Source organism: Actinophytocola sp. (assembly GCF_035942955.1).
Taxonomy (GTDB): domain Bacteria; phylum Actinomycetota; class Actinomycetes; order Mycobacteriales; family Pseudonocardiaceae; genus DASYTH01.
In genome coordinates this window covers 1-56,002 of the sequence record NZ_DASZCQ010000209.1, presented here as the reverse complement: position 1 = coordinate 56,002, position 56,002 = coordinate 1, and the positions used below count along the sequence as shown (strand labels likewise).

General features: G+C 71.8%; 61 protein-coding genes (1 of these 61 cut by a window edge). 45 read left to right on the top strand and 16 right to left on the bottom strand.

Features of this window, described 5'->3' with window-relative positions:
• Positions 1-166, bottom strand: partial view of an outer membrane lipoprotein carrier protein LolA gene (locus VGX25_RS21320; RefSeq protein WP_326919615.1) — the 5' end (the start) only. It extends 908 nt beyond the left edge of the window; the window shows 166 of its 1,074 coding nt (coding positions 1-166); it begins with the start codon at positions 164-166; its stop codon lies off the left edge, out of view.
• Between the two features lie 139 nt (positions 167-305).
• Between VGX25_RS21320 and VGX25_RS21315 the strand changes: the two genes are divergently transcribed.
• The 3 genes from VGX25_RS21315 to VGX25_RS21305 are packed head-to-tail and all read left to right on the top strand — an operon-like array spanning position 306 to position 2,757.
• Entirely contained in the window at positions 306-1,025 is a 720-nt protein-coding gene (locus VGX25_RS21315) for a response regulator transcription factor (RefSeq protein ID WP_326919614.1), read from the top strand.
• On the top strand, positions 1,022-2,371 hold the full coding sequence (locus VGX25_RS21310) for a HAMP domain-containing sensor histidine kinase (RefSeq protein ID WP_326919613.1): 1,350 nt from the start codon (positions 1,022-1,024) through the stop codon (positions 2,369-2,371). Before VGX25_RS21315 ends, VGX25_RS21310 begins: the two co-directional genes overlap by 4 nt.
• Entirely contained in the window at positions 2,368-2,757 is a 390-nt protein-coding gene (locus VGX25_RS21305) for a (deoxy)nucleoside triphosphate pyrophosphohydrolase (RefSeq protein WP_326919612.1), read from the top strand. Before VGX25_RS21310 ends, VGX25_RS21305 begins: the two co-directional genes overlap by 4 nt.
• A 285-nt stretch (positions 2,758-3,042) precedes the next feature.
• Here VGX25_RS21305 and trpS read toward each other — a convergent pair whose 3' ends face one another.
• The gene (trpS, locus tag VGX25_RS21300; protein ID WP_326919611.1) at positions 3,043-4,014 is read right to left on the bottom strand and encodes a tryptophan--tRNA ligase; all 972 of its coding nucleotides are present in this window, start codon (positions 4,012-4,014) and stop codon (positions 3,043-3,045) included.
• 194 nt (positions 4,015-4,208) lie between these two features.
• Positions 4,209-4,370: a hypothetical protein gene (locus VGX25_RS21295; protein ID WP_326919610.1), complete on the bottom strand. Its 162-nt coding sequence runs from the start codon at positions 4,368-4,370 to the stop codon at positions 4,209-4,211.
• Between the two features lie 135 nt (positions 4,371-4,505).
• Here VGX25_RS21295 and typA point away from each other — a divergent pair, with 135 nt between their 5' ends.
• The 13 genes from typA to dapC all read left to right on the top strand — a co-directional run bounded on the left by typA (position 4,506) and on the right by dapC (position 19,705).
• Positions 4,506-6,407: a translational GTPase TypA gene (gene typA / locus VGX25_RS21290; RefSeq protein WP_326919609.1), complete on the top strand. Its 1,902-nt coding sequence runs from the start codon at positions 4,506-4,508 to the stop codon at positions 6,405-6,407.
• Between the two features lie 94 nt (positions 6,408-6,501).
• Positions 6,502-8,208, top strand: coding sequence for an ABC transporter family substrate-binding protein (locus tag VGX25_RS21285; RefSeq protein WP_326919608.1), 1,707 nt, complete (start codon positions 6,502-6,504; stop codon positions 8,206-8,208).
• Positions 8,209-8,616: 408 nt separating this feature from the next.
• Positions 8,617-10,311: an ABC transporter substrate-binding protein gene (locus VGX25_RS21280; protein ID WP_326919607.1), complete on the top strand. Its 1,695-nt coding sequence runs from the start codon at positions 8,617-8,619 to the stop codon at positions 10,309-10,311.
• Positions 10,312-10,427: 116 nt separating this feature from the next.
• Positions 10,428-11,360 (top strand): ABC transporter permease, encoded by a 933-nt coding sequence (locus VGX25_RS21275; RefSeq protein WP_326919606.1) that lies wholly within the window; start codon positions 10,428-10,430, stop codon positions 11,358-11,360.
• A gap of 16 nt (positions 11,361-11,376) precedes the next feature.
• A complete protein-coding gene (locus VGX25_RS21270) occupies positions 11,377-12,336 on the top strand; it encodes an ABC transporter permease (protein WP_326919605.1) in 960 nt (319 codons plus the stop codon).
• Between the two features lie 12 nt (positions 12,337-12,348).
• Complete coding sequence (locus VGX25_RS21265) at positions 12,349-13,395, top strand: ABC transporter ATP-binding protein (protein ID WP_326919604.1); 1,047 nt, start codon at positions 12,349-12,351, stop codon at positions 13,393-13,395.
• Entirely contained in the window at positions 13,388-14,461 is a 1,074-nt protein-coding gene (locus VGX25_RS21260; RefSeq protein WP_326919603.1) for an ABC transporter ATP-binding protein, read from the top strand. The genes VGX25_RS21265 and VGX25_RS21260 overlap by 8 nt, the downstream gene beginning before the upstream one ends.
• A 93-nt stretch (positions 14,462-14,554) precedes the next feature.
• A complete protein-coding gene (locus VGX25_RS21255; protein WP_326919602.1) occupies positions 14,555-15,502 on the top strand; it encodes an ABC transporter permease in 948 nt (315 codons plus the stop codon).
• Positions 15,503-15,522: 20 nt separating this feature from the next.
• Complete coding sequence (gene mshB, locus VGX25_RS21250; protein WP_326919601.1) at positions 15,523-16,389, top strand: N-acetyl-1-D-myo-inositol-2-amino-2-deoxy-alpha-D-glucopyranoside deacetylase; 867 nt, start codon at positions 15,523-15,525, stop codon at positions 16,387-16,389.
• Between the two features lies 1 nt (position 16,390).
• Positions 16,391-16,762 (top strand): hypothetical protein, encoded by a 372-nt coding sequence (locus VGX25_RS21245; protein WP_326919600.1) that lies wholly within the window; start codon positions 16,391-16,393, stop codon positions 16,760-16,762.
• Positions 16,755-17,585, top strand: coding sequence for a hypothetical protein (locus VGX25_RS21240; RefSeq protein WP_326919599.1), 831 nt, complete (start codon positions 16,755-16,757; stop codon positions 17,583-17,585). The genes VGX25_RS21245 and VGX25_RS21240 overlap by 8 nt, the downstream gene beginning before the upstream one ends.
• A gap of 696 nt (positions 17,586-18,281) precedes the next feature.
• Positions 18,282-18,611 carry a ferredoxin gene (gene fdxA / locus VGX25_RS21235; protein WP_326919598.1) on the top strand — a complete coding sequence of 110 codons (330 nt, stop codon included), beginning with the start codon at positions 18,282-18,284 and terminating at the stop codon, positions 18,609-18,611.
• On the top strand, positions 18,608-19,705 hold the full coding sequence (dapC, locus tag VGX25_RS21230) for a succinyldiaminopimelate transaminase (RefSeq protein WP_326919597.1): 1,098 nt from the start codon (positions 18,608-18,610) through the stop codon (positions 19,703-19,705). The genes fdxA and dapC overlap by 4 nt, the downstream gene beginning before the upstream one ends.
• Here dapC and VGX25_RS21225 read toward each other — a convergent pair whose 3' ends face one another.
• Genes VGX25_RS21225 through VGX25_RS21210 form a run of 4 tightly spaced genes read right to left on the bottom strand, consistent with a single transcriptional unit; the run spans position 19,706 to position 22,443 of the window.
• Positions 19,706-20,686: a CHAD domain-containing protein gene (locus VGX25_RS21225; protein WP_326919596.1), complete on the bottom strand. Its 981-nt coding sequence runs from the start codon at positions 20,684-20,686 to the stop codon at positions 19,706-19,708. It abuts the gene before it with no gap.
• 42 nt (positions 20,687-20,728) lie between these two features.
• The gene (dapD, locus tag VGX25_RS21220; protein WP_326919595.1) at positions 20,729-21,715 is read right to left on the bottom strand and encodes a 2,3,4,5-tetrahydropyridine-2,6-dicarboxylate N-succinyltransferase; all 987 of its coding nucleotides are present in this window, start codon (positions 21,713-21,715) and stop codon (positions 20,729-20,731) included.
• 15 nt (positions 21,716-21,730) lie between these two features.
• On the bottom strand, positions 21,731-22,153 hold the full coding sequence (locus VGX25_RS21215; protein WP_326919594.1) for a PIN domain-containing protein: 423 nt from the start codon (positions 22,151-22,153) through the stop codon (positions 21,731-21,733).
• Entirely contained in the window at positions 22,150-22,443 is a 294-nt protein-coding gene (locus VGX25_RS21210; RefSeq protein ID WP_326919593.1) for a DUF6364 family protein, read from the bottom strand. The genes VGX25_RS21215 and VGX25_RS21210 overlap by 4 nt, the downstream gene beginning before the upstream one ends.
• Positions 22,444-22,500: 57 nt before the next feature.
• On the opposite strand from VGX25_RS21210, the gene dapE reads away from it, so the two are divergent.
• From dapE to VGX25_RS21175, 7 genes are all read left to right on the top strand, one after another.
• A complete protein-coding gene (gene dapE, locus VGX25_RS21205; RefSeq protein WP_326919592.1) occupies positions 22,501-23,589 on the top strand; it encodes a succinyl-diaminopimelate desuccinylase in 1,089 nt (362 codons plus the stop codon).
• Between the two features lie 10 nt (positions 23,590-23,599).
• Positions 23,600-24,376, top strand: a complete 777-nt coding sequence (locus tag VGX25_RS21200; RefSeq protein WP_326919591.1) for a TIGR00730 family Rossman fold protein — start codon at positions 23,600-23,602, stop codon at positions 24,374-24,376.
• On the top strand, positions 24,358-24,927 hold the full coding sequence (locus VGX25_RS21195) for a TIGR00730 family Rossman fold protein (RefSeq protein WP_326919590.1): 570 nt from the start codon (positions 24,358-24,360) through the stop codon (positions 24,925-24,927). Before VGX25_RS21200 ends, VGX25_RS21195 begins: the two co-directional genes overlap by 19 nt.
• Before the next feature lie 20 nt (positions 24,928-24,947).
• Positions 24,948-25,817 (top strand): dihydropteroate synthase, encoded by an 870-nt coding sequence (folP, locus tag VGX25_RS21190; protein WP_414635896.1) that lies wholly within the window; start codon positions 24,948-24,950, stop codon positions 25,815-25,817.
• Between the two features lie 226 nt (positions 25,818-26,043).
• Positions 26,044-26,955: a glucosyl-3-phosphoglycerate synthase gene (locus VGX25_RS21185; RefSeq protein WP_326919589.1), complete on the top strand. Its 912-nt coding sequence runs from the start codon at positions 26,044-26,046 to the stop codon at positions 26,953-26,955.
• A gap of 12 nt (positions 26,956-26,967) precedes the next feature.
• Positions 26,968-27,303, top strand: coding sequence for a DivIVA domain-containing protein (locus VGX25_RS21180; RefSeq protein WP_326919588.1), 336 nt, complete (start codon positions 26,968-26,970; stop codon positions 27,301-27,303).
• On the top strand, positions 27,300-27,854 hold the full coding sequence (locus VGX25_RS21175) for a DNA-3-methyladenine glycosylase I (protein ID WP_326919587.1): 555 nt from the start codon (positions 27,300-27,302) through the stop codon (positions 27,852-27,854). Before VGX25_RS21180 ends, VGX25_RS21175 begins: the two co-directional genes overlap by 4 nt.
• Here the strand turns inward: VGX25_RS21175 and VGX25_RS21170 are convergent.
• Entirely contained in the window at positions 27,841-28,635 is a 795-nt protein-coding gene (locus tag VGX25_RS21170) for an enoyl-CoA hydratase-related protein (protein ID WP_326919586.1), read from the bottom strand. The genes VGX25_RS21175 and VGX25_RS21170 overlap by 14 nt on opposite strands.
• A gap of 23 nt (positions 28,636-28,658) precedes the next feature.
• Positions 28,659-29,459 carry a PaaX family transcriptional regulator C-terminal domain-containing protein gene (locus VGX25_RS21165; protein WP_326919585.1) on the bottom strand — a complete coding sequence of 267 codons (801 nt, stop codon included), beginning with the start codon at positions 29,457-29,459 and terminating at the stop codon, positions 28,659-28,661.
• Positions 29,460-29,632: 173 nt separating this feature from the next.
• Here VGX25_RS21165 and VGX25_RS21160 point away from each other — a divergent pair, with 173 nt between their 5' ends.
• Together VGX25_RS21160 and VGX25_RS21155 are read left to right on the top strand one after the other, a co-directional pair.
• Entirely contained in the window at positions 29,633-29,800 is a 168-nt protein-coding gene (locus tag VGX25_RS21160) for a DUF3117 domain-containing protein (protein ID WP_012783412.1), read from the top strand.
• Positions 29,801-29,926: 126 nt separating this feature from the next.
• A complete protein-coding gene (locus tag VGX25_RS21155; protein WP_326919584.1) occupies positions 29,927-31,447 on the top strand; it encodes a M17 family metallopeptidase in 1,521 nt (506 codons plus the stop codon).
• On the opposite strand, the gene glgA is transcribed toward VGX25_RS21155, so the two are convergent.
• Positions 31,426-32,580 carry a glycogen synthase gene (gene glgA / locus VGX25_RS21150; protein ID WP_326919583.1) on the bottom strand — a complete coding sequence of 385 codons (1,155 nt, stop codon included), beginning with the start codon at positions 32,578-32,580 and terminating at the stop codon, positions 31,426-31,428. The two genes, VGX25_RS21155 and glgA, sit on opposite strands and share 22 nt — an antisense overlap.
• An 85-nt stretch (positions 32,581-32,665) precedes the next feature.
• Between glgA and glgC the strand changes: the two genes are divergently transcribed.
• Both glgC and VGX25_RS21140 read left to right on the top strand, forming a co-directional pair.
• Entirely contained in the window at positions 32,666-33,895 is a 1,230-nt protein-coding gene (glgC, locus tag VGX25_RS21145) for a glucose-1-phosphate adenylyltransferase (protein ID WP_326919582.1), read from the top strand.
• Complete coding sequence (locus VGX25_RS21140; RefSeq protein WP_326919581.1) at positions 33,885-34,169, top strand: hypothetical protein; 285 nt, start codon at positions 33,885-33,887, stop codon at positions 34,167-34,169. The genes glgC and VGX25_RS21140 overlap by 11 nt, the downstream gene beginning before the upstream one ends.
• A gap of 106 nt (positions 34,170-34,275) precedes the next feature.
• On the opposite strand, the gene VGX25_RS21135 is transcribed toward VGX25_RS21140, so the two are convergent.
• Entirely contained in the window at positions 34,276-34,845 is a 570-nt protein-coding gene (locus VGX25_RS21135) for an O-methyltransferase (protein ID WP_326919620.1), read from the bottom strand.
• Positions 34,846-35,155: 310 nt separating this feature from the next.
• Between VGX25_RS21135 and sigE the strand changes: the two genes are divergently transcribed.
• The 4 genes from sigE (at position 35,156) to tatB (ending at position 38,537) form a co-directional block, all read left to right on the top strand.
• A complete protein-coding gene (gene sigE, locus VGX25_RS21130; RefSeq protein ID WP_326919619.1) occupies positions 35,156-35,749 on the top strand; it encodes an RNA polymerase sigma factor SigE in 594 nt (197 codons plus the stop codon).
• 96 nt (positions 35,750-35,845) lie between these two features.
• Positions 35,846-36,445 carry a zf-HC2 domain-containing protein gene (locus VGX25_RS21125; RefSeq protein ID WP_326919580.1) on the top strand — a complete coding sequence of 200 codons (600 nt, stop codon included), beginning with the start codon at positions 35,846-35,848 and terminating at the stop codon, positions 36,443-36,445.
• A 99-nt stretch (positions 36,446-36,544) separates the two neighbouring features.
• The gene (locus tag VGX25_RS21120) at positions 36,545-38,110 is read left to right on the top strand and encodes a S1C family serine protease (RefSeq protein ID WP_414635894.1); all 1,566 of its coding nucleotides are present in this window, start codon (positions 36,545-36,547) and stop codon (positions 38,108-38,110) included.
• A 46-nt stretch (positions 38,111-38,156) separates the two neighbouring features.
• Positions 38,157-38,537 (top strand): Sec-independent protein translocase protein TatB, encoded by a 381-nt coding sequence (gene tatB / locus VGX25_RS21115; RefSeq protein WP_326919579.1) that lies wholly within the window; start codon positions 38,157-38,159, stop codon positions 38,535-38,537.
• A gap of 49 nt (positions 38,538-38,586) precedes the next feature.
• On the opposite strand, the gene VGX25_RS21110 is transcribed toward tatB, so the two are convergent.
• Complete coding sequence (locus VGX25_RS21110) at positions 38,587-39,729, bottom strand: Mrp/NBP35 family ATP-binding protein (protein WP_326919578.1); 1,143 nt, start codon at positions 39,727-39,729, stop codon at positions 38,587-38,589.
• A 111-nt stretch (positions 39,730-39,840) separates the two neighbouring features.
• On the opposite strand from VGX25_RS21110, the gene VGX25_RS21105 reads away from it, so the two are divergent.
• On the top strand, positions 39,841-40,308 hold the full coding sequence (locus tag VGX25_RS21105; protein ID WP_326919577.1) for a MarR family winged helix-turn-helix transcriptional regulator: 468 nt from the start codon (positions 39,841-39,843) through the stop codon (positions 40,306-40,308).
• On the opposite strand, the gene VGX25_RS21100 is transcribed toward VGX25_RS21105, so the two are convergent.
• Positions 40,305-40,835: a DUF1003 domain-containing protein gene (locus VGX25_RS21100; RefSeq protein ID WP_326919576.1), complete on the bottom strand. Its 531-nt coding sequence runs from the start codon at positions 40,833-40,835 to the stop codon at positions 40,305-40,307. The two genes, VGX25_RS21105 and VGX25_RS21100, sit on opposite strands and share 4 nt — an antisense overlap.
• Positions 40,828-42,078, bottom strand: a complete 1,251-nt coding sequence (locus tag VGX25_RS21095; protein ID WP_326919575.1) for a magnesium transporter MgtE N-terminal domain-containing protein — start codon at positions 42,076-42,078, stop codon at positions 40,828-40,830. The genes VGX25_RS21100 and VGX25_RS21095 overlap by 8 nt, the downstream gene beginning before the upstream one ends.
• A gap of 102 nt (positions 42,079-42,180) precedes the next feature.
• Between VGX25_RS21095 and VGX25_RS21090 the strand changes: the two genes are divergently transcribed.
• From VGX25_RS21090 to VGX25_RS21050, 9 genes are all read left to right on the top strand, one after another.
• The gene (locus VGX25_RS21090) at positions 42,181-43,257 is read left to right on the top strand and encodes a CoA ester lyase (RefSeq protein WP_326919574.1); all 1,077 of its coding nucleotides are present in this window, start codon (positions 42,181-42,183) and stop codon (positions 43,255-43,257) included.
• A gap of 7 nt (positions 43,258-43,264) precedes the next feature.
• Positions 43,265-44,125, top strand: coding sequence for a CoA ester lyase (locus VGX25_RS21085; RefSeq protein ID WP_326919617.1), 861 nt, complete (start codon positions 43,265-43,267; stop codon positions 44,123-44,125).
• Positions 44,126-44,201: 76 nt separating this feature from the next.
• Positions 44,202-44,603: a nitroreductase family deazaflavin-dependent oxidoreductase gene (locus tag VGX25_RS21080; protein ID WP_326919573.1), complete on the top strand. Its 402-nt coding sequence runs from the start codon at positions 44,202-44,204 to the stop codon at positions 44,601-44,603.
• Positions 44,604-44,762: 159 nt separating this feature from the next.
• Positions 44,763-45,575: a slipin family protein gene (locus tag VGX25_RS21075; RefSeq protein WP_414635898.1), complete on the top strand. Its 813-nt coding sequence runs from the start codon at positions 44,763-44,765 to the stop codon at positions 45,573-45,575.
• A 467-nt stretch (positions 45,576-46,042) separates the two neighbouring features.
• Entirely contained in the window at positions 46,043-47,245 is a 1,203-nt protein-coding gene (locus VGX25_RS21070) for an acyl-CoA dehydrogenase family protein (RefSeq protein ID WP_326919572.1), read from the top strand.
• Positions 47,246-47,294: 49 nt separating this feature from the next.
• Complete coding sequence (locus tag VGX25_RS21065; RefSeq protein WP_326919571.1) at positions 47,295-47,810, top strand: general stress protein; 516 nt, start codon at positions 47,295-47,297, stop codon at positions 47,808-47,810.
• A 387-nt stretch (positions 47,811-48,197) separates the two neighbouring features.
• Positions 48,198-48,557, top strand: coding sequence for a peptidase inhibitor family I36 protein (locus VGX25_RS21060; RefSeq protein WP_326919570.1), 360 nt, complete (start codon positions 48,198-48,200; stop codon positions 48,555-48,557).
• Between the two features lie 168 nt (positions 48,558-48,725).
• Positions 48,726-49,655, top strand: coding sequence for a DMT family transporter (locus VGX25_RS21055; RefSeq protein WP_326919569.1), 930 nt, complete (start codon positions 48,726-48,728; stop codon positions 49,653-49,655).
• Positions 49,656-49,725: 70 nt separating this feature from the next.
• Positions 49,726-50,772: a hypothetical protein gene (locus VGX25_RS21050; RefSeq protein WP_326919568.1), complete on the top strand. Its 1,047-nt coding sequence runs from the start codon at positions 49,726-49,728 to the stop codon at positions 50,770-50,772.
• Here VGX25_RS21050 and VGX25_RS21045 read toward each other — a convergent pair.
• Positions 50,735-51,586, bottom strand: coding sequence for a chromosome partitioning protein ParB (locus VGX25_RS21045; protein WP_326919567.1), 852 nt, complete (start codon positions 51,584-51,586; stop codon positions 50,735-50,737). The two genes, VGX25_RS21050 and VGX25_RS21045, sit on opposite strands and share 38 nt — an antisense overlap.
• Positions 51,576-52,256, bottom strand: a complete 681-nt coding sequence (locus VGX25_RS21040; protein WP_326919566.1) for a metallophosphoesterase family protein — start codon at positions 52,254-52,256, stop codon at positions 51,576-51,578. The genes VGX25_RS21045 and VGX25_RS21040 overlap by 11 nt, the downstream gene beginning before the upstream one ends.
• Positions 52,257-52,354: 98 nt before the next feature.
• On the opposite strand from VGX25_RS21040, the gene VGX25_RS21035 reads away from it, so the two are divergent.
• The 4 genes from VGX25_RS21035 to VGX25_RS21020 all read left to right on the top strand — a co-directional run.
• The gene (locus VGX25_RS21035; RefSeq protein WP_326919565.1) at positions 52,355-53,482 is read left to right on the top strand and encodes a hypothetical protein; all 1,128 of its coding nucleotides are present in this window, start codon (positions 52,355-52,357) and stop codon (positions 53,480-53,482) included.
• A gap of 15 nt (positions 53,483-53,497) precedes the next feature.
• The gene (locus VGX25_RS21030) at positions 53,498-54,049 is read left to right on the top strand and encodes a hypothetical protein (RefSeq protein WP_326919564.1); all 552 of its coding nucleotides are present in this window, start codon (positions 53,498-53,500) and stop codon (positions 54,047-54,049) included.
• A gap of 9 nt (positions 54,050-54,058) precedes the next feature.
• Positions 54,059-54,874, top strand: a complete 816-nt coding sequence (locus VGX25_RS21025) for an ESX secretion-associated protein EspG (RefSeq protein ID WP_326919563.1) — start codon at positions 54,059-54,061, stop codon at positions 54,872-54,874.
• Positions 54,875-54,975: 101 nt separating this feature from the next.
• Positions 54,976-56,002: WXG100 family type VII secretion target (locus tag VGX25_RS21020; protein ID WP_414635890.1), on the top strand; the 1,027-nt coding region annotated here is incomplete at its 3' end.

Below are 56,002 nucleotides of genomic sequence, written 5' to 3'. Positions count from 1 at the left end.
GGATCTGGGTGCTCAGCACCGACTGCACCAGCTCCTGGGCGCTGATCGGCGGGAGCGCGGGCGGCGCTTCCCCCGCGCCGGCCGGCGTGGCCAGCAGCGCGAGGCCCGCGAGCCCGGCGACGGTTCCCGCCACCCCGACGGTCAGGGCCGTCCTCTTCGTGTTCATGCAATCCCCTCGTTCTCAGGTGCCATGTTCCCGCACTCCCTGAGGTTGCACCCCGGCAACTGAGATGGCGCTGAGAGCGACGGGCGAGCTGAGAGTGCGCTGAGACGGTGCGCGCCCGGTCCGGCGGAGGCGGCATGCTATGGGGGTGCGACCGCGGGTACTGGTGGTGGACGACGAGCTCGGCGTGCGCCGGGCGCTGCAGCGCGGGCTCACCGCCGAGGGCATGGACGTGGTGGTCGCCGCGGACGGCCCGAGCGCGCTGGAGATCGCCCGCACCGGCGCGTACGACGTGATCGTGCTCGACATCATGCTGCCGGGGCTGTCCGGCTACCGGGTGTTGCAGCGGCTGCGGGCCGAGGGCGTGCGCACCCCGGTGCTGCTGCTGTCGGCCAAGGACGGCGAGGTCGACCAGGCCGACGGCCTCGACCTCGGCGCGGACGGCTACCTGGTCAAGCCGTTCTCGTTCATGGTGCTGGTGGCCCAGGTCCGGGCGATGCTGCGGCGCAGCTCGGCCGGCGAGGCCGAACGCCGGCTGCGGGTGGGCGAGCTGCTGATCGACCGGGCGGCCCGCGAGGTCCGCTTCGCCGGCGCGGTCGTGCCGCTGAGCCCGCGGGAGTTCGCCGTGCTCGACGCGCTGGCCAGCCGGGCCGGCTCGGTGGTGACCAAGGACGAGCTGCTGCGCATGGTGTGGGGCGACGAGCAGGCGGCCACCCGCAACGCCGTCGAGGTCTACGTCGGGTACCTGCGGCGCAAGCTCGAGCTGGCCGGCGCCGGCGGCATCGTGCGCACCGTGCGCGGCCACGGCTACCTGGCGTCCAGCTCGGAGATCGACGCGGTGCTCGACAACGGCGCGCGATGAAGGCACTGCTGCGGCGCGTCCGGGCGCTGTGGTGGCGGCGCACGCTGCGGTTCCGGATCACCGCCGTGGCCGTGGCGGTCACCCTGGTGGTGCTGCTCTCGCTGGCCGTGCTGACCAGCAACCTGATGCGCCCGCTGCTGGTCACGTCCGCCGACACCGAGCTCGACGTGGCGCTGTCCGCGGTGCTGCCAGAGGTGCGGGCCGGCCGGGTGCCCGACGCCGGCCCGGTCGGGATGCAGGTGCATGTGCTCGACACCGCGGGCGACCCGGTGGACGGGCGGCCCAAGCCGGTGCTCGACGTGCGGGACGTGCGCGAGCTCAAGGCCGGCACGCCGGTGCTGCGCACCGGGGAGGACCCGCCGCAGCGCTGGGTGGGCACGGTGGTGACCGCGCCGGACGGCGCGCAGCGCCTCGTGGTCGTTGGCACCGCCCTCGTCGGGTACCGGTCCGCCCCGAACCGCGCGCTGAACTGGTTGGTGCTGGCGGCTTTCCTGGGAGCGGCGGCCGCAGGGGTGGCGACCTGGTTCGCCGTGCGGTCCTCGCTGCGGCCGGTGGAGCGGATCCGGCGCGCCGCGGCCCGGCTCCCGTCCGGCAGCCGGCTGCCGCTGCCCGAGGCGCACGACGAGCTGCGCTCGCTTGCCGCCGCCCTCAACGGGTTGCTGGCCAGGCGGGACGAGGCCAGCGACCGGCTGCGCCGGTTCACCGGGGACGCCGCGCACGAGCTGCGCTCCCCGGTGGCCTCGATCCGGGTGCAGGCCGAGGTGGCCGTGGCCAACCCCGATCCGGAGCTGTCCCACGAGGTGCTCGGCGAGGTGGTCCGGGAGTCCGAGCGACTGTCCACTTTGGTGGACGGGCTGCTCACGCTTGCCCGGTCCGACGCCGGCGAGCTGCCCACCGCCGAGCCGGTCGACGTGGCCGTCGCCGCTCGGGACGCGGTGGCCCGGCTGGGATCGGCGGACGGGCCGGCGGTGAGCCTGCACGTCGCCGGCGGGGCGGCCTGGGTGTCGGCCGCGCCATCGGAGGTGGACCTGGTGCTGGACAACCTGCTGCGCAACGCGGTCCGGCACGCGCGGGCCCAGGTGACCGTGTCGGTGCTGCTCGCCGCGTCGTCGGTGCGCCTGGTGGTCGACGACGACGGGTACGGCGTGCCCGAGGAGCACCGGGCCCGGGTGTTCGACCGGTTCTACCGCGTCCAGGACGACCGGGCCCGCAGCAGCGGCGGCGCCGGCCTCGGCCTGGCCCTTGTCGCCGAGGTGGTGCGCCGCCGAGGCGGAACCGTCCATGTGGGCGAGTCGCCCGACGGCGGCGCCCGCTTCCAGGTCCGCTGGCCGGCGTTGCGCGCATGACCGGGGTCGTGGTGGGCGCGGCCATCGTGCGTGACGGCGCCGTGCTCGCGCAGCAGCGGTCCTATCCCGCTTCGGACGCGGGCCGGTGGGAGCTGCCCGGCGGGCGGGTCGAGCCCGGAGAGTCCGAAAAGGACGCCGTGCTCCGGGAATGCCTTGAGGAGCTGGGCGTCCGGGTGCGGGTCGGCGATCGGCTCGGCCCGGACGTCCGGCTCGGCCCCGGCCTTGTGCTCCGGGTCTACACCGCCCGGCTGGACCCGCCGCACGCCCGCCCGCACCCGCACGACCACCAGGCCGTGCGCTGGCTCACCGCGTCCACTGTGGACAGCGTGGACTGGCTGCCCGCGGACCGGGTGCTGCTGCCCGCGCTCCGCCCGCTGCTGGGTTGACATAACGCGTGTTCCGAAAGTGCGCCGGGGTAGCCCACTCAGCGGTACCTTAAAAACTGCGCTGGGGTCGACCAAATCTTTGGCGAGGGCGGCCGCCCCACGACGACAAGGGCAGGGGCGAGGAACGAGCCCCTGCCCGCAGGCGTCGTCAGCCAACCACCCACGACACCCAACCACCCACCCCGGCCCGCAACCCACTACGCAACCCGACCCCAGGCCGCTCGCCGAAGGCGACAGGGCGGCCTTGCCCGAGCTAGAAAACACAGCCCGAGCTATCAAACACTGCTAACCGACCCCGGCCAACCGCAGCGCCGACTCCAGCCGGTGGGAGCCGCGCTCGGTCGCGCGCACCGCTCCGGCCGCCCGGATGTTGTCCAGCTCGAGGGGATCGTCGAGCAGGCCGCGGACCCGGTCCCGGATCGGGCGCAGCTCCTCGATCAGCGCGTCGGCGACGGCCTCCTTGAGCCGGTCGTAGGAGTCGAACCCGTCGGCCACCTCGCGCGGCGCCTTTCCCGTGCACGCGGCCAGGATCTCCAGCAGGTTGGCCAGCCCAGGCTGCTCGTCCGGGCGGTATTCCAACCGGCCCAGGCTGTCCGTCACGGCGCGTTTCACTTTGCGCCGCACCATATCCGGATCGTCCAAAATGTACACGACGCCCACCGCGTCCGATCTGGACTTATCCATCTTCCGCGCCGGGTCGGCAAGGTCACGCACCCGCGCCGCGGCCGCCGGCGTCACCGCCGAGGGCACCACGAACACCTCGCCGTAGGTGGAGTTGAACCGCCGGGCGAGCGCCCTTGCCAACTCGACGTGCTGCTCCTGGTCGTCGCCCACCGGCACCTCGTCCGCGCCCTGCAGCAGGATGTCGGCGGCCATCAGCACCGGGTAGGTGAGCAGCCCCACCCGTGCCGCGGTCCTCCCCTCGGCTCCGGCCTTGTCCTTGAACTGGGTCATCCTGGCCGCCTCGCCGAACGAGCAAGCGCACTCCAGCAACCACGTCAGCGCCCCCAGCTGCCGGATGAGGTCGGACTGCACGAACACCTGATCCGGCTCGATCCCCGCCGCGATCAGCACGGCCAGCAGCTCCCGGGCGCGCGCCCGCAGCCGCTGCGGGTGGTACGGCGTGGTCATCGCGTGCAGATCGCTGACGAAATAGAGATCGCCGGCACTGCCCTCCCGCGCCCAGCGCCGTACCGCCCCGAGATAGTTGCCGACGTGGGCATGCCCGGACGGGGTGATCGCGGACAGACGGGTCATCGGAGCCTCCTCGCGCTCTGCGCCGCCCCCGGGCCGCTCCGACGAACGAAGGCCGCCCGCACGGACGGCCTTCCTGTGGTCACTGCACAGCGTTTCCCGGCCGCCGGTCGGCGGCCCACCACACTCCGGTGAAACGGTGCATCCGTCGATTCTATCGGCCGGCGCCCGGCTCCGGCCCCCGATTTGCGGTGAGCTCAGGCGGCTTTCCTCAGCTTCTCGTGGGCCCGCTTGAGGGCGAGGACGGGGCAGCGCTTGCAGCGCGGCGACGACCGGCAGCACTTCTTCTTGAGCTTGCCTTTCTTGATCAGCTTTTTGACGACGTCGGACGGCGTGCGGGTGCGGTGCTTCTTGCCCACGTCGGTTCCGTCCGTCGAGTCGGCTGTCGCGGTTAGGTTAGGTTAACCTTGTTCGCCTCGCCTCATGGTAAGGCTCACCTCTCGAAGGCGGCTATCCTGAGCTGGGCCGTCGCACTCAACGATCCAGGAGCACGCTTGCCTGCCACCCATGCCGGGACGGCCGCGATCACCAGGACCGACCTGCGCAACGTCGCGATCGTGGCGCACGTCGACCACGGGAAGACCACGCTGGTGGACGCGATGCTGCGCCAGTCCGGCGCGCTGCCGACCAGGACCGAGCCGGTCGACCGGGTGCTCGACTCCGGCGAGCTCGAGCGGGAGAAGGGGATCACGATCCTGGCGAAGAACACCGCGGTGCGCCGGGCCACCGACGACGGGCCGGTCACGATCAACGTGGTGGACACGCCGGGGCACGCCGACTTCGGCGGCGAGGTGGAGCGCGGTCTGTCCATGGTGGACGGTGTGCTGCTGCTCGTGGACGCCAGCGAGGGGCCGCTGCCGCAGACCAGGTTCGTGCTGCGCAAGGCGCTGGCGGCGCGGCTGCCGGTGGTGCTGGTGGTCAACAAGGTGGACCGGCCGGACGCGCGGATCGCCGAGGTGGTCGAGGAGACCCACGACCTGCTGCTCGAGCTGGCCGCGGAGCTGGACCACGTGGACGACTCGGTGCTTGATCTGCCGGTGGTCTACGCCTCGGCCCGCGCCGGCCGGGCCAGCCTGACCGCGCCGCCGGACGGCGGGCTGCCCGACCACGACGACCTTGGCCCGCTGTTCGACACGCTGCTCACCCATGTGCCGCCGCCGGACGGCGATCCGGACGCCCCGCTGCGCGCGCTGGTGACCAACCTCGACGCGTCGAGCTTCCTCGGCCGGATCGCGCTGTGCCGGATCCACGCCGGCCGGCTGCGCAAGGGGCAGACCGTGGCGTGGTGCCGGGCGGACGGTTCGACGGTCACCGTCCGGATCACCGAGCTGCTGATCACCCAGGCACTCGAGCGGGTGCCGGCCACGCACGCCGAGGCCGGCGATCTGGTGGCCATCGCGGGCATCCCCGAGATCACCATCGGCGACACGCTGGCCGATCCGGACGATCCCCGGCCGCTGCCCAGGATCACCGTGGACGAGCCGGCCATCTCGGTGACGATCGGCGTCAACACCAGCCCGCTCGCCGGCCGGGGCGGCGGCACCAAGCTCACCGCCCGGCTGGTCAAGAACAGGTTGGACGCCGAGCTGGTCGGCAACGTCAGCGTGCGGGTGCTGCCAACCGAACGGCCGGACGCCTGGGAGGTGCAGGGCCGCGGGGAGCTGGCGCTGGCCGTGCTGGTGGAGACCATGCGCCGGGAGGGCTTCGAGCTGACCGTTGGCCGGCCGGAGGTGGTCACCCGCACGATCGACGGCCGGCTGTGCGAGCCGTTCGAGCGGCTGACCGTGGACGCGCCCGAGGAGTACCTCGGCGCCGTCACCCAGCTGCTCGCCGGGCGCAAGGGGCGGCTGGAGCACATGAGCGGGCACGGCACCGGCCGGGTCAGGCTGGACTTCGTCGTTCCGTCAAGGGGGCTGATCGGGTTCCGCACCGAGTTCCTCACCGAGACCAGGGGCACCGGCATCGCCAACGCGATCTTCGTCGGCTACCAGCCGTGGGCCGGCGAGATCCGCAGCCGGTACAGCGGATCCCTGGTGGCCGACCGGTCCGGCGCGGTGACCGGCTACGCCATGCTGCAGCTCGCCGACCGCGGCACGTTCTTCGTCGAGCCGGGCGCCGCGGTCTACGAGGGCATGGTGGTCGGCGAGAACCCGCGGGCCGAGGACCTCGACGTCAACGTCACCCGGGAGAAGAAGCTCACCAACATGCGCAGCTCGACCGGCGACGAGCTGGAGCGGCTGGCCCGCCCGCGCACCCTCAGCCTCGAGGAGGCGCTGGAGTTCTGCGCCACCGACGAGTGCGTCGAGGTCGCCCCCGACGTGATCAGGGTGCGCAAGGTCGTCCTCGACGGCACCGCAAGGGCAAGGGCGAGGGCCAGGGCCCGGCAACTGCGATGAACGCCGCCCTCGTCGCACTCCGGTAGGAAACCCGCTGGCCGCATCTGGCAGTCTCGGTACTGCGGCCCTCCGGAGCACCAGGGGAGGTGGACACGTGGGTCGACGGCTCGGCGGCACGGTGGGCACGGTCCGGCTCACCGTCGCGCTGCTGGCCGCCGCCGCGCTCGCCGCCTGCACCAACGCGCCCCCTCCGCCGCTGGTCACCACCCCCGTGGCCAGCACGACGCCGAACCGCCCGGTCAACCCCGGCGAGGTGGTGGTGGGCGTGGACACCGTCGCGGGCGGTTTCAACCCGCACAAGGTGACCGACCAGTCCGCGGCCACCACGGCGCTGGCCGCCATGGTGCTGCCGTCGGTGTTCCGCCCCGGCCCGGACGGCACGCTGCGGCTGGACACCACGGTGATGGTCTCCGCCGAGGTGACGAGGGCCGAGCCGTACACGGTCAGCTACCAGATCCGGCCGGAGGCGTCCTGGGCCGACAGCGCCCCGATCGCCGCCGAGGACTTCGTCTACCTGTGGCAGCAGGTGCGCAGCGCGCCCGGCTCCATCGGCGCCGCCGGCTACCAGCTGATCTCCGACATCACCGCGCGGGATGCCGGCAAGATCGTCGAGGTCACGTTCACCAAGCCCTATCCGGGCTGGCGCACGCTGTTCTCCGGTCTGGTGCCGGCCCACCTGCTCAAGGACGCCCCCGGCGGGTGGGCCAACGCGCTCAAGGACAACTTCCCGACCACCGGTGGCCCGTACGCGATGAAGACGCTGGACCGCGACCGCGGCGAGATCGTCCTCGAGCGCAACGACCGGTACTGGGACCAGCCGCCCACGCTCGACCGGATCGTCCTGCGCCGGGGTGACCCGGCCGGCGTGGTCGACGCCCTGCGCGCCGGCCATGATCAGCTCGCGCTCATCCAGACCAGCGAGTCGGGCGCCCTGGTGCTCAACGGGCTCGGCTCGACCGTGTCGACGCGCGGCGTGGCCCGCTCGACGGTCGTCTCCCTGGTGCTGCGGCCCGGCGGCCCGGACCTGTCCACCGAGGGGGTGCGCCGGGCGCTGGTGGCCCTGCTCGACCGGCAGGCGCTGATCACCACCGGCACCGGCGCCGGGCCGGCCGCCAAGCTGCGCGCGGACGCGCAGGTGCTCGCCCCGACCGCGCCCGGCTACGCGCCGACGCTGCCCGCCGGCCCGCCGGCCAAGCCGGACCGCGACCTGGCGCAGCTGCTGCTCGGCGACGCCGGGTACGCCAAGATCGAGGGCGCCTGGACCCGCGCCGACCGTCCACTCAGCCTGATCATCGCCGCGCCCGCCGACCGGCAGTCCTATGTAGACATCGCGAACGAGGTGCGGCTCCAGTTGGCCGCGGAGGGAATCCAGGCAAGGGTGGTCACCGCGCCGGCCGACGAGCTGATCACCCGGCTGACCGCCGAGCCCGGCGCGGCCGACGCCGTCAACCTCGTCGTCGCCGCCCAGCCGACCGGCGGCGACCCGGCGACCGCCATGGCCACCAACTTCGGCTGCGCGGCCGGGCAGGACGGCGCCGCCGCCACCACCCCGTTGTCCCCGATCGGTTCCTGCGACCCGGCCATCCAGCCGACCATCGACGCCGCGCTCACCGGGGCGATGTCGCTGTCCGACGCGCTGTCGGTGGTGGAGCCCGTGCTGTGGCGCCAGGCGGTGTCGGTCCCGCTGTACCAGGAGGCGGAGACGCTGGCGATCCGGCCGGAAATGTCCGGAGTCGACGCCGGCCCGCCGTTCGCCGGCCCGTTCGCCGGGGCCGCCGACTGGCGCCGAGCCGTTCCGTAGCCGCCTGTTACCAGGGAAGGCGTCCACCCGAACGGTGGGTTGACATGCGGCCGGGTCGCGACATTCTGAGCGCGTGCTGTCTCCCCTAGTAACGGAAGAGTCGCGCGCTGGCGTCAACGTGTCACCCTTTGGTCACGATCGCTCCGGGACAGGTGACCAAGGGCAGTCCTGTTCATAACGTCCTGCAACGTCGAGCCCGCCACATGGTGGGATCGCGTCACAAGATCCAGTGGATGCAGACTTTGACCCGAGGTTCGTCACGGCGTGCACGTCATGTTCGACCGCATAGCGACGCGTGGTCTTCCGACCGGCCCGGTCGCGCGGCATCCACCGGTCACGTGCACGATGTGTCACGACAACACCGGGCGCACGCCGCTCCACGTGCGTGCTCGCTCATGGAGGATTGACTTGAGTACAAAACCAGCGGTGTGGGTTCGCGCCGCGGCATGCGTGACCGCGCTTGGTCTCGTGCTGACCGGGTGCTCCAAGCAGAGCAACACCAGCCCGACTCCGCCGCCCCAGGAGCAGGCCGGCTTCCCGGAGACGCCGGACATCCAGGTGGTCGACGGCAAGCAGGGTGGCACCTTCCGGTTCTCGCTGGGTGAGCCCGACTCCATCGACCCGACGTTCGCCCACGAGTCCGAGGGCATCACGGTCACCAGGGCCCTGTTCACCGGCCTGGTCGAAGTCGAGCCGGACGGCAAGGACAAGCCGGCGGTCGCCGAGAGCTGGCAGCCCAACGACGACTGCAGCGAGTGGACCTTCAACCTGAAGAAGGGCACCAAGTTCCACAACGGCGAAGAGGTCACCTCCGCCTCGTTCAAGCGCGGCTGGGAGCGGGCCGTCCGCAAGGACGCGGCCTCCGACGTCGCCGCCTTCCTCGAGCCGATCCAGGGCTACGACGAGGCGGCCGCCGACCTCAACACGCCGCTGTCCGGTGTCGACGCGACGGACCCGTACGTCCTCAAAGTCAAGCTGAAGGAGCCGATCTGCGCCTTCCACCTGCGCACCTACCACCCGGTCTTCAGCCCGGTCCCGACCGTCGCGGGTAACTTCGACAACAAGACGTACAACGACGCGCCGATCGGCAACGGCCCGTTCCAGATGGACGGTGTCTGGCAGCACGACACCGGCATCAGGCTGAAGAGGTTCGACGGCTACACCGTCGACAAGCCCGCCTACCTCGACGCCGTGGAGATCACCATCCGCACGCGGCTCGAGGAGGAGCTCGACGGGTTCAAGAACGGCACCTACGACTGGGCGCGCATCGCCCCGCCGGTGGTCGCCCAGGCGCGGTCGGAGATGGAGCCCCAGAACAAGTGGATCTCCAAGGCCACCAACGGCATGAACTACCTGCTGCCGATCGTGGTCAACAAGCCGCTGGACAACCCGAAGGCCCGCAAGGCGATCTCGCTGGCCATCGACCGGGCGGCGATCGTCAAGGGCGTCTTCCAGAACTCGCTGAAGCCGGCGACGTCGCTGGTGCCGGCCGTGTTCAAGGAGGCCTACCAGGAGGGCGTCTGCAAGGACTGCAAGTTCGACGTCACGCAGGCCAAGCAGCTTGCTCAGGAGGCCGGCCTCACCCCGGGCACGGAGCTGAACTTCCAGTACAACTCCGACGGCGCCCACGCGGAGTGGACGGCCGCGGTCAAGCAGCAGCTCGAGCAGAACCTCGGCCTGAAGGTCAACTACACCGCGGTGCTGTTCGCCGACATGCTCAACAACGAGCAGGAGCCGACCGCCTCCGGCATCTACCGGGCGGCGTGGGGTGCGGACTACCCGGACCCGGAGAACTTCCTCGGCCCGCTGGTGTCCACCGTGGCCATCGGCAAGACCGCCGACGGGAAGCGGACCGGGAACAACCGCGGCGGCTACAGCAACCCCAAGGTCGACGAGCTGCTGACCAAGGCCAACGCGACCAAGGACGAGGCGGAGCGGACCAACCTCTACAAGCAGGTCGAGCAGATCGCGATCGGCGAGGACCTTGCGCTGATCCCGCTCTGGATCCGCCAGCAGTTCCGCGCGGTCGCCACCGACAAGTTCGTCAACCTGCGGATGACCTTCGGTGAGGACCCGGACCTGAGGATCATCAGCATCAAGTGAGTGACGGTGGTGGTCGGTGACCCGGGCGTGGTCACCGGCCACCACCTGCCGTCGTAGAGTGGCCGCGAGCCGGTTCTCCGGTCGCGGCCACGCGTCGAGTGAGAGAAGTCTGAGCCATGGTGAAGTTCGTCGTGCGCAGGCTGGTTCAGGCCATATTCGTGATCATCGCGGCGTCGCTGCTGGTGTTTCTCGGCCTGTTCGCCCTCGGCGACCCGTTCGCCAGCAGCGGGGAGAAGGTGGTCCCGCCGGACGTGCAGGCCGCGCTGCGGGCCAAGTACGGGATGGACCAGTCCCTGCCCATGCAGTACCTCACCTACCTGGGCAACATCTTCACCGGCGACCTTGGCATCGACTTCCGGCAGCGCCGGGAGGTCTCCGAGATGCTGACCGCCGTGCTGCCCAACACCCTGCGGCTCGCGCTGGCGGCGATCCTGATCGACGTGATCATCGGTGTGCTCGCCGGGATCATCGCCGCGGTCTGGCGGTACTCGTTCTGGGACGTGTTCGTCACGATCCTGACCACCCTGGCGATCGGCATTCCGACGTTCGTGATCGGCATCTTCCTGCTCGCCAATGTCTCCGGAATATGGATATTCCCGGTGGTGCCGCGAAGTTTCACGGTGGAAGTGCCGTGGTACCAAGAAGTGCTGCTGCCGGCGTTCACGCTGGCCATTGTGGACGCGGCGTTCATCGCCCGGCTCATGCGCGGCTCGATGCTCGAGGTGCTGCGCGCCGACTACATCCGAACCGCGCGGGCCAAGGGCCTGTCCGAGCGGGCCGTGATCGGCAAGCACGCGTTCCGCAACTCGATCATCCCGGTGGTCACCTACGTCGGGATCAGCATCGGTGTGCTGCTCGGCGGCGCGATCATCACCGAGACGATCTTCCAGTACAACGGCGTCGGCTTCCTGCTGTTCAACTCGATCCGGAACAACAACCAGCCGGTGATCATGGCGATCGTGGTGTTCGGCGTCATCGCGTACGTCGTGTTGAGCATGATCGTCGACATTCTCTACGCATTCCTCGATCCACGGATCCGGCTGAGCTGAGGAGGTGACGGCGGGCATGTCCGTTGGTGGCGGGGCGCCCGAGGTGGTCCCCGAGCAACTGCTCGCACCCACGCAGCCGCCGGAGGCGGTCGCGGAACCGGAGGGCGGCGCGCCGACCGGCGATCGGGTCAAGCGTGGGCAGTTCCGCGACATCTGGCGCCGCTACAAGCGCAACAAGCTGGCCCTCGTCGGCCTCGGCATCGTGATCGTCCTGGCCGTCATCGCGATCTTCGAGCCGATCCTCACCCCGTACGACCCCAAAGAGCAGAACCTGCTCAACACGCAGCAACCGCCAAGCGGCGAGCACTGGTTCGGCACCGACGTGCTCGGCCGGGACCTGTTCTCCGGGATCCTCTACGGCACCAGGCTGGCGATGATCGTCAGTCTGAGCGTGGTGATCCTGGCGCTGGTCGTCGGGATCACGCTCGGCGCCATCGCCGGCTATCGCGGCAAGTTCATCGACACGCTGGTCATGCGGACCACCGACATCTTCCTGGCCTTCCCGTTCCTGATCGGCGCCATCCTCGTGGTGCGGATCTTCGGCGACAGCGTCCAGGCGGTGATCATCGCCCTGGCCATCCTCGCCTGGCCGACCTCGGCCCGGCTGATGCGCGGCCAGGTGCTTGCGCTGCGCGAGTCGGAGTACGTGGAGGCCGCCAGGTCCATCGGCGCCTCGGACACGCGCATCGTGCTGCGGCACATCCTGCCCAACGCCGTCGCGCCCGTGCTGATCTACGCGTTCACCAGCATCGGCGTCGCCGTCGTCGCCATGGCGTCGCTGGCCTTCCTCGGCATCGGCGTTCCGGCCGACGAGCCGGAGTGGGGCCGGCTGATCGGGCAGGCCATCCAGGTGATCCAGATACCCGGCAAGGACTATCTGTGGATCTTCCCGGCGCTGGCGATCTCCATCACGACCCTGGGATTCGCCTTCGTGGCCGACGGGCTGCGCGACTCCCTCGACCCCAAGCTGCGATAGGAGAGCGCACGCATGGACGGTACGGCTGACATCGACCTGGACAGCCCGGCCGCGCCGCTGCTCGAGGTCCGGGACCTGCGGGTGCACTTCAAGACCGACTTCGGCGTGGTCAAGGCGGTCGACGGGGTCAGCTGGAGCGTCAACGACGGCGAGACGCTTGCCATCGTCGGCGAGTCCGGCTCCGGCAAGTCGGTGTCGGCCATGACCATTCTCGGGCTGATCCAGAGCCCGCCGGCCACCTTCCCGTCCGGGGACATCCTGCTGCGCGGCAAGTCGCTGCTGAAGATGCCGGAGAAGCAGCAGCGCCGGTTGCGCGGCAAGGAGATCGCGATGATCTTCCAGGACCCGCTCACCGCGCTGAACCCGGTGTTCAAGGTCGGCGACCAGATCGCCGAGATGGTCCGCACGCACCAGAAGGTCGGCAAGCTCGTGGCCAAGCGGCGGGCGCTGGACCTACTCGGCGAGGTCGGCATACCCAACCCGGCGGTGCGGATCAACCAGTACCCGCACGAGTTCTCCGGCGGCATGCGGCAGCGCGCCATGATCGCCATGGCGCTGGCCAACGATCCCCAGGTGCTGCTCGCCGACGAACCGACCACCGCGCTGGACGTCACCGTGCAGGCGCAGATCATGGCGCTGCTGAGCAAGCTGCAGGAGAGCCGGAACACCGCGATCGTGCTGATCACCCACGACCTCGGCCTGGTGGCCAGCCACGCCGACCGGATCAACGTGATGTACGCCGGGAAGATCGTCGAGGCCGGCAGCACCAACGAGATCTTCTACCGGCCGCGGCACGCCTACACCTTCGGCCTGCTGTCCAGCCTGGCCAGGATGGACCACCGGCGCCAGGAGCGGCTCACGCCGATCAAGGGCGTCCCGCCGAGCCTGGCCAGGGTTCCGAAGGGATGCCCGTTCCACCCGCGCTGCCGGTTCGCCACCGACGAGTGCATCGCGGCCGTTCCGCCCCTGGAGTCGGTGGCCGGCAACGGACATCTCGCCGCCTGCGTGCACAGTGACCAGGTCGGCATGGCGAACGAGGAGAGGTTGGCCCATGGGTGAGGTTCCCGAGTCGGGCGCCGCGGCCGCGGGCGGCGCGGCCGCCGTCGACGGCGCCCCGATGCTGGAGGTCACCGACCTCGTCAAGCATTTCCCGATCCGCAGCGGCATCTTCTTCAAGCGCACCATCGGTCACGTCAAAGCGGTCGACGGCGTGTCGTTCACGGTTCGCCGGGGGCAGACCGTCGCGCTGGTCGGCGAGTCCGGCTGCGGCAAGTCGACGACGGCACGGGCGATCCTTCGGCTGCTGGAGCCGACCAGCGGGCGGGTGACGCTGGACGGGGTCGACATCAACAAGCTGAGCAAGGACAAGCTGCGCCGCGCCCGGCGCGACATGCAGATCATCTTCCAGGACCCGTACGCCTCGCTGAACCCGCGGATGACGATCAGGCAGATCCTGTCCGAGAAGTACCAGCTGATGGGCGCGGAGATTACGAAGTCGACGATCTCCGATCTGCTCGACACCGTTGGCCTTGCCGAGGAGTACGCCGACCGCTACCCGCACGAGTTCTCCGGCGGCCAGCGGCAGCGCATCGGCATCGCAAGGGCCATCGCGCTGAACCCGAAGTTCGTCGTGCTCGACGAGCCGGTGTCCGCATTGGACGTCTCGATCCAGGCGCAGATCGTGAACCTGCTCGAGGACCTGCAGGACGAGCTCGGGCTGACCTACCTGTTCATCGCGCACGACCTGTCCGTGGTGCGGCACATCTCCGACCGGGTCGCCGTGATGTACCTGGGCGGCATCGTGGAGATCGCCGATCGCGACGACCTGTTCGACCGCCCGCACCACCCCTACACCCAGGCCCTGATCTCCGCGGTGCCGATCCCCGACCCGGAGGTGGAGCGGGTCCGCGAGACGATCGTGCTGCGCGGTGACGTGCCCAACCCCGCCAACCCGCCGTCCGGCTGCCGGTTCCGCACCCGGTGCTGGAAGTTCGAGCAGCAGCTCACCGAGGCGGAGCGGCAGGTGTGCATCGAGCAGCCGCCGCCGCTCGACCCGGTGCCCGCGGGCCGCGAGCACCGGGCGGCGTGCCACTACGCCGCCGTCCGCGAGGTCGTGCGGGCATGACCGGGATCTCCCGGCTGCGTGCACCCTTCCGATCGGGAAGGCGTTGCCCGACAGTAGCGCCATGACCATCCCGTCCGGCCGTGGCGCCGCGCCGTGCTGAAGTTCGTGGTGCGGCGCTCGGCCCTGGCCGTGCTGGCCATCGTCGTGGTGATGTTCGTGCTCCACATTGGAGTGTTCTACCTCGGCGACCCGTTCGCCAGCGAGGACGAGAAGGTGGTCCCGCCCAAGGTCAGGGACGCGCTGCGGGCCAAGTTCGGCCTCGACGAGCCGTTCCACGTACGGTTCCTGATCTACCTGAAGAACCTCTTCACCGGGGACCTGGGCATCGACTTCGACCAGCGCCGCCCGGTGGCCGACATGCTGGCCGCCACGGTCCCGAACTCGCTGCTGCTCGCGGTGCTGGCGATCGCCATCAGCACCGTGATCGGCGTCGTGGCCGGGGTCGTCGCGGCCGTGTGGCGCGACTCGTTCATCGACACGCTGATCACGACCGGCGCGGTCGTGCTGATGTGCATCCCGCTGTTCGTGCTGGCGACCGCGCTGCGCCGGCAGCTGACCGGGCTCGAGCTGTTCGGAACCGAGATCTTCCCGTCGCTGCCGCGCCGGTTCGGCGAGGATGTGCCGCGGTACAAGGAAGTTCTGCTGCCCGCGATCAGCCTCGCCGCCGCGGACCTGGTGTTCGTGGCGCGGCTGATGCGCACGTCCATGCTTGAGGTGCTCGGCGCCGACTACCTCAGGACGGCGCGGGCGAAGGGGATCTCCGAGCGCAGGGTCCTGTTCAAGCACGGCGTGCGCAACGCGATCATCCCGGTCGTCAACCACATGGGCATCGCCGTCGGAATCCTCATGGGCGGCACGGTGATCGTCGAGACGATCTTCCAGTACAACGGCGTGGGCTTCCTGTTCCTGCGCGCCATCCTGGCCAACAACCGGCCGATCATCATGGGGGTCACCGCCTACGCGGCCATCGTGTTCATCGTGGTGATCGCCCTGGTCGACATGCTGTCGGCATACCTGGATCCTCGGATCCGGCTGAACTGAGCAACCTTTAGGCTCATCGGGTGACTCTCTCCACGGCGCCACGACTACTGCTCGTGCACGCGCATCCGGACGACGAGAGCCTGTTGACCGGGGGAACCATCGCGCGGTATGCGGCGGCCGGCGTGCACGTCACGCTGGTGACCTGCACCCTCGGCGAGGAAGGGGAGATCATTCCCGACTTCCTCCGGCAGCTCGCGCCCGACCAGGCCGACCAGCTCGGCGGGTACCGGGTCGGTGAGCTGCGCGCCGCCTGTGCCGCGCTCGGCGTGTCCGACCACCGCTTCCTCGGCGGGATCGGCCGGTGGCGCGACTCCGGCATGGCCGGCACTCCCGCCAACGACCACCCGCGGGCGTTCATCGGCGGCGACCCCGACGAGCAGGCCAAGCTGCTCGCCGACATCCTCGCCGAGGTCCGCCCCCAGGTGGTGGTCAGCTACGGCCCGGACGGCGGCTACGGCCATCCGGACCATGTCCGGGCGCACCGGCTCACCATGGCCGCCACCGCCACGGTGTCCGAAGTGGACCGGGTGTTCTACGCGGTGACGTCCAAGCGGGCCATCGAATCCGGCGTCGCCGCGCTCGCCGAGCTGGCCGACCTTCCGTTCCGGCTGCCGAAGCCCGGCGAGCTGCCCGCGACTGACGACGCCGAGATCACCACCGCGGTGTCGATCGCCGATGTGCTGCCCGCCAAGCTCGGCGCGCTGCGGGCGCACGCGACCCAGGTCAGCGTCTGGCAGGGCGAGGCGGGCGAGCGGTGCTACGCGCTGTCCAACGGCATCGCCCAGCCGATCGCGACCGAGGAGTACTACGTGCTGGCCCGCGGCCCTGCCGACGGCGCCGAGACCGACCTGTTCGGTGGCCTCGGCAACGGTGAGCTGGCCCGGTGACGTGACGACCCGGGAGCGCCTCCTGCTTGCCGTGCTGGTGCTGGACAGCGCGCTGCTCGCGGTGGTCGAGCTGTTGTTCCTGCCGCTGCGGTTCGACGGCTACCTGCTGCCCGACCTCGGCGGCCTTCCGCTGCCGCTCACCCCGGTGCTGGCGGCGTTCACCACCCCCTGGCTGGTGTCCGCGGCCGCCCGGCTGTCGCCCCGGCTGGCGGTCGCCTCCGCCCCCCTCGTGGTGTGGCTGCTGTCCCTCGGGGTATTCGGACTTGCCGGCCCCGGCGGCGACCGGGTGCTGATCGAGGACTGGCGGGCGCTGCTGCTGCTCGCCTGCGGGGCCCTGCCGGCGGCCGTCAAACTCGGGAGTACACGTGGTTGAGACCATCCAGGACCGGCACGTGGTCGCGGTGCTGCGGCCGTTTGTCCGGGCCACCACCCCCATGCTCGAAGCCCTCCGCACCTCCGACCCGCTCGGCCTCGTCCGCCGCGTCCTGCCCGCGGCCCGCCACCTCGACGGCGGCGGCCAAGAGCCGGCCGGAGTCGACGGCCAGAACGCCCAAGCCCTGCAGGCGGTCCCCCGAACCGCCCGCGAGCGCCTCCTGCACGGCCTGGAGAGCGTCAAGGTCCCCGGCACCGACGCCTGGGCCCACATGACCGTCGCCGAGCGCGACCGCTGGTGGATCAACCGCGTCGGCCGCTTCACCGTGCTGCTCGCGTCCATCCCCGGCCTCGCCGGCGCCCTGTCCGACCGCCTCCCCGTCCAGGACACCCTCGCCCTCGCCGGCCAGGGCCTGCTGCTGTGCGCCATCGCCGCCGAGCACGGCGTCACCAGCCAGGCCGACCGCGTCCGCCTCCTCGCCGCCGTCCTCTTCCGCCGCGACATCACCCCCGCCGAGGCCGCCGCCACCCCCGACCCCGCCACCGAGACCCAGCGGACCGCCGAGCTCACCTCCGAGCTCACCGAATCCTCCACCCGCCACGGCAAAATCACCCTCAAAGCCGCCGCCCGCACCCTCTGGCGGTTGGGCAAAACCCTGCTCGCCCTCGGCGACGAGCTCGACAAACGCCCCCAAGGCCGCATCTACCACCGCGCCCTCGGCCTCCTCCCCGTCATCGGCATCGCCGGCGACTACCTCGGCGAACGCTCCGCGCTCAAACGCGCCGCCAAAGCCGCCACCAAATGGCTCGCCGCCAACACCTGACCGACACCGAGCCCTCACCCCACCCACCCCCACCCCCGCCAGCCCCCTTGTCAAGCCCCGACTCCCCCCAACCTCGCACTTGTCCACACCCCACCCACCTGTCCACACCCACCCCGGAGTTGATCTCCCCGCCCGTCTCCGCCGGTAGACTGGCCGTGGGGTCGCCCCCCGTGGAGCGGTGGGGGCTGGGTAGGAGTGGGACACGGAGATCAACTGCCGGGAAGATCAACCGGGCAGGCCGTGGAGATCAACTGTGGGCAGGCGACATCCGGGAGCGGAGCCCACGCGGAGCCCGTGGAGGCGCCGGGGCGCGCAACTGATCTACGCGGAGGCGTGACACACCGACCTGAGCGCGGGACACGGGAGCCCGGTCTCGGCCCGGCGTGTCTCGCGCTCCGGTAGTCGTGTTCCGCGCTCGTGCAGCCGTGTGGCGCGTTCCCGTCGTGGTTCGGCGATGAGGCTTGGCGGCGTGGAGTTCGGCTCGAGGAGGGCTCGGCGCGGTGGAGGGGCCGGGCGCACACTGTGGCTCGAGGGCGCCGCGGGTCGACCTTGGTGGGAGGCCGGGCTTCCAACCGGTGGGACGGCTGTGAGGTGGCCTGCACCGGTTACAGGTTGGCCCGTCTAAAGGGGGATACTAGCGGCGGCCGGTAACCTCCCGCCTGCACGCCAGTTTGGAACAAGGAGCAGGAGAGCGCAGTGACCTATGTGATCGCCGAGCCCTGCGTCGACGTGCTCGACAAGGCATGCATCGAAGAGTGCCCGGTCGACTGCATCTACGAGGGGGACCGGATGTTGTACATCCACCCCGACGAGTGCGTCGACTGCGGCGCGTGCGAGCCGGTGTGTCCGGTGGAGGCCATCTACTACGAGGATGACGTTCCCGATCAGTGGAAGGAATACACCAAGGCCAACGTCGACTTCTTCGATGAGCTCGGCTCTCCGGGCGGCGCGGCCAAGGTGGGCAAGGTCAGCGCGGACCCGCCGCTGATCAGGGAGCTGCCGCCGATGGGCGAGGCCCACGATTGATCCGTTCCCGGGACAGGGGACTGCCGGACTTTCCGTGGGACTCCCTGGCCGAGCACACGGCGACGGCCCGCGCCCATCCGGGCGGGGTCGTCAACCTCTCCATCGGGACGCCGGTGGATCCGGTCCCGGCGTTCATCCGGCGGGCCCTGGCGGAGGCCGCGGACGCGCCCGGCTACCCGGCCACGCACGGTACCCCGGAGCTGCGCAAGGCGGCCGTCGAGGCGCTGCACCGCCGCCACGGGGTCCAGGGGGTCGAGCCCGACGCGGTGCTGCCCACGATCGGGTCGAAGGAGCTCGTCGCCTGGCTGCCGACCCTGCTCGGGGTTTCCCAAGGCGATCTGGTGATCATCCCGGAGCTGGCGTATCCCACGTACGAGGTCGGCGTCCGGCTGGCCGGCGCGCAGCCGTTCCGCTCCGACGGGCTCAGCGCCGTCGGCCCCGCCCGGCCGGCGCTGGTGTGGCTGAACTCGCCGTCGAACCCGACCGGGCGGGTGCTTCCGGTCGAGCATCTGCGCAAGGTCGTGGACTGGGCCCGGGAGCGCGGCGCCGTCGTGGTGTCCGACGAGTGCTACCTGACGCTGGGCTGGGACAGCGAGCCGGTGTCGGTGCTGCACCCGTCGGTGTGCGGCGGCCGGTTCGACGGGCTGCTGGCCGTGCATTCGCTGTCCAAGTGCTCCAGCCTGGCCGGCTACCGGGCGGGGTTCGTGACCGGCGACCCGGCGCTGGTGTCCGGCCTGCTCGAGGTGCGCCGGCACGCCGGGATGATCGTGCCGCGGCCGGTGCAGGCGGCGATGACCGCGGCGCTCTCCGATGACGATCACGTTGCCGCACAACGAGAACGGTTCGCCGCGCGCCGGGACGTGCTGCGCGAGGCGTTGCGCCGGGCCGGATTCCGCATCGACCATTCCGCGGCCGGCCTGTACCTGTGGGCCACCCGGGACGAGAACGCCTGGGACACCGTGGGGTGGTTGGCCGAGCGCGGCATCGTGGTGGCGCCCGGCACGTTCTACGGCCCGGCCGGCGCGCGCCACGTCCGGGTGGCCCTGACCGCGACCGACGAGCGGGTGGCCGCGGCCGCGGAGCGGCTGGGTTAGCTAGCCGGCGAGCAGTTCCATGGCGCGAGCGTCCACTTCGGCCACGGTGGTCCGCCACCGGGACCGGCAGTCGGCCCGCCGGGCGCGCTCCCGTTCGACGAGCCGGCCGGCCGCGAACGCCACGTCCGCGTCGAGCACGTCGCCGAGCTCGGCCAGCAGCCGGCGCACCTGCTGCTCGGCCACCACGGCGTCCTGGTGGTCGCCGAGCACGTCCTGCATCTGTCTGGTGGCCCTGATCAACCGCCGCACTGGTTTGCCGCCGGCGGGCGCGGCGAGCTCGGCGGCGTAGCGCAGCCGCTTGCTGTAGATCCGCAGCGCGTGCAGGTCGTCGTCGGCCGGGTCGGCCCCGAGCGCCGCGGCCGCCCGGCTCAGCTTCCGGTACGGCCGCTTGATCAACTCGAGCAGGCTCGCGATCGCCGGCTTCCCCACGACCACATTGCCGTCGAGCGGCGCCGGCGTGCGGGCGGCCGCGGCGAGCCCCTCGAGCAGCGCGGTGTAGCGCCGGCTGCGCAGCGCTCCGAGCATGCGCTGCCGCGCCCGGCGCCGGTCGGCCCGCAGCCCGAGCAGCAGCCGCTCCACGGCGGCCCGCTCGTCCGGCTCGAACTCGGCGGCCTGTCCGCGCAGGTGCTCGAGCTGCACGTCGATGTCGCGGACGGCGCCGAGCATCGAGCCGAGCCAGCGCAGCTCGGTCTGCAGCTCGGTCGCGGCCGGGCCCAGTCCGGCGCCGTCGGCTTTGAGCGCCGCGCGGATGCGCCGCACCGCGACCCGCATCTGGTGCACGCCCTCCGGGTCCTCCCCGACGCGCGCCACCGCCTCGTGCTCGAGCAGCGCGCGGAGCTGCTCGTCGATCTTGGCTCGCACGTGGACGGCCGGCGGATCATCGGCGGCCGCGGTGCGCGCCTCGGCGTTCAGTCCTAAGTCGACAGGGCGGACCGGTGCGCGGCCGGGCCCGGCGTGGTCGGTCTCTGTCGAGGCGGGCACCGGTTCATCGTAAGTGATCAGCGGTGTCCGGCCAGCCGCGTGTCAGTCGTTGGCGTGCAGCACGGCGTTGAGCTCGACGCGCCCGCCGGAGTGCCGCACCACCTCGACCACGCCGGTGGTGGAGTTGCGGCGGAACAGCAGACCGGACTGCCCGGACAGGTCTCGCGCCTTGACGACGTGCCCGTCCGGCAGGGTGACCTTGGTACCGGCCGTCACGTAGAGCCCGGCCTCGACGATGCAGTCGTCGCCGAGCGAGATGCCGAGGCCGGCGTTCGCGCCCACCAGGCAGCCCTTGCCGATCGCGATCGTCTCCCGGCCGCCGCCGGACAGCGTGCCCATGATCGACGCGCCGCCGCCGACGTCGGACCCGTCCCCGACGACCACGCCCGCCGAGATGCGGCCCTCGACCATCGAGGCGCCGAGCGTGCCGGCGTTGAAGTTGACGAACCCCTCGTGCATGACCGTGGTGCCGGCGGCCAGGTGGGCGCCGAGCCGGACCCGGTCGGCGTCGGCGATGCGCACCCCGGACGGCACCACGTAGTCGACCATGCGCGGGATCTTGTCCACCAGCTGCACGGTCACCGGCCCGCTTGCCCGCAGCCGCAGCCGGGTGGCGTCGAATCCCTCGACCGGGCACGGTCCCCGGTTGGTCCAGACCACATTGGCGAGCAGGCCGAAGAGCCCGTCAAGGCTCAGCCCGTGCGGCCGCACCAGCCGGGTGGAGAGCAGGTGCAGGCGCAGGTACACGTCGTAGGCGTCGGCCGGCGGGTCGGACAGCCGGGTGATGCCGGTGCGGACCGGAACCACCTCCACCCCGCGGAGCGGATCCGGCCCGAGCAGGGCGGACACACCGCCCCCGAGCACGTCGACCGCCTCCTGCTCGGCGAGGACCTGGGTGCCGGGCGCCGGCCCGGGACCCAGCGACGGCTTGGGAAACCACGTGTCCAGGACCGTCCCGCCGGGCGTGACGGTGGCCAGCCCGACGCCGTGCGCGCCGGTGGCATCGGGATCGAGAACGCTGCTGCTCACGGCCGCCAAGGTTAGTCAGTTCTCCCCGAACGGATTCCGCACGGTCAGCAGTCCGAACCGCCGCCCGTCCCGCGTGTTCTCGGACAGTAAGGTGGTCGCTCCACTCCGCATCGCACCCTCGATGATCAAAGCGTCCCACCACTCCACGGAATGGAGTTCATCGATCACACTGGCCGACACGATGAGTTGGGGATCGGTGTTCATCGAGCACCATTCGCCATATGCGGCGACCCGCTCCCGCGCCTCTGCTTCGGCCATCGGCTTGGGTCTTTTCCGGGTGACCACCGAGTAGAACTCCTGCAGGACCTGTGTGCTCAGCACACCTGTGCCGGTCCGCCACAACTCCTTGAGGACCGCAACGGCTGTCTCGTGTTTCGGGCCCTCGTCCGGATCATGCGCGTACACGAGCACGTTGGTGTCAACGAAGGTCAGGTTCACCGTCGATCCCACTTCTTGAGCCGCTCATCGTTGATCTCCTGTCGGGTCCAGGTGCGCCCCCCGCCACCAAGGCCCTTGGCCTCGTCCATCGCCTTGAACGCCCGCCGCATGGCCTCCTGGTACCGGATCTCCGCCTCGACCATCTCGGCGAGCGTCTGGGTGACCAGCCCGCTGACCGACGTGCCCTTTCGGGCGGCTAACTCCTTGGCCGCCTGGATGATCGCCTCGTCCAGCTGGATGGTGAGGTTGCGCTTGCGGCCGCTGCGCTCGAGCCCGACTGACTTCGCCATGACCACAGTTTGGTCACGTGGTCCACGTGAATCCCACGTAACCGTAGGGTACGGCGTGTGGCCGCCACCCTGGACCTTGCCGGCGATCCCGTCGACCTGACCACCGCGCTCGTGAACGTCCCGAGCGTCTCAGGAACCGAGGCGGAGCTGGCCGAAGCCGTCGAGTCGGCGCTGCGCGAGCAGGCCGGGCATCTCGAGATCATCCGGTCGGGCAACGCCGTGCTGGCCCGCACCCGTCTCGGCCGGCCGTCAAGGGTCGTGCTCGCCGGGCACCTGGATACCGTGCCCATCAACGGAAACCTGCCGGCCAAGCGCACCGGGGAGGGCGACGACGAGATCCTGCACGGCTGCGGATCCGTCGACATGAAGGGCGGCGACGCCGTGCTGCTGCACCTCGCCGCCACGGTGACCGCGCCGACGCACGACCTGACCTTCGTGTTCTACGACTGCGAGGAGCTCGACGCCGTCCGCAACGGGCTCGGCCGGATCGAGCGCGAGCTGCCCGAGTGGCTGGCCGGCGACCTGGCGGTCGTGTGCGAGCCGTCCAACGGGGTCATCGAGGCGGGCTGCCAGGGCACGATGCGCGTCGAGCTGCGCACCACCGGGAAGCGGGCGCACACCGCGCGGGCCTGGATGGGGATCAACGCGATCCACGCCCTCGGCGGGGCCCTGCTCCGGCTGCAGGAGTACCAGGCGCGCACCGTCGAGATCGACGGGTGCCTGTACCGGGAGGGGCTGCAGGCGGTCGGCGTCTCCGGCGGGGTCCAGGGAAACGTCGTGCCGGACGAGGCGGTGCTCGCGGTCAACTACCGGTTCGCCCCGGACCGCTCCGCCGAGCAGGCCGAGGAGCACCTGCGCCAGGTGTTCGCCGGCTACGCGCTGACCGTGGTGGATCTGGCGGTCGGGGCGATGCCGGGGCTGTCCGCGCCGGCCGCCCAGCAGCTCGTCGCGGCCGCGGGCGGCCCGCCGATGGCCAAGCTGGGCTGGACCGACGTGGCCCGGTTCGCCGCCGCCGGCCTGCCAGCGGTGAACTTCGGCCCCGGCGACCCGACCCTGGCGCACACCAGGGAGGAGCACGTCCCGGTGGCCCAGATCCGCCGGTGCGCGGACGTGCTCAGCCGGTTCCTGTCCGGCGGGTCCCCATAGACTCCCCCGGGTGACGATCCAGGAGATCCCGGAGGACGAGGAGCACCCGCGCGAGAAGCAGCGCGGACCGGTGGTGCTGCGCCGGGCGAGGCGGGCCGAGCCGACAACGACCGACCAGCGGTTGCTCGACTCACGCGGGCCGACCGACTGGGTGCACACCGACCCGTGGCGGGTGCTGCGCATCCAGGCGGAGTTCGTCGAGGGGTTCGGCGCGCTGGCCGAGGTGCCGCGGGCGGTCACCGTGTTCGGGTCCGCCCGGACCCCGCGCGACCACCCGGAGTACCAGCTGGGCCGGCAGATCGGGGCGGCGCTCGCGCACGCCGGCTTCGCGGCGATCACCGGCGGCGGACCCGGGTCGATGGAGGCGGTCAACCGCGGCTGCTCGGAGGCCGGCGGGCTGTCCATCGGGCTGGGCATCGAGCTGCCGTTCGAGCAGGGCCTGAACCCGTGGGTCGACCTCGGCGTGAACTTCCGCTACTTCTTCACCCGCAAGACGATGTTCATCAAGTACGCCCAGGCGTTCATCTGCCTGCCCGGCGGGTTCGGCACGCTGGACGAGCTGTTCGAGGCGCTCACCCTGGTGCAGACCAAGAAGGTCACCAAGTTCCCGGTTGTCCTGTTTGGACGGTCGTACTGGGGCGGGCTGCACTCCTGGGTCCGCGACACCGTCTACGCCCAGGGCAAGATCGGCGAGCGGGACTTCGCGCTGCTGCACGTGACCGACGACATCGACGACGCCGTGCAGGTCGTCGAGGACGCCTACCGCGCATGGAGCGAGACCCATTGAGTGCGCGTCGTTGGGCCGTGTGTGTCTACTGTGGATCGAAAGCGGCGGTGCCCGGCCCGTACCTCGACCTGGCCGCCAAGGTGGGCGCCGGGATCGCGGCGCGCGGCTGGGGCCTGGTGTGGGGCGGGTCGCGGGTGTCGATGATGGGCGCGGTGGCCCAGGCCGCGCGGCTGGGCGGCGCGCCGACGACCGGGGTGATCCCGCGGGACCTGATGGACCGCGAGTTCGCCGACCCGGATGCCGACCCGCTGCTCGTGGTGGAGACCATGCGCGAGCGCAAGGCGTTGATGGACCGGCACGCCGACGCCTTCCTCGCGCTGCCGGGCGGGCTGGGCACCTGCGAGGAGCTGTTCGAGGTCTGGACCGCACGCTACCTGCGGATGCACGCCAAGCCGGTGGTGCTGCTGGACCCGGACGGGCACTGGGCCGGGCTGATCAGCTGGGTGCACGAGCTGCGGGACAAGGGGTTCGCCTCCGACGCCGCGCTCGACGCGCTGGTCGTCACGGCCTCGGTGGACGAGGCGCTGACCGCGTGCGGGCCCGTTTGCTGAGGTCATGGCACCATCGGGGCGTGCACACGCTCCGGTTCGGACAGCGCGCGGCGACGGCGGACCGCGCCCTGGTGATGGCGATCGTCAACCGCACGCGGGATTCCTTCTACGACCGCGGCGCCACCTTCGACGACCAGGCCGCGATGGCCGCCGTCGACCGGGTGGTGGCCGAGGGCGCCGACATCGTCGACGTCGGCGGGGTGAAGGCGGGCTCGCACGGCGAGGTGGTCGACGTCTGGGAGGAGACCAGGCGGGTCGTGCCGTTCGTCGCCGCGATCCGCCAACGCCACCCCGACGTGGTGATCAGCGTGGACACCTGGCGGCACGAGGTGGCCGAGCGGGCCTGCCGGGCGGGCGCAGACCTGATCAACGACACCTGGGCCGGCGCCGATCCCGACCTGATCAAGGTGGCCGCCGAGTACGGGGTCGGCATCGTCTGCTCGCACACCGGCGGGGTCCGGCCGCGCACCGACCCGCACCGGGTGCGCTATCTCGACGTGGTCGCCGAGGTGGCCGCCGAGCTGGTCGAGCGCGCCGAGCACGCGGTCTCGATCGGGGTGCCGGCGCATGGCGTGCTGATCGACCCGACGCACGACTTCGGCAAGAACACCTGGCACGGCCTTGAGTTGCTGCGCCGGCTGGACGAGCTGGTCGGCACCGGCTGGCCGGTGCTGATGGCCTTGTCCAACAAGGACTTCGTGGGCGAGACGCTGGGCGCGGAGGTCGACGACCGGCTGGACGGCACGCTGGCCGCGACGTCGGTGGCCGCGTTCGCCGGTGCCCGGGTGTTCCGCGCGCACGAGGTGCGGCAGACCAGGCGGGTCGTCGAGATGGTGGCCAGCATCGCCGGCACCCGCCCGCCGGCCCGCTGCCTGCGGGCGCTGGCATGAAGCTTGCGAAATGCCAGGTGAGGGAGTTGGCCCACCGCGACGAGGGTGAGCGGAGCTTGCGGAGCGAACCAATCGATACTCCAGCGTCTCCGAGGAACGAGGAGACGCCGGCTTGGCCGAGGAACGAGGTCTGCCCGAGGAGCGGTCCGGTGACCGGCTACGCGAAGCGACCCACGACATCGGCCAACATTCCCGAGCTGAAGAGCACTGGCATGAGCGAGGCCTGATGCACCCGGCGGCGCGGGCGTGGTTCGCCGAGCGGACCTGGCAGGACACCGGCTGGACGGTGCCGGAGCTGGTGCTGGCCAAGGGATCCCGCACGGTCAGCGTGGTGCTTCCCGCATTGGACGAGGAGTCGACGGTCGGGCGGGTGGTGGCCTCGGTGCGCCCGCTGCTCGGCTCGCTGGTCGACGAGCTGGTGGTGATCGACTCGGGCTCGACCGACCGGACGATCGAGGTGGCCGCGGCGGCCGGCGCCAGGGTGGTGCGCCGGACCGACGTGCTTGCCGACCTCGATCCGTTGCCCGGCAAGGGCGAGGTGCTGTGGCGATCGCTGGCGGCCACCAGCGGCGACCTGCTGGTGTTCCTCGACTCCGACCTCGTCGACCCGTCCGGGGGCTTCGTGCCGGCGCTGCTCGGGCCGCTGCTCGGCGAGCCCGGCGTGCACCTGGTGAAGGCGTTCTACCGCAGGCCCCTCGGCGGCGAGGAGTCCGGCGGCGGGCGGGTCACCGAGCTGATGGCCCGGCCGCTGCTGTCGGTGCTGCGCCCCGAGCTGTCCGGCGTGATCCAGCCGCTGGCCGGGGAGTGCGCGGCCAGCCGGGAGCTGCTGGAGTCGGTGCCGTTCGCGGCCGGCTACGGGGTGGAGATCGGCCTGCTGCTCGACGCCCACACCATGGTCGGGCTGCCCGGGCTCGCGCAGGTCAACCTGGGGGTGCGCCAGCACCGCAACCGGCGGCTGGCCGAGCTGGGCCGGATGGCGCGCGAGATCCTGGGCACGGCTCTGGCCCGGTGCGGCATCGACGCGGCCAGCGCCGGCGAGCTCACCCAGTTCGTCCAGGTCGACGCCGAGTGGCTGCCGGACACCACCGCCGTGCGCGCCGCCGACCGGCCGCCGATGCGCAGTGTCGTAGGGGCGTGACACGATCGTGCCGTGACCACCGCGCTCTGGTATCTCGTCGTGATGGTGCTCGTCGCCGCCGTGGTGTTCCTGCTTGCCTCCGTGCTGTTCGGCCGCGGCGAGGAGCTGCCGGCGCTGCCGCCGGGCGCCTCGCCGACCAGGCTGCCCGAGCACGGCGTGACCGCCGAGGACCTGCGGGACGTCCGGTTCCAGCTGGTCGTGCGCGGCTACAAGATGTCCGAAGTGGACTGGGTGCTGCAGCGGGTCGGCGGTGAGCTGGACGAGTTGCGCGCGCGGGTCGCCGAGCTGGAGGCCCAGCTGGCCGCGGCGGGCACGCCCGCCGAGTCCGCCGAGCCCGAGCCGCGATGACCCGCGAGCGCTGCGCATGGGCCAACTCCACGCCGGACTACGTGACGTACCACGACGAGGAGTGGGGGGTCCCGCTGCACGGTGACACGGCCCTGTTCGAGCGGCTGTCCCTCGAGGCGTTCCAGTCCGGCCTGTCCTGGATCACGATCCTGCGCAAGCGGGAGGGCTTCCGCCGCGCCTTCGCCGGCTTCGATCCGGCGCGGGTGGCCGCGTTCGGCCCCGGGGACGTGGCCAGACTGATGGCCGACGCGTCCATCGTGCGCAACCGAGCCAAGATCGACGCGGCCATCCGCAACGCAAGGGCCGTCCTCGACCTGGACGTCCCGCTCGACGAGCTGCTCTGGTCGTTCGCACCCGACCCCGGCGGCCGCCCCCGCCCGAGGACCCTCGACGAGGTGCCGGCCGTGACACCCGAGTCCACGGCCATGGCCAAGGAGCTCAAGCGCCGCGGGTTCGTCTTCGTCGGCCCGACCACCTGCTACGCCATGATGCAGGCCACCGGCATGGTCGACGACCACGTGGTCGGCTGCTGGCGGGCTACCGCCCGGTGAACGCGGGCGTGCGCTTGGCCACGAAGGCGTCGACGGCCTCGGTGTGGTCGGTGGTCGCGCCCGCCTCGGCCTGGGTGCGCGCCTCGGTGGCCAGCGCGTCGTCCAGCGCGCCGGCGGCCCCGGCGAGCAGCGCCTCCTTGATCTTCGCGTAGGCCGTTGTCGGGCCGGCGGCCATGCGCCCGGCCAGCTCCTGGGCGGCCGGCAGCGCCTGGCCATCCGGAACCACCTGGGTGACCATGCCGATGGCCAGCGCCTGCTCGGCGGCGACCGGCTGGGCGAGCAGCATCATCTCCATCGCCCGGCCGTAGCCGATCAGCCTCGGCAGCGTCCAGGACGCGCCGGAGTCGGCGGTCAGCCCCACGTTGGCGAACGCCATCAGGAACTTCGCCGACGCGGCCGCGATCCGCAGGTCGCACGCGTAGGCCAGGGACGCCCCGGCGCCGGCGGCCATCCCGTTCACCGCGGCGATCACCGGCTTGGGCATCCCGGTGACCGTGGCGATGATCGGGTTGTAGTGCTCGGTGACCGTGCTCAGCGGCGCCGGGTCGCCGGCGCGCAGCAGCGCCACGTGCTCCTTGAGATCCTGGCCGGCGCAGAACGCCCGGCCGGCGCCGGTCAGCACAACCGCCCGCACCGTGTCGTCGGCCGCCGCCTCCCGCAGCGCCGCCAGCAGCCGCTCCTTGAGTTCCAGGGTCAGCGAGTTGAACGCGTCCGGCCGGTTCAGCGTCAGGGTGCGGACGCCGGCGGCGTCGGAGATCAACAACGGCGCGTCGGTCGACAAGGTCTCTTCCTTCGGTCGCGGGGCTATGCGGTTGACCTGGTCCGGCGATGATGGTCAAGGCAACGGTCGAGGAACTCCTCGGCGGCCGGGGCCAGCCGCGCGGTGTGCCGGTCGAAGAACTCCGCGGCCACCGTTCCCGGCCAGCCGTCCGGCAGCAGCTCCGCCGGCAGCCCAGGGTCGCGGAACAGGAACCGCCGCCAGGCGTGCAGCAGCAGCTGCGACTCGGCGAACGCCAGCGGGGGCGACGAGCCGTCCACAGCCGACACCCGGGACTCCCACTCGGTGACGAACGCGGCGTAGTCCCGGCCGAGCGCGTCGAGGTCCCACGCCTTGGCGGCAAGCGCAGCATCCTCGCCGGCGTGCTCGCCGTGGAACACGCTGGCGGCCAGCCCGTCGGCGGCGAGCACCTCGGCCAGCTCCGGCGACGGCCGCGGCGCCACCCAGGTGGTCGGGCCGAGCGGGCCGTAGCCGAGCAGCCGCAGCGACGAGTCCAGCCGCTCCCGCGCACCGCGGGTGGGCAGCTCCTCGAGCGCCACCACGTGCCACCGTCCGTCCCATGTGGACGGTCGGGTGCGGTAGATCCGGGCGGCCGCCTCGTCGAGGCGCCGCTCGGCGCGCTTGGTCAGCGCGTAGCCGGGGCCCTCGGCCAGCCGGACCGGTGCGAGCCAGCCCTGCCGGACCATCCGGGAGACGGCCGTGCGGATCGCCGGGGCGCCGAAGCCGAGCGGCTCGAGCAACCGGACCAGCGCGGCGATGGCGGCCGAGCCACCTCGTGCCCTGAGGTAGCCGCCGTACACATCGAACAGCGCCGAACGAGCTCGCACGACGCTCCAGTCTGTCAGTTGGCCGCCGCCGTCCGCCACCTCATAGCGGCACGTCACGCGACACGCGTTGATCGGCTCGATTTCACCGCCGAGACCGGATGGGGGAGAATGACCTGGGCTCTGGGCGGGTGACCCCGGCCGGAGTGGGAGGAAACTCACGGAGGGAGCACGCTATGGCGGCCATGAAGCCCCGGACCGGTGACGGTCCCCTCGAGGTGACGAAGGAGGGTCGGGGCATCGTGATGCGCGTACCTCTGGAGGGCGGTGGGCGCCTCGTGGTCGAGATGTCGGCGGACGAGGCCAACGCTCTGGGTGACGCGCTCAAGGCCGCCGCGGGCTGACGGGAGCCGCCGACGCCCCGCATGACGTAAGAAGGTCGCTGCCCCGGTCCGCGTTGCCGTAGCGTTCCCGCCTGCGCACGGTCCAACCCGGAGACCGGGGCAGCGCTTATTGCCTGGAGGACTGCCGTGCCGACCCCCCTGCCCACCGTGCCGACCGCGTTACCGGAGGTCGAGGTGGTTGCCGCGGCCCGCGGCGCCGGACCGGTCGCCGTGGTCAGCCGCTCGATCGACGGCGGCGCCCCGCGGCTGGGCCCCGGTGGCGAGGGCATCACCGAGGAGTGGATCCGCGCGGTCGGCCTGACCGGCAGGGCCGGCGAGGTCCACAGTGGACCGTTCGGCTGGGCGGTCGGCATCGGCGACGGCGCGCCGGCCAGATGGCGCACCGCGGGTGCCGCCCTGACCCGCGCGGTCAACGCGCGCCTCGCGGCCGACTCCGACTCCGGCCGGCGCGTCGAGCGCACCCTTCGGCTGCGGCTCCCCGAAGACGCCGGCCCGGACGAGATCACCGAGCTGGTCCGCGGGCTGCGCCTCGGCGGCTACGACTACAAGGTCGTCTCCACCCCGGCGAAACCGGCGCTGCGCACGATCCGCCTGATCGCCGGCGAGCCCGGCCGGCAGGCCGAGCTGGGCGCGGCCGCCCGCCGCTCCGCCGCGCTGGCCGAGGCCACCGCCCTCACCCGCGACCTGGCCAACACCCCCTCCAACATCAAGGACCCGGCCTGGCTGGCCCGCACCGCGGCGAGGGTCGCCGCCGGCGTGCCGAGCCTGCGGGTCGACGTGCGCGACGAGCACTGGCTCGCCGAGCACGGCTTCGGCGGCGTGCTCGCGGTGGGCTCCGGCTCAAGCCGCCCGCCCCGCCTGATCGAGCTGGCCTGGCACCCGCGCGGCGCCCGCACCCACCTGGTCCTGGTCGGCAAGGGCATCACGTTCGACACCGGCGGCATCTCCGTCAAGCACGCCGACGGCATGCACGTGATGCGCACCGACATGGCCGGCGGCGCCGCGGTGATCGCCGCCCTGCACGCCGTCGCCCGCCTCGGCATCGGACTGCGCGTCACCGGCCTGGTGCCGTGCGCCGAGAACCACATGTCCGGCTCCGCCTACCGGCCGGGCGACGTCGTGCGCCACTACGGCGGCCGCACCACCGAGGTCACCAACACCGACGCCGAGGGCCGGATGGTGCTCGCCGACTCCCTCGCCTACGCCCGCGCCCGGCTGCACCCGGACCTGATCGTCGACGTCGCCACCCTCACCGGCCACATGAAGGTCTCCCTCGGCCTGCGCACCGGCGGCCTGTTCGCCTCCTCCGACACCCTCGCCGACCGCGTCCTGTCGGCCGGCGAGCGGGCCGGCGAGTCCTGGTGGCGCATGCCGCTGCCGGCCGACGTCGACACCCTGGCCGCCGAGCTGTCCGACGCCGTGCGCAGCGACATCGCCGACGTCCGCCAGTGCCCGCCGGGCCCGGGCAGCATCACCGCCGCCGCGTTCCTGCACACCTTCGCCACCGGCTGCCCGTGGGCCCACCTCGACATCGCCGGCCCCGCAAGGGCCGACAAGCCCTACGACGACATCACCCCGGGCGCGACCGGATTCGCCACCCGCACGCTCATCGAGCTGGCCACCTCCTACGCCAGCACCGACCGATAGACCCGCACGGTCTGCTCGGCCGCGGTCGACCAGGAGAACTCCCGTTGCGCGCGGGACCGGCCGGCGGCGCCCATCGCGCGGGCCCGCTCGGGGTCGGCGAGCAGGCGGTTGACCGCGGCGGCCAGGCCGTGGCGGTAGGCCTCGATGTCGTGCTCGTCGTAGTGGACCAGCAGCCCGGTCTCCCCGTCCGCCACCACCTCCGGGATCCCGCCGACGTCGGACGCGACCACCGCCGCACCGCACGCCATCGCCTCCAGGTTCACGATGCCGAGCGGCTCGTACACCGACGGGCAGACGAACACGGTGGCATGGCTGAGGATCTGGCGGACGACCTCGGGCGCGAGCATCTCCTGGATCCAGAAGACCCCGCCGCGCGTGTCGGACAGCCGGGCGACCGTCGAGCCGATCTCCGCGGCCAGCTCCGGCGTGTCCGGCTCGCCGGCGCACAGCACGAGCTGCGCCGCGGGATCGAGGTGGTGGGCGGCGGCGACCAGATGGCCGACGCCCTTCTGCCGGGTGATCCGCCCGACGAACACCACGACCGGCCGGCCGAGGTCGATCCCGAGCCGAACCAGCGCGTCGGTCTCGGTCACCGGCCGGTAGAACCCGGTGTCGATGCCGTTGCGCACGACGTGCACCCTTGCCGGGTCCAGCGCCGGGTAGACGTCCAGCACGTCGAGCCGCATGCCGTTGCTCACCGCGATGATCGCGTCGGCCGACTCGTACGCGGTGCGCTCCACCCACACCGACAGCCGGTAGCCGCCGCCGAGCTGCTCGGCCTTCCACGGCCGGCGCGGCTCGAGCGAGTGCGCGGTGATCACGTGCGGGACGCCGTGCAGCAGCCCGGCGAGGTGCCCGGCCAGGTTGGCGTACCAGGTGTGCGAGTGCACGAGATCCACTCCGGCGCATGCCGCGGTGATCGACAGGTCGACCGACAGCGTGCGCAGCGCGGGGTTGGCGTCGGCAAGGCCGGGCGCCACCCGGTGCGCGACCGCGTCCGGGCGGGGTCCGCCGAAGCAGTGCACGTCGACGTCGATGAGCTCCCGCAGCCGGGGGACCAGAAAGCCGACGTGCACGCCGGCCCCGCCGTAGACCTCCGGTGGGTACTCACGCGTCAGCAGCCCGATCCGCACGGCGAAACCATAGGCCTTTCACGGTCCAGCGAGTGTCCAGCGTGAACACTTGGGCAATTCGTACCCCGCGTGGTTAGGGTGACTTGTGCATGGCCAGCCTCATGTGCTCGGAATCGTGCTCGCCGGCGGCGAGGGCAAGCGCCTGTGGCCGCTGACCGCCGACCGCGCCAAGCCGGCCGTTCCGTTCGGCGGGAACTACCGGCTGGTGGACTTCGTGCTGTCCAATCTGGTCAATGCCGGCTTCCACCGGCTGTGCGTGCTGACCCAGTACAAGTCGCATTCGCTTGACCGGCACATCTCCACGACCTGGCGGCTGTCCAGCGTGCTCGGCCAGTACATCACCCCGGTTCCGGCCCAGCAGCGGCTCGGCCCGCGGTGGTACACCGGCAGCGCCGACGCGATCTTCCAGTCGCTCAACCTGGTGCACGACGAGAACCCGGACCACATCGTCGTGTTCGGCGCGGATCACGTGTACCGGATGGACCCGTCGCAGATGCTTGCCCAGCACGTCGACACCGGCGCGGGGGTGACGGTGGCCGGCATCCGGGTGCCGCGCACCGAGGCCAAGGCGTTCGGCTGCATCGACTCCGACGCCAGCGGCAAGATCACCAGGTTCCTGGAGAAGCCGGCCGAGCCGCCGCACGTGCCCGACGACCCGGACGTCACGTTCGCCTCGATGGGCAACTACATCTTCCGCACCGAGGTCCTGCTCGAGGCGCTGCGCCAGGACGCGACCGACCCGGACTCCGTGCACGACATGGGCGGCGACATCATCCCGATGCTGGTCGACGCGGGCGCGGCCGCCGTGTACGACTTCGACGACAACGAGGTGCCGGGCGCGACCGAGCGGGACCGCGGCTACTGGCGGGACGTCGGCACGCTCGACGCGTACTACGACTCGCACATGGACCTTGTCTCCGTGCACCCGGTGTTCAACCTGTACAACCACGCCTGGCCGATCCGCACCGCGACGCCCCCGCTGCCGCCGGCGAAGTTCGTCAACACCGGCCACGCCGTCGAGTCGGTCGTCGGCCCGGGGTCGATCGTGTCCGGGTCCGTCGTGCGCGAGTCGGTGATCAGCGCCAACGTGACGATCGAGGACGGCGCCCTGGTCGAGGGCAGCGTGCTGCTGCCCGGCGTCCGGGTGGGCAAGGGCGCGGTGGTGCGCAGGGCGATCCTGGACAAGAACGTCGTGGTCGACGACGGCGCGCAGATCGGGGTGGACCTCGACGCCGACCGTGAGCGCTACACGGTCAGCGCGGGCGGCGTCGTGGTGCTGGGCAAGGGAGCGAGGGCGCAGGCGAATGGAACCTGAGCGGCCGCGGCCACCGGAGGACCCCTACCGGGCGGTCTGGCACATGACCCCGGTCGGCGGGCCGGAGGGCAAGCCCCGGCGCACCGAGCTGAAGATCATGGCCGGGTTGATCGCCGCGTTGGTGGTGTTCCTCCCGTTCGCGGTCCTTGCCGGCGTGCTGTGGGGCTGGTGGTGGAGCGACGGCGGCTCGACCACCGCCGGGTGGGTGGTCACGCTGCTCGGCCTGGCGGGCGCGTTCTCCATGGGCGCCTTCGTCGCCTCCGACCGGTCGTGAGACTTCTCACCCGGATCCGTCACCTCGCAAGCTCGGTGACGGCGACCCTGCCGCCTCGTCCCTCGGCGGCAGGGCAGTGTTTGATGGTTCGCTCCGCAAGCTCCGCTCACCCGGCCTTGGCCGCCACCAGCATCCCGTCGCCCAGCGGGAGCAGCACGGGCACCAGCCGGTCGTCGTCCCGGACCGCCCTGGTGACCTCGCGCAGCGCCATGGTCTCGGCGTCGCGCCGGGCCGGGTTGGCCACCTGGCCGGACACCAGCACGTTGTCGAACACGATCACCCCGCCGGGCCGCAGCAGCCGCACGCCCTGCTGGTGGTAGCCGGGGTACTCCGGCCGCGCGGCGTCGGCGAACAGCAGGTCGTAGGCCTCGTCGGTGAGCCGGGGCAGCACGTCGAGCGCCCGGCCCATGATCAACCGAGTGCGGCCGGAGCCGAACCCGGCGTCGGCGAACGCCCGCCGCGCGGCGCTCTGGTGCTCCGGCTCCACGTCGATGGAGGTGAGCACGCCGTCGGGCAGCATGCCGCGCAGCAGGTACAGCCCGCTCACCCCGGCGCCCGTGCCGATCTCCACCACCGCCTTGGCCCGCAGCGCCGCGGCCAGGAACTGCAGTACCGCGCCGCTGCTCGGACCGATGGGCGGACACCCGAGGTCGACGCCGCGGGCGCGCGCGGACATCAGCGCGTCGTCCTCGGCGAGGTAACCCTCGACGTACTCGCGCAGCGCGGTCGCCGAGTCGCTCGTCGGCGTATCGGGCGTCACGGCCTGTGAGATTAGCGTTCAACCCGCCGAAATCGGGTGAAGCCCCACGGTAAGCCGCGTTCGCTCGATTCTCAGGGGGCTCTCAGGCGCCTCTCACTAATGTCATACCCGGGACATCGATGATCACTGTCGTTGGCTAGGGATGGCTAGGGGACGTCGGGGTAGGGGAAACAAATTGAGTACGGCGCGCGTTGACTCGGGCAAGGAACGGTTGGGTTCGCGGGAGGTGGAGTCGCGCTCGATGACGGCACAGGCAACCCTCGCTCCGGACGTGGTGCCGGGTGAGCTGAGCAGCTGGACGCCTCCGTCCTGGGACGAGGTGGTGCGCGAGCACGCCGACCGGGTGTACCGGCTGGCGTACCGGCTCACCGGGAACCCGCACGACGCCGAGGACCTGACCCAGGAGACGTTCATCCGGGTGTTCCGCTCGCTGGCGTCCTACAAGCCCGGCACCTTCGAGGGCTGGCTGCACCGCATCACCACGAACCTCTTCCTCGACATGGCGCGCCGCCGCTCGCGGCTGCGCATGGAGGGCCTTCCGGAGGACTCCGATCGGCTGGCCGGCGACGACCCGAGCCCGGAGCAGGTCTACTCCGAGACGCATCTCGACCCGGACCTGCAGGCCGCGCTGGACGAGCTGCCGCCGGAGTTCCGGGCCGCGGTCGTGCTCTGTGACGTGGAGGGCCTGTCCTACGAGGAGATCGGCGCCACACTGGGCGTGAAACTGGGTACTGTTCGAAGCAGGATCCACCGCGGGCGGCAGGCCCTGCGGGCGTCGCTGGAGCGGCGCAGGGAACTTGCACGGGAGGGCACGGCATGAAGCTTGCGGAATGCCGGGCGAGGGAGGCGGTCCGGTGACCACCTACCCGAGGCGACCCACGACCATGGCCGACATTCCCGAGTTGGAGAGCGCAGCATGACCGACGCTGGCCGCGGTTGGGGGCTGTCCGAGCAGCACCTGATGCCGGACGCGGTCGTGGCGTTCGTCGATGGCGAGCTGTCTCCGGCCGCGTGCGACCGTGCCGCCGCCCACATCGCCCGCTGCCCGTACTGCGCCGCGGAGGTCACCGCCCAGCGGCAGGCAAGGGCCGCGGTCCAGGCGGCGGACATCCCCGCCGCGCCGGCCGAGCTGCTGGCGTCGCTGCGTGCGATCCCGCAGAAGGTGGAGCTGCCGACGTCCCCGGACGGGCTCGCGGTCACCGAGGACGGCCAGCTCGTCGCGGTGCAACGCCCGGACCGGTTGGCGCCGCTGGGGTCCGGCGCTCCGCTGGGCTCCTCGCCCAAGCTCGGCGAGGGACGCACGGTGCTCGGCGGCCGCCTCGGCCGCCGCGCCGCGACCGGCGCCGGCGTCGTGGTGTCCGGGCTCGTGCTCGGCGCGCTGGCCATCGTCAACGCCGGCAGCGGCCCCGCCGCCGAGCGCGTCGAGGAGCCGCCGGCCGACGACCGCCCCGCGGTCAACCTCCAGCCGGCCGGTCTCGTCGCCGGCCATCACGTGAGCCTGATCGCCAACCGCTAGCCTGGGTCCGATGGTCGCTCCGGCGAGGCCAGACCCGCCCGGGGCCTCGCGGCCGCTCCTAGTACGCCAACTTCACCGTTGATCAGGCAGGCTTGAACCGTGAGCGAGCCGTCCACTCCCGAGTCGAGTCCGCAGGACCCCGGCGCGGACGCCGCCGCCAAGACCAACGCCGCGAACCCGTACCGCATCGGCCCGCGCCCGCTCGACCGTCCCCCGCCCGACCCGGCGGCCGCCGCGCTGTTCGGCCGGCCGGCCGGGGTGGACGGGGCGTTCTCGGCGCCGCCCGGCGGGCGGCTCGGCGCGCGCGACGCGTTCGCCGATCTCAAGGTCGCCCCGCCCCCGCCCGAGGCGCTGGTCACCGCGTTCGGCCGGCCCGAGGGCAGCACGGAGATCCTGCAGCGCCCGCCGGCGCCACCAAGCCAGGACGGCGACGACGCCGAAGACGCTCTGTGGAGCTCGGAGGACGGCGCGGATCCATGGCGCGACCCGGCCGCCGGTGCGGTGATCGGGCCGCCGGCGGTCGGCAAGGGCACGGACGGCCGCAAGACTCCGAAGCGCCCGCCCGGCGCGCTGCTGAGCCTGCCCGAGCTGCTGTTCGGCCGCCGGGTGAAGCCGAGCGCGCTGATCGTGCTCGGCCTGGTGGCCCTGCTGATCGGCGGGGCCGGCGGCCTGGTCGGCTGGGTGGTGGCACGCGGCGGCGACGTGCTGACCGGCGACGTCACGCTCTCCCCGGTCCAGCCGGGCAAGGAGCGCCCGATCGGCTCGGTGGCCGACATCGCCAACAAGGCGTCGCGCGGTGTGGTGTCGATCGAGGTCAAGGGCGCGCAGGAGGCGGGCGCCGGGTCCGGCGTGATGATCGACGGGCAGGGCTACATCGTCACCAACGATCACGTGGTGACGCTGGCCGGCCGGCTCACCCAGGGCCAGGAGATCACCGTGGTGTTCGTCGACGGGAAGCGGGTCGAGGCCGATGTCGTCGGCCGGGACCCGAAGACCGACCTGGCGGTGATCAAGGTCGAGGTGGCCAACCCGACCGTCCTTCCGCTGGGCAACTCCGACGATCTCCAGGTCGGTGACACCGTGATCGCGATCGGCTCGCCGCTCGGCCTGGAGAACACGGTCACCGAGGGCATCGTCAGCGCCCTGCACCGGCCGGTGGTGGCCGGCGGGGACAACGGCGAGGCGCCGGTGGTCTACGACGGCATCCAGACCGACGCGGCGATCAACCGGGGCAACTCGGGCGGCGCGCTGGTCGACTCCACCGGGGCCCTCGTCGGGATCAACTCGGTGATCAGGACCGCGGAGGGCAGCACCGGCAGCATCGGGCTGGGCTTCGCCATCCCGGTCAACTCGATGCGCCGGATCACCGAGGCGCTGATCCGCGACGGCCAGGTCAAGCACGCCGATCTCGGCCTCAACGCCAAGTCGGTGTCCGCCGAGACCGCGGAGGGCGCCCAGGTGGTCAACGTGACCGACAACGGGGCGGCCAAGAAGGCCGGCATCGAGGAGGGCGACGTGATCACCAAGCTCGGGGACCGCCCGGTGCGCAACGCCCCCGAGCTGATCGTCGCGGTCCGCCAGTACGCGCCGGGCCAGACGGTGCCCGTGGTGCTGGCCAGGCAGGGGCGCGAGCTCACGATTCAGGTGACGCTGCAGTCGGATTGAGCCGCTACCCTGGACGGGGACTGTGGCAGGCGCGGAGGTAGGCAAGGTGTTCGAGAGCATCGGATGGGCCGAGATCCTGGTGCTCGGGATCGCGGGTTTGTTCATCCTCGGCCCCGAGCGGCTGCCGTCGGCGGCCGCCTGGCTCGGCCGCAACCTGCGCAGGCTGCGGGAGTACGCCACGGGCGCCCGCGAGCAGCTGCGCGCCGAGATGGGCCCGGAGTTCGAGGAGCTCCGCAAGCCGTTGCAGGATCTCCAGCAGCTGCGCAGCTTCGACCCCAAGCGGGCGGTCGCCAAGCACCTGTTCGACGACGACGGCAACGGCAACGGCACCAAGTCCAACGGCTACACCCCGCCGCCGACCCCGGCCCTCGACCCGCCGAGCCTGGCCCCCGGCGAGAAGGCCCCCTTCGACCCCGACGCCACGTAGCCCCTCGTGAGTCTTGTGTGGTGCCATAACCACACAAGACTCACGACGACTAGCGGCCCGCGGGGGTCACCGAGAGCATGCGGCCGGCGAGGCCGCGCGCCCGGGTGGAGAGGCGCTCGGCGATCTCGCGGAGCACCGTGGCCGCGGGCGTGTCCGGCGCCGAGACGACCAGGGGCGTGCCGTCGTCGCCCGCCTCGCCCAGCCGCGGGTCGAGCGGAACCTGGCCCAGCAGCGGCACCTCCGCCCCGATCGACCGGGTCAGCGAGTCGGCGACGACCTGCCCGCCGCCGGCGCCGAAGATCTCCATCCGCGAGCCGTCCGGCAGCTCCAGCCAGGACATGTTCTCGATCACGCCGGCCACCCGCTGCCGGGTCTGCAGAGCGACCGCCCCGGCCCGCTCGGCCACCTCGGAGGCGGCCTGCTGGGGCGTGGTGACGACCAGGATCTCCGCGTTCGGGATCAGCTGCGCCACCGAGATCGCGACGTCCCCGGTGCCCGGCGGCAGGTCGAGCAGCAGGACGTCCAGGTCTCCCCAGAACACCTCGGCCAGGAACTGCTGCAGCGCGCGGTGCAGCATGGGGCCGCGCCACACGACGGGCTTGTTGCCCGGGTTGAACATGCCGATCGAGATGACCTTCACCCCGTGGGCCTGCGGCGGCATGATCATCTTCTCGACCCTGGTCGGCTTTCCGGTGGCGCCGAGCATCCGCGGCACGGAGTGGCCGTAGATGTCGGCGTCCACCACGCCGACGGACAGGCCGCGCGCCGCCATGGCCACCGCGAGGTTCACCGTGATGCTGGACTTGCCCACCCCGCCCTTGCCGGACGCGACGCAGTACACCCTGGTCAGCGAGCCCGGCTCGGCGAACGGGATGCGCGGCTCCTCGGCCTCTCCGCGCAGCGACCGGCGCAGCTCCTGGCGCTGCGCGTCGCTCATCACGTCCAGCGCCACCCGCACCCCGGTCACCCCGGGCACGGCGGACACCGCGCCGGTCACGTCGGAGGTGATCCGGTCGCGCAGCGGGCAGGCCGCGACGGTCAGGTAGATCCCGACGTCCACCCGCCCGTCCGGTTGGACCTGGATGTCCTTGACCATGCCGAGGTCGGTGATCGGACGGTGGATCTCCGGATCGCGCACCCCCGACAGGGCGGTGCGGACCGTGTCGACGCTGGGAGCCTGGCTGCTTGTCACGGATCCATGCTACGAGCGGCTCCTACCGGACCGGCTGATACATACCAACTGCCTGGAACGTCACGGCCGATTCCGCGCCATGGAACCGTTTACGTTCCGTAGGGTGTGATCATGGTCGACCCCGCGTCATCACCGCCGAGCGGTGATGAGCTGCGCGTATGGCGCTCGTTCCTGAGCGCCCATGCGCGCGTGCTGCGCAACCTGGAGGCCGAGCTGCTCACCGAGCAGCGGCTGTCGCTGGTCAGCTACGACGTCCTGGTGCAGCTCGCCGAGGCGCCCGGCCGGCAGCTGCGGATGGCCGAGCTGGCCGAGCTCGTGCTGCTGTCCCGATCCGGGGTGACCCGGCTGGTCGACCGGCTCGAGCGCGCCGGCCTGGTGACCCGGCAGCGGGTGGCGGCGGACGGCCGCGGGGTGATCGCCGAGCTGACCCCGGCCGGGCTCGACCGGCTGCGCGCGGCCTCCCGCACCCACCTGGCCGGGGTGGCCCGGCACTTCGTCGCCCGCTTCGACCCCAAGGAGCTCGCCCAGCTCGGCGAGCTGTGCGACCGCCTTGCCCAGGCGGGCGAACCGGCCGGTTAGTCCTCCCATCGGGTGTCGGCGCGGACGGTCTCCGCGGACGGCTTGGGTCGCGTGCGGGATCTGGTCGACAGGTCGGCGCGCAGCCGGTCCAGCTCGGCGCGCAGGTAGTCCCGGGTGGCGACCTCGCCGATGGCCAGGCGCAGCGCGGCCAGCTCGCGGGCAAGGAACTCGGTGTCCGCCTTGGTCTGCGCGGCCCTTGCCCGGTCCTCGTCCAGCGCGATCCGGTCCCGGTCGTCCTGGCGGTTCTGCGCCAGCAGGATCAGCGGCGCCGCGTAGGCGGCCTGGGTGGAGAAGGCCAGGTTGAGCAGGATGAAAGGGTACGGGTCCCACCGCACCGAGTACGCGAGCAAGTTGATCGAGATCCAGCTCAGCACGAACAGCGTCTGCCAGAACAGGAACTTGCCGGTGCCGATGAACCGGGCCAGCCGCTCGGAGAACCGGGCGAACGCCTCGGGATCGACCTCGAACCGGAAGGCCCGCGGCCGGCGGGGCTGATCGAGCCGGCGCCGCGGGAAGGACTCAGGCATCGTTGGTCTCCCGCCAGCCGCCCGGCAACAGGTGATCGAGGATGTCGTCGACGGTGACCGCGCCGAGCAGGTGATCCTGCTCGTCCACCACCGGCGCGCAGACCAGGTTGTACGCCGCGAAGTACTTGGTCACCTGGGTCAGCGAGTCGTCCGGCCGCACGCTGGACAGCTCCGTGTCGAGCGCGCCGGCGACCAGGCTGGACGGCGGCTCGCGCAGCAGCCGCTGGATGTGCGCGCAGCCGAGGTAGTGGCCGGTCGGGGTGTCGGTCGGCGGCCGGCACACGAACACCATGCTGGCCAGCGCCGGGGTGAGGTCGGGGTTGCGCACCCTGGCCAGCGCCTCGGCGACCGAGGCGTCCGGGGTGAGCACGATCGGCTCCGGGGTCATCAGCCCGCCCGCGCTGTGCGCCGGGTACTCCAGCAGCCGGCGCACCGGCGCGGACTCGGCCGGCTCCATCAGCTCCAGCAGCCGGTTCTTGTCCATTTCGGACAGCTCGGCGAGCAGGTCGGCGGCGTCGTCCGGGTCCATCGCCTCGAGGATGTCCGCGGCCCGCTCATCGTCCAAATGCGACAGCACGTCCTTCTGGTCCTCATTGGACAGCTCCTGGATGATGTCGGCGAGCCGCTCGTCATCCAGCGCGTCGGCGACCTCGTAGCGCCGCTTGGCCGGAAGCTCGTGCAGCGCGGCGGCGACGTCGGTGGCGCGCATGCTGTCGAACAGCGCGAGCAGGTGGGCCGTTCCCTGCGGCGCGTGGGTCAGCTCGGTCAGGCCGGGGGCGTCGATCTCCTCCCAGTTCAGCACCTGCACCGGGCCGCGCCGGCCGATCCGTCCCGTGCGCTGCCGGACAGCCACCCGGCTGAGCACCCAGTCCCGGGTCCTCGTCGGCTCGATCGCGGTGTCAAGCACGACGGCCGTGCCCCGGGTCGCCTTGATCGACACGCGGGCGTCGAGCAACTGGCCGATCACCAGGACCTCGTTGGGGCGCCGGTGAAACCGCCGTAGGTTGACCGACCCGGTGGCCAGCGTGACGGCGTTGGGCTCGATCGAGTTGACCCGCAGCATCGGCACGAAGATCCGGCGCCGGGTGGCCAGCTCGACGACCAGCCCGAGCACGCGCGGCGCCGAGGCGTCGATCCGCAGGGCCACGACGAGGTCGCGGATCTTGCCGATCGACTCGCCGTCCGGCCCGAACACCGGCAGGCCGACGAGCTGCGCCACGAACACCTTGGTCGAGGTGGCCACGACGATCAGGCTAACCGCGTTTGGCCGACGTGGCCTTCGCGACATCCGGGCGGCGCTCCATCCGGTGATTCCCTAGTGTTACCGGCAGGTAAGGGAGGCTCGATGCGCTCACCGAAGGACTTCTTCCGCCCGCTGGCCGTCGGCGCGCCCGCCCCGGTGCGCCAGACCCCGGTCCGACCGTCCCGGATGATCCACTTCTTCGATCCCGGCAACGAGAAGATGGTCGCCAAGGTGCCGGACCTCGCCCCGCGGGTCGACGTGTTGCTCGGCAACCTCGAGGACGGCGTCCGGGCCGACCGCAAGCAGGCCGCGCGGGCCGGGCTGGTCCAGGTCGCGCGGGCCACCGAGTTCGGCGACACCCAGCTGTGGACCAGGGTGAACAGCCTCGACTCGCCGTGGGCGCTCGACGACCTGATCACCCTGGTCACCAGCATCGGCGACAAGCTCGACGTGATCATGATCCCCAAGGTGGAGGGGCCAGAGGACATCCACTACGTCGACCGGCTGCTCGCCCAGCTCGAGGCGCGCGCCGGCCTGTCCCGCCCGCTGCTGGTGCACGCGATACTGGAGACCGCGAGCGGCGTGGCCAGGGTGGAGGAGATCGCCAACGCCAGCCCGCGGATGCAGGGGATCTCCCTCGGCCCGGCCGATCTGGCCGCCAGCCGGCGGATGAAGACCACCCGGGTGGGCGGCGGCCACCCGGGATACGTCGTGCGCACCGATCCGGTCGGCGACGATCTGGTGTCCGGCCGCGCCACGTACCAGCAGGATCTGTGGCACTACACGTTGGCGCGCATGGTGGATGCCTGCGTGGCCGCCGGAATCCTGCCCTACTACGGGCCGTTCGGCGACATCCGGGACACCGTGGGCTGCGAGGACCAGTTCCGCAGCGCGTACCTGCTCGGCTGCGTCGGCGCCTGGAGCCTGCACCCGGCCCAGATCGCCATAGCGCGCAAGGTGTTCTCGCCCGACCCGGCCGAGGTGGCCTGGGCCCGTCGGGTGATCGCGGCCATGGGTGACGGCACCGGCGCGGTGCTGCTCGACGGGAAGATGCAGGACGACGCCACGGTCCGGCAGTGCCGGGTGGTCGCCTTGCTGGCCGACGCGCTGGCCGCCCGCGACCCCGAGCTCGCGCACGCCTACGAGGCCGCGACCAAGGAGGCGCTGGCCGATGACTGACCCGACCATGCGCCCGCGCCGCTCGGTGCTGTACATGCCGGGCGCCAACGAGCGGGCGCTCGAGAAGGCCAGGACCCTTCCCGCGGACGCGCTGATCCTCGATCTGGAGGACGCGGTCGCCCCGGAGGCGAAGGTGGACGCGCGCAAGCGGGTGTGCGAGGCCGTGACGTCCGGCGCGTACGGCCGCCGCGAGCTGGCGATCCGGGTCAACGGCTTGGACACCCCGTGGCACGTCGACGACATGCGGGCCGTCGCGGAGGCCGGCCCGGACGCCGTGCTGGTACCCAAGGTCAACTCGCCGACCGAGGTGCACGCCATCGAGCGCGGCCTCGAGCTCGCCGGCGCCCCCGACCGCACCGCGATCTGGGCGATGATCGAGAGCCCGGTGGCCACGCTGCACGCCGAGGACATCGCCCGGGAGAGCGACCGCCTGACGGTCCTCGTGCTCGGCACCAACGACCTGGCCAAGGAGCTGCACGCCGAGCACGTCCCCGGCCGGGCGCCGCTGCTCGGCGCCCTGTCCCTGGCCCTGCTCGCCGCACGGGCCACCGGCAGGGCGATCCTCGACGGCGTCTACAACGACGTGCGGGACCTCCCCGGCTTCGAGGCGGAATGCCTGCAGGCCCGCCAGTTCGGCTTCGACGGCAAGACCCTCATCCATCCCGGCCAGCTCGAGCCGTGCAACCGGATCTTCGCCCCCTCCCCGGCCGAGATCACCCGGTCCCAAAAGATCATCGAGGCCTTCGAGGCCGCCAAGCGCGCCGGCCGCGGCGTGATCACCGTCGACGGCCGCCTGATCGAGCACCTCCACGTCGACAACGCCCGGCGCATCCTCGCGCTGGCCGCGGCGATCGAGTCGTCGCCATGACACCGAGCCGGGAATGAGCGCGGCGCTGTGAGTGTTGTTCCTGGACGTGTCAGAGGAGACCGTAGAGCTCAGCCCCATGGATTGGGTGCGGGACCAGACGAGGAAGATCCTTGAGACCGGTACCACCGAGGGCGTCGAGATCCTCGGATCGCCGGTCGTGCTGTTGACGCTGCGCGGCGCGAAGACCGGCAAGCTGCGCTACACCCCGGTGATGCGGGTGGAGCACGAGGGCAGGTACGCCGTCGTGGCGTCCAAGGGCGGCGCCCCGCAGCACCCCGACTGGTACTACAACATCAAGGCACACCCCGAGTTCCCGCTGCAGGACGGCACCGTCACGAAGGTCTACGTCGCGCGCGAGGTCGAGGGCGCCGAGCGGGCCGAGTGGTGGGAGCGGGCCGTCGCGGCCTACCCGCCCTACGCCGAGTACCAGCAGAAGACCGACCGGCAGCTCCCGGTGTTCGTGCTCGACCCGAAGTGACGGGCGGGCAGGTTACCGAAGAGCATCACCACCGCCACGATTGCCGGGCGTAGCATCGAGGCATAGCCGAGGCACGCCGATCTTGGCACCGTGACGTGGGAGTTCGCCATGCTCCTGGTCTACCTCCTGCTCGCCGTTCTCGCCGTCGCAGGCATCTGGATGAGCGCGAGTGTCCGGGTGGTCAAGCAGTACGAACGTGGGCTGGTGTTCCGGTTCGGCCGGGTCCGTCCGGAGGTGCGCGAGCCGGGGCTGGCGTTCATCATGCCGGTCGCCGATCGCCTGCAGAAGGTGAACATGCAGATCGTCACGATGCCGGTGCCCGCACAGGAAGGCATCACCAGGGACAACGTGACGGTCCGGGTCGACGCGGTCGTCTACTTCAAGGTGATCGACCCGGCGCTGGCGATCATCAACGTGCAGGACTACCGGTTCGCGGTCGCCCAGGTGGCCCAGACCTCGCTGCGTTCGATCATCGGCAAGAGCGATCTCGACGACCTGCTGTCCAACCGGGAACGGCTCAACCAGGGCCTGGAGATGATGATCGACAACCCGGCGCTGGAGTGGGGCATCCACATCGATCGGGTGGAGATCAAGGACGTCGCGCTGCCGGAGTCGATGAAGCGCTCGATGTCCCGCCAGGCGGAGGCCGAGCGGGAGCGGCGGGCGCGGATCATCTCGGCCGACGGTGAGTTCCAGGCTTCGCAGAAGCTGTCCGAGGCCGCCGCGATCATGGCGGACACCCCGGCGGCGCTGCAGCTGCGGTTGCTGGAGACGGTGGTCGAGGTGGCCGCCGAGAAGAACTCGACCCTGGTGCTGCCGTTCCCGGTGGAGCTGCTCCGGTTCCTGGAGAACGCCGCCGGCACCCAGGCGTTGCCCAAGCCGAAGACCGAGGCGACCGACGGCCGGACACCGCCGGTTCCCCGGCAGTCCAGCGACGTCGAGAAGCCCTCGAACGGACCCGTCGTCACCTGATCACGCTGCGTCAGATCGGTTACTGTCCAGGTCGGAACGGTAACCGATCGTCAAAGGTTGCAGTGATATAACGCACAGATCACGGCTCGGGCTTGCTTCGATCCCACCCGTTCGGGTGAGGCTGTCGGCCATGGGTAGACACCGCGCAACCAAGGAGGACACCAGCAGGCCGCGCTTGTTCGGTCGCCGCCGACTCCGCGACGACCTTTTCGAGCGCAGTTTCCGCAGCTGCTCCCGCTGCGGTGAGGACGTCTACGTCCTGGCCGAGGACTGCCGCGAATGCGGCGAGTCCGTGATTTCCCCGCCCCCGCCGGCCCACGGGCGGCCGCGTGGCAACCCGACCCGCAGCCGGGCCCGCATCGGCTGACTCCCGCCAAAGCCGCGTGGCCCTCGGCACCTTTCTTGCGCAAACGGACGTTAACCGCGAGATACTGACCGGTAACCCGTGCCGTGAAAGGGAGCTGGAGATGGCCCGCCTCGCCCAGACCGCCGGACTGACCGACATCCAGCGGGAGATTCTCGCCACGGTCCGCGACTTCGTGGACAAGGAGATCATTCCGCACGCGCAGGCGTTGGAGCACGCCGACACCTATCCGGCCGACATCGTCGACGGCATGAAGGAGATGGGGCTGTTCGGCCTCACGATTCCCGAGGCCTACGGCGGTCTTGGCGAGTCGCTGCTCACCTACGCGCTGGTCGTCGAGGAGATCGCCAGGGGTTGGATGAGCGTGTCCGGGGTGATCAACACGCACTTCATCGTGGCGCACATGATCAAGCAGCACGGCACGGACGGCCAGAAGGAGCGGCTGCTTCCCCGGATGGCGACGGGCGAGATCCGCGGCTCGTTCTCCATGTCCGAGCCGGACCTCGGCTCCGACGTCGCCGCGATCAAGACCAGGGCCAGGCGGGACGGCGACGAGTACATCATCGACGGCGCCAAGATGTGGCTCACCAACGGCGGCTCGTCGAACCTGATCGCCCTGCTGGTCCGCACCGAGGAGGGGATGGAAGGCGCAGTCAGGCCGCACGACAAACTCACCGCGTTCCTGGTGGAGAAGCCCGAGGGGTTCGGCGAGGTGGCGCCCGGCCTGACCATTCCCGGCAAGATCGACAAAATGGGCTACAAGGGCGTCGACACCACAGAGGCGGTGTTCTCCGGCTACCGGATCGGCCCCGACCGCGTGCTCGGCGAGGTCCCCGGGCGCGGGTTCGCCCAGATGATGGACGGCGTCGAGGTCGGCAGGGTCAACGTGGCCGCGCGCGCGTGCGGCATCGCCATCCGCGCGTTCGAGCTGGCCGTCGAGTACGCCCAGCAGCGCCGCACGTTCGGCAAGCCGATCGCCGAGCACCAGGCGATCGCGTTCAAGCTCGCCGAGATGGCCACCAAGGTGGAGGCCGCGCACCTGATGATGGTCAACGCCGCCCGGTTGAAGGACTCCGGCGAGCGCAACGACGTCGAGGCCGGCATGGCCAAGCTCCTCGCGTCGGAGTACTGCGTCGAGGTGACCCAGGAGGCGTTCCGCATCCACGGCGGCTACGGCTACTCCAAGGAGTACGAGATCGAACGCCTGATGCGCGAGGCCCCGTTCCTGCTCATCGGCGAGGGCACCAGCGAGATCCAGAAGACCATCATCAGCCGGGGCCTGCTGCGCGAGTACCGGTCCCGCTGAGCCGGCCCTTGCGCCGCTCGAACCGGGCATTCATGGCATGATTGCGGTAATGACCGGTGCGTTCTCCGGCTCCGCACGAGCCGGCCAGGGGCTGCCCAAGGTGCCGACGCCCCCGACGGGGTGGCCGATCGGCTCCTACGACACGTACGCCGAGGCCCACCGGGCGGTGGAGTACCTGGCCAGCAACGACTTCCCGGTTCAGGACGTCACGATCGTCGGCGTCGACCTGATGCTCGTCGAGCGCGTCATCGGCCGCCTCAGCTGGCCCAAGGTCCTCGCCACCGGCGCGCTGTCCGGCGCCTGGTTCGGCCTGTTCGTCGGCCTGCTGCTGGGCGTGTTCAGCCAGCAGACCATGTCCTTCGCCCCCATCCTCGTCGGCCTGTCCGCCGGCGTCGTCTTCGGCCTCGTCTTCGCCGCCGTCGGCTACGCCTCCACCCGCGGCAGCCGCGAAATCGCCTCCGCCAGCCAACTCGTCGCCGGCCGCTACGACGTCCTCGCCCAACCCCGCAACGCCGAAAAAGGCCGCGACCTCCTCGCCAAACTGGCCATGGGCACCCACGGCTAAACCCCACCCTCCACTCCCGACAGTCCACATCAGACACCGTCGGACGTGTGCCCAAGCCCGCACCGCTCCACGGCAGCGCTCCGGCGAAAGTCAGCCACGGGAACGCGCCCGCCGGACCGTCCGCCGGCGCCGAAATTCGCCGCGCTCCTCGATCAGCCCGGCTCCTTGATCAGCCCCGCTCCCGAATCAGCCCAGCCCCCACCCCGTCTGGGGTGGGGGGCGGGTTCGTGGGCCAGTTTACCCGCCTCGACCGACAGTTGATCATCCCGCAGCGTCGCCTGTGGACAACTGTGGATCTGTGGATGGTGGGTTGGGGGTTTCCTCGCGGCGGGGCGCAGTCTTGCGGGCGGAGCGCTCGATTGGCGGCGCGGAGACGAGGAGGGCACCGTGGTGCGGTGGCTGGTGGTCGTGGGGGTGGTGGCGGCGGCGCTCGCCGGTGGGGCGGGGGTTGCGGGGACGGAGGGCGATCGGCGGGGCGGGTGCGAGCGGGGCGAGCTCTGCGTGTGGGTGCGCGAGGGATATCGGGGCGGTGTCCGCCGGGTGTCGTTGGCGACGGTCAACGCCGGGGAGTGTGTGCCGCTTCCGGTGGCGGGGCGGTCGTTCGCCAACCGGATGAGCCGGGCGGTCACGGTGTACCAGGGTGCGGTGTGCGAGACGGAGGCGGAGTTCGACACCTACCCCGGCGGGGGCACGTACGTGCCGGAGGCGCCCTTCGTCGTACACGCGGTACAGATCTGGGAAGGCTGAGAGTCTCTCAGCGCCGGGGAACGTACCGCCGGCGGTTCGCGTTGACCTTCGCAACGAACGCGGGAGACTGGTTTCAGCGATCCCCGGAGCTGCGATGAGATCACGCACCGAGCCCGTGGCGCCGGTCAGGGGCGGGGCGGGCCGACCAGCCCAGGCACGGGTGCTGGGATGATCCCGCTCGCCATCGTGCTGGCCGTCCTCGGCGCGACGCTGAGCGCGGTGGGCGTGCAGCTGCAGGCCGCCGGCGTGCGGGCGGAGTCGCGCGACACCGGGTTGCACCTGAGCGGGCTACCGAGGCTGGCCCGCAACCGGCGGTGGCTGCTCGGGCTCGCCGTGCTGTTCGTCTGCGCGGTGCTGCAGATCCTGGCGCTGGCGATGGCGCCGGTGACGGTGGTCGCGCCGATCGTGGTGCTGGCGCTGCCGATGAGCGCGGTGCTCAACGCCCGGTCGACCGGTGGCCGGCTGGACGCGGCCGCCTCGGTCGCGGTGCTGGCCAGCGCCGGCGGCGTCGGGCTGTTCGTGGCGCTCGCGGCCGGCGCGGCCAACTCGGTCGCCTACTCCGAGACCGACGTGCTGCGCGCCGGCGAGCTGGTCGCGGGCGTGGTGGCGCTGCTCGGCATGATCGGCGCCGTGCAGCGGGGCATCCCGCGCTGCGTCGCGCTGGCCGCGGGGACAGGGGCCGCGTACGGGCTGGTGTCGGTGCTGATCAGGGACGTCACGTACACCTTCGAGCACAGCGGGATCGCGGCGGTGTCCCCGCTGTCGGTGGCCGGGCTGGTGCTGGCGTTCGCCGCCGGCTCCTGGCTGCTCCAGCTCGCCTACGCCAGCGGCCCGCCGGACATCGTGGTGGGCTGCCAGACCGTGCTGAACCCGCTCGTCGCCACCGGCCTTGGGATCGGCATGTTCGACGAGACGGTCGACGCCGGCGGCTGGCGCGGGATCGGGCTGATGGCCGGGGCCGCGGTCGCCATCCTCGGGGTGACCGTGCTGGCCAGGCACCGCCCGGACGGAGCGGTACGCGAGCGGGGCCGAGGTGTCGGGCTGCTCGCCGGGCGCGAGCCGGGAGGCGAGTCCGGGACGACCTCCTCGATCCGGTAGTTATGAACCCGGCCGCTCGTACGATGTGTTGGGCGACGGAGCGTATTGAATCCAGCACGGGCCGAGGACGATGGCAACCATCCCTGTTCACCATGATCCCGACGCCACCCCGCAACCGCCGGTCAGCGCATCGCCTGCGCCACCCGGAACCACGCCGGACTGGTCCGACGACGTCGCCAAGTCCCGGTTCTCCGCATGGCGGGTGCCGGTCGGCGAGCGCCTCCAGTGGCTGCAGGCCGAGCTCGACGAGCGACCGCCGGGGCCGTTGCCCACCGGCGTGCCGGAGGCCATGCAGATCGCCTACCGGTCCACCATGGCCAAGGCGAACCTGGCCAGCTGGTACTCCGGCTCGCACATCGAGCGGGCCTGGCGCGCGCTGCATCTGGCCGAGGCCAAGGTGATCGCCTCGAGCCCGGACCTGCCGGCCCGCCTCCCGGCCGTGCGCGCACGGGCGCTGGAGGACCTCAAGTACAACGACTGGCGGGTCGAGGCGCTGGACGCGATCGATCCCGACAGGATCGGAACCCATGAGCGGGCGACGGTCGCCGAGGCGCTGCGGGCCGCGTTCACCATCTCGGACAACTCGCACACCGGTGTGCGCAGCCTGCGGAACCGGTTGGTGCTGTTCGGGTTGCTCCTGCTCGGGCTCAACCTCGTGCTCGGCGCGCTGAGCTCGCTGATCCCGTCCCTGCTTCCCTTGTGTGTCAAGGGAATCTGTCCCACCGGCGGACCCGGCCCTACCGGCGGCGACATCTGGCTGGTGCAGCTGCTCGGCGCCCTCGGCGGCGCGGTGGCGGTGGTGATCCTGCTGCTGAACACCAGGCCAAGCGTGGTCGCCTACACGCTGACGCCGTACCAGGCCACCATCAAGATCATGCTCGGGTCGGTGCTCGCGGTCGTCGGCGTGCTCATCGCCGGAACCGGTCTGCTGCAAGACATCGTCGCCAACCGACCGGCGCTTCTGGTGCTGGCATTGGTTCTCGGGTACGCCCAGCACCTGGGCACCAGATTCCTCGACCACTACGCGGACTTCGTGGTGGGCAAGGCCCAGCCCAAGGTGGGCGAGGAGCAGGCGCGGGCTACGGCCGGCCGCGCTGACCGTCGCGCAGGGCGCTGATCACCTCTTCGTCCCACCGATGTGTCCGAAGTAGACGGTAGCGCTCGCAGGCCACCCACATGTACGCCTCGGCCTCGGTGTCCGTGCCGATCATGTCGGCCTCGCGCAGCATCCGGGCCACCGGAAGGAACTCCTCCTCGTACCACCGCCGCGCAACGGTGGCGCGGTCGAGGAACCGGCCCTCGCCCTGCATCGTCCGGAAGCCCCACGCCTCGATGGACTCGGCCAGCTCCGCGTAGTCCCACGGATCGGTCAGGATCACCGCCGCCCTGGCCTCGCCCTGCAGCGGGACCCGGTCGAGGAAGATCCGGCGGTAGTCCTTGACGAGCAGGTCGCTGCGGTACTGGACGCCGTCCGGCGATAGTCGCGTTTGGACCTCGGTGACGTAGGCGTCGATGCTGCTCAGGTTCAGCGCCCTGGCCACCGACACCCGGTGGTGCCCGTCGTAGACGAAGTGCATGTCGCCCACCCGGTACACCTCGATCGGCGGGATGGCCTCGCCCCGCCGGTGCGCAAGGGCCAGCCGCTGCCAGCGTTCCCGCACCGCCGAGGAGGTCGGCCGGAACCGGCGGTCGAACTCCTTGGTCCGGTCCACGCTGCCGACGATCGAGTCCAGCGCGATCGTCTGCAGGCCGAGGCGGCGCTCCCCGGCCCGGCCGAGCGCGCCGACCACCTCGTCGAACGGCAGCATGACGTCGACGTCGTCCGGCCCGTGCCGCAGCCAGGTCGCCAGCCGGGACAGCACCTGCCGGCGCCGGGCGCGGATGAAGTCGTTCTCCGCGTCCGCGACCGGGAACCCGGTGTCACGTGCCATCGCGGTCCTCCCGCCCGCCGGTGTCGATCTCCAGGATGCGAAAGCCAACCGTGTTGACCACAAGGGTCTCACCGATCCGGCGATCGGGCACCTGACTTCCGCAGGGGTGGATGTGCCCGTGTACCAGCAACTTCGGCCGCATACGGCGGACCGCGTCGTGCAGGCAGGCGAACCCGCGGTGCGCCGGATCCGCGCGGTCCCCGAGGTCCTTGGGCGGCGAGTGGGTGAGCAGCACGTCGACCCCGCGCCCGTCCCGGAACCGCCGCCACGCCACCGAACGCGCCAGCCGGCGGACCCGGCGGGCCTGCTGGCGCTCGGTCCACTGGTTCGGCCCGTCGTTGTACCGGATCGATCCGCCCAGACCGGCGATGCGCAGGCCGGCCACGTCGGTCATGCCACCGTCCACATTCAACCCGCCGGCCGGGCCGGGCCACTCGGCCGGCATGCCGTCGCGCATCCACATGCCGCGGCTCGACGCGTAGCGGCCGAGGTCGATGTCGTGGTTGCCGGGCACGAACACGCAGGGCCGGTCGAGGGCGTCGGACAGGAACTCCAGATAGTCGAACGGCAGGTCGCCGGCCGCCAGCACGAGGTCGACCCGGTGCCGGCGGACCTGCTCGGTCCACAACGATTCGACCACCTCGTCGGATACGGCGAGAACTGTTGGCACGATTCGAGCGTAAGCGTGCTTGAGTCAAACCACGCATGTGACGGTAGGCGAACGGTTACAGTCAGAACCGACGTTGAGTGCGGAGAGGGGCAGCGCGCATGGGCAACGCGGCGAGCGGCAAACCGGGCTCACCCAAGGACGACCGGTACGTCACCGGCGACACCAACTGGGAGAGCTACGAGCTGCCGCAACTCATCGCGATGGTCACCGAGAAGGTCGACATCCCGGCCCTTGTGCGGCTGGCCGACGACTGGCGCGCGGCCGGCGACGAAACGGCCGAATCCGCCGACGAGCTGGCCGCCGCGCTGGACGAGCTGATGAACTTCTGGTCCGGCAAGGCGGCCGAGCAGGCGCGCATGGACGTCGCGCTGAACGCGCAGTGGCTGCTCGATCTCGGCAACAAGGCCTACACGATGGGCACGCCGGTGGAGGAGGCGGCCGGCGCGCTGAAGGCGGCGCAGGATCAGATGCCGCAGCTGCCGGCGGTCAACCCTGCCGTCGCGCCCGGCTCGGCCCCGGACGCCGCCATGTTCGGCGAGGCGGCCGGCGGGCCACTCGCCGCGGCGATCGCCGCCGCGGCTGCGGGATCGGAGAGCGCCGCGCAGGCCGCCGAGGACGAGGCGCAGCTCAAGCGCCAGGCCGTGGAGACCATGCGCCGGTTCGAGACCGCGGCGATGGGCATCGACCAGTCCATCCCGCAGTTCGAGGGCCCGAGCCCGATTCTTCGCCCGCGGACCGACCCCGTCCGGACCCAGCCGCCGGTCGTCCCCCCGCCCGCCGGCAGCACCGACCCACCACCGGCCACCTGGGAGGACCTGACCGGGCAGCGTGGCTCGGGCACGTCGGCGCAGCAGCACGCCGGCGCCGGCGGCGGGGGAGCGGGGGTCGGGTGGCCGACCGGCGTTGGCGGCGGTGCGGGCGGCGGATCGTTCGCCGGCGGGCCGGCCCTGGTTCCTGGCGGCAGCGGCGGCCGGTCGAGCGGGCCCGGCGCCAGCACGGGAGTCGCGCCGCACGGTGAGCGCGTGCCGGGCATGCTGCCGGCGGCGAGCGCCGGCATGCTCGACGCGGACGGTCACGCGGGCGTGGGTGGCGCCCCGATGGCCGGTGGCATGGGTGCGGGTGCGGGCGGCAACAAGGACGACGACCACCGCCGGCGGTTCCCGTTCGAGGCGGACGGCCCGTTCGCCCCCGACAGCAAGGCTTCGCCGCCGGTGATCGGTCTGTAGGACGAGGGGATCGCGATGCTCAACGACCACGAGGCGGCGGACCGGGACCGGTCGCCCCTGCTGCAACAGCTGGCGCCGGACACCGAGGGCAACCCCGCCGCTCCGCCGCCGATGCCGACCGCGGCGCCGCGCCACAGGCGGCCGGCGAGCGCCGCGCCGGTCCCGGCCGAGGACAAGAGCAAGCCCGCGGAGTCCGGCGGCTGGGAGGTCGACCCGGACCGGTTGGACTGGTTCACCGACGTGGTGCGGGATGCCCGCCGGCGGCTGCGCGACGTGCAGGACAAGGTCGACCGGATGCAGTCCGCGGCCTACACGCCCCGGCTGGGGATCAGCCCGGTCGGCAAGCAGCTCGAGCAGAAGTTCCTCGACCGGCTGGACGCTGCGCTGGACAACCCGCAGCAGCCGACGACCGGCGGGCTGCGGCCGATGCTGGCCGAGGCCGTGCGGCGGATGGACGAGTTCATCGCCGGCGCCGAGGCCGCGGCCATGGAGTACCGCGAGCTCGACGAGTCGGCGGCGCGCAACGTCACGGCGGCCGGCCAGGACCCGGCCGGCAAGAAGGGCTGACGCCGCCGGATGTCCACGCGAACCGGGTTCGACGCCTCGCTGGACGCGGTCGAGATCGATCTGCTGTGCACCTACGCCGGCGTGCCGGCGCCGTTTCCGCTGCGACCCCGCTCGGTCGGCGCGACCGAAGTGGAGCGTCGCATGCACTTCGGCGCGGCACGGGAGCGGTTGGCCGCCCGCGGGCTGGCCGACGAGCGCGGACCGCTCGGTGTCGCGGAGATCCTGGTGCACCTGCTCAAAAGCTGCCCGACCGCGCTGGACCTGATGCTCGCGATCGGCGCCCGGCGGCTCGGCGCGCTGCTGCTTGCGCACCGGGGCGAGGCGCTGCTGGCCGTCTGCGAGCTCGACGGGCCCGACCACACCGCGGGCCTGATCGCGCTGCCGCCCGACGACGCGGTCGACGAGCTGCTGTTGCTGCTTCCCGAGCTGGACGCGGCCAAGATCACGCCGTTCACCATGCCGCGCGGGGCACTGGTCAAGGTGTACCGGGAGCTGCTGAACCGGGGGCGCGGCGGGATGGGCCGCTACGAGCTCGACGATCTGCTCGGCGCGCACGGAATCGACGAGCGGCTCGCCGACCGCATGGTCACGCAGCTGCAACCGGTGCTCGGCAACGGTCAGGCCGGCCTGGCGCGGCGCGCCGGGTACGCGGGCGCGTGGCGTCGCGTCGGCGAGGAGCTGCGCTGGCTGGACACCGAGCGGGGGCGGCTGCGGCTCGGCGGCAATGCCGAGTGGACGAGCGTGAACCCGTTGTTCCCCAACGAGTTGTATTCCGCGATCCGCCAATTGGCCGCGTCGGTAGGGCGGAATCTCGACACCGGATAGCAGTTCGCGGCCTGTTGACCCGATTCAGTGACCGGTGTCGGTCCGATCCGATAACGTAACGGTCGGAAGCGACGATCTCAGGACTGATCGGGGTCACCGGCATGGTCATCCAGGAGTTGGTCGGTCGAGTGCTCGAGCTGCGCCAGGCCGCGGCGAACGCGCGAGCCGAAGCGGAGCGGGATCGGCGGCGCCGGCGGCAGGAGAACGACCGGTACGTCTCCGGCGGCGTCAACTGGGACGGGTACAGCCTCGAGTCGTTGATCAAGATGGTGGCCGAGCGGGCCAGCCCCGGTCAGCTCGACGCGCTCGCCGGCGAGTGGCGCCGGCACGGCTCGTCGGTCGTCACGGCCTCCTCGGATCTGCAGCGGTCGCTCGACCGGCTGATGCCCTACTGGTCCGGGGCGACCGCGGACGACGCGGCGCGCACGGTGACCACCAACGCCCGCTGGATCACCGAGCTCGGCGAGGTCGCGCAGCAGATGGGCGACCCGATCCAGGACGCGAGCGGCGCGCTGCGCTCGGCTCAGGACACCATGCCGGGCAAGCCGCACGACGCGTGGTACGCCGGCGCGGGCGGCGGCGCGCTCGCCGGGTTCGCGGTCGCCGGCCCGATCGGCGCGGCGTTCGGCGCCGCCATCGGCGGCATCGCCAGCGCGTTCGGCTTCGGCAGCAGCAAGCGCAAGCTCAAGCGCAAGGCCGTGCAGACCATGCAGCGCTTCGAGGGCGCGGTGCTCGGCATCGACTCGACCACTCCGCAGTTCGGCCTGCCGTCCGACGGCGTGGATCCCGGGTCCGACCGGCTCCGCAACCCGGGCACCGGCGTCGGCACGCCCGGCGCGCCGCCGGCGCCGCCCGGCAACACCGGCGCCGTGCTCACCCCGGGCACGACCGGCAACAGCTCCGGCACGATCCCGTCGCTGGCCGGCGGCGGCGATCCGGTCGCGCGGTGGCGCGGCATCACCGGTGGTCCCGGCCCCGGCTTCGGCGGGCTCGGCCCCGGCGGCGGGACCGGCGCCGGCGGGCCCGGTCTCGGTGGTCTGCCCTTCCTGCCCGGCGGTGGCCGCGGGCCTGGCGTCGGCGGCGCCCGCGGAGGCCGCGGTGGCGTCGGTGTGCCGCCAGGTACCGCGG

Excerpts from the sequence above, each read along its gene's own strand:
- VGX25_RS21065 (WP_326919571.1), top strand. The coding sequence starts at position 47,295 with ATGACCGGTGCGTTCTCCGGCTCCGCACGAGCCGGCCAGGGGCTGCCC.
- VGX25_RS21305 (WP_326919612.1), top strand. The coding sequence starts at position 2,368 with ATGACCGGGGTCGTGGTGGGCGCGGCCATCGTGCGTGACGGCGCCGTG.
- VGX25_RS21050 (WP_326919568.1), top strand. The coding sequence starts at position 49,726 with ATGGCAACCATCCCTGTTCACCATGATCCCGACGCCACCCCGCAACCG.
- VGX25_RS21315 (WP_326919614.1), top strand. The coding sequence starts at position 306 with ATGGGGGTGCGACCGCGGGTACTGGTGGTGGACGACGAGCTCGGCGTG.
- VGX25_RS21030 (WP_326919564.1), top strand. The coding sequence starts at position 53,498 with ATGCTCAACGACCACGAGGCGGCGGACCGGGACCGGTCGCCCCTGCTG.
- VGX25_RS21125 (WP_326919580.1), top strand. The coding sequence starts at position 35,846 with ATGACCGACGCTGGCCGCGGTTGGGGGCTGTCCGAGCAGCACCTGATG.
- trpS (WP_326919611.1), bottom strand. The coding sequence starts at position 4,014 with ATGACCCGTCTGTCCGCGATCACCCCGTCCGGGCATGCCCACGTCGGC.
- VGX25_RS21105 (WP_326919577.1), top strand. The coding sequence starts at position 39,841 with ATGGTCGACCCCGCGTCATCACCGCCGAGCGGTGATGAGCTGCGCGTA.
- VGX25_RS21310 (WP_326919613.1), top strand. The coding sequence starts at position 1,022 with ATGAAGGCACTGCTGCGGCGCGTCCGGGCGCTGTGGTGGCGGCGCACG.
- VGX25_RS21210 (WP_326919593.1), bottom strand. The coding sequence starts at position 22,443 with ATGGCGAAGTCAGTCGGGCTCGAGCGCAGCGGCCGCAAGCGCAACCTC.
- VGX25_RS21025 (WP_326919563.1), top strand. The coding sequence starts at position 54,059 with ATGTCCACGCGAACCGGGTTCGACGCCTCGCTGGACGCGGTCGAGATC.
- VGX25_RS21080 (WP_326919573.1), top strand. The coding sequence starts at position 44,202 with ATGGATTGGGTGCGGGACCAGACGAGGAAGATCCTTGAGACCGGTACC.
- VGX25_RS21090 (WP_326919574.1), top strand. The coding sequence starts at position 42,181 with ATGCGCTCACCGAAGGACTTCTTCCGCCCGCTGGCCGTCGGCGCGCCC.
- VGX25_RS21160 (WP_012783412.1), top strand. The coding sequence starts at position 29,633 with ATGGCGGCCATGAAGCCCCGGACCGGTGACGGTCCCCTCGAGGTGACG.
- VGX25_RS21265 (WP_326919604.1), top strand. The coding sequence starts at position 12,349 with ATGGACGGTACGGCTGACATCGACCTGGACAGCCCGGCCGCGCCGCTG.
- VGX25_RS21100 (WP_326919576.1), bottom strand. The coding sequence starts at position 40,835 with ATGCCTGAGTCCTTCCCGCGGCGCCGGCTCGATCAGCCCCGCCGGCCG.
- VGX25_RS21070 (WP_326919572.1), top strand. The coding sequence starts at position 46,043 with ATGGCCCGCCTCGCCCAGACCGCCGGACTGACCGACATCCAGCGGGAG.
- VGX25_RS21195 (WP_326919590.1), top strand. The coding sequence starts at position 24,358 with ATGGAGCGAGACCCATTGAGTGCGCGTCGTTGGGCCGTGTGTGTCTAC.
- VGX25_RS21275 (WP_326919606.1), top strand. The coding sequence starts at position 10,428 with ATGGTGAAGTTCGTCGTGCGCAGGCTGGTTCAGGCCATATTCGTGATC.
- VGX25_RS21135 (WP_326919620.1), bottom strand. The coding sequence starts at position 34,845 with ATGTCCGCGCGCGCCCGCGGCGTCGACCTCGGGTGTCCGCCCATCGGT.
- VGX25_RS21075 (WP_414635898.1), top strand. The coding sequence starts at position 44,763 with ATGAGCGCGAGTGTCCGGGTGGTCAAGCAGTACGAACGTGGGCTGGTG.
- VGX25_RS21185 (WP_326919589.1), top strand. The coding sequence starts at position 26,044 with ATGCACCCGGCGGCGCGGGCGTGGTTCGCCGAGCGGACCTGGCAGGAC.
- VGX25_RS21035 (WP_326919565.1), top strand. The coding sequence starts at position 52,355 with ATGGGCAACGCGGCGAGCGGCAAACCGGGCTCACCCAAGGACGACCGG.
- VGX25_RS21085 (WP_326919617.1), top strand. The coding sequence starts at position 43,265 with ATGCGCCCGCGCCGCTCGGTGCTGTACATGCCGGGCGCCAACGAGCGG.
- VGX25_RS21260 (WP_326919603.1), top strand. The coding sequence starts at position 13,388 with ATGGGTGAGGTTCCCGAGTCGGGCGCCGCGGCCGCGGGCGGCGCGGCC.
- VGX25_RS21140 (WP_326919581.1), top strand. The coding sequence starts at position 33,885 with ATGGAACCTGAGCGGCCGCGGCCACCGGAGGACCCCTACCGGGCGGTC.
- VGX25_RS21055 (WP_326919569.1), top strand. The coding sequence starts at position 48,726 with ATGATCCCGCTCGCCATCGTGCTGGCCGTCCTCGGCGCGACGCTGAGC.
- VGX25_RS21045 (WP_326919567.1), bottom strand. The coding sequence starts at position 51,586 with ATGGCACGTGACACCGGGTTCCCGGTCGCGGACGCGGAGAACGACTTC.
- VGX25_RS21175 (WP_326919587.1), top strand. The coding sequence starts at position 27,300 with ATGACCCGCGAGCGCTGCGCATGGGCCAACTCCACGCCGGACTACGTG.
- VGX25_RS21270 (WP_326919605.1), top strand. The coding sequence starts at position 11,377 with ATGTCCGTTGGTGGCGGGGCGCCCGAGGTGGTCCCCGAGCAACTGCTC.